At 49.4% G+C, this 57,671-nt stretch carries 50 protein-coding genes and 2 pseudogenes (2 of these 52 cut by a window edge); 38 read left to right on the top strand and 14 right to left on the bottom strand.

Going from position 1 to position 57,671, the window contains the following annotated elements; all coding sequences use genetic code 11:
* Positions 1–914, top strand: partial view of a D-2-hydroxyacid dehydrogenase gene (locus DXA55_RS06950; protein WP_117813489.1) — the 3' portion only. 43 nt of this gene lie to the left of the window's left edge; 914 of the gene's 957 nt are visible here — the last part of the coding sequence; its start codon lies beyond the left edge, outside the window; it ends in the stop codon at positions 912–914.
* Between the two features lie 147 nt (positions 915–1,061).
* Here the strand turns inward: DXA55_RS06950 and DXA55_RS19215 are convergent.
* Positions 1,062–1,324: pseudogene (locus DXA55_RS19215) on the bottom strand (hypothetical protein).
* A 54-nt stretch (positions 1,325–1,378) separates the two neighbouring features.
* The gene (locus tag DXA55_RS06960) at positions 1,379–2,254 is read right to left on the bottom strand and encodes an AraC family transcriptional regulator (protein ID WP_117813491.1); all 876 of its coding nucleotides are present in this window, start codon (positions 2,252–2,254) and stop codon (positions 1,379–1,381) included.
* A gap of 204 nt (positions 2,255–2,458) precedes the next feature.
* Here DXA55_RS06960 and DXA55_RS06965 point away from each other — a divergent pair, with 204 nt between their 5' ends.
* From DXA55_RS06965 to DXA55_RS06980, 4 genes are all read left to right on the top strand, one after another.
* Positions 2,459–3,097, top strand: coding sequence for a bifunctional 4-hydroxy-2-oxoglutarate aldolase/2-dehydro-3-deoxy-phosphogluconate aldolase (locus tag DXA55_RS06965; RefSeq protein ID WP_055265555.1), 639 nt, complete (start codon positions 2,459–2,461; stop codon positions 3,095–3,097).
* The gene (locus DXA55_RS06970; protein WP_242998392.1) at positions 3,094–3,666 is read left to right on the top strand and encodes a glycoside hydrolase family 3 N-terminal domain-containing protein; all 573 of its coding nucleotides are present in this window, start codon (positions 3,094–3,096) and stop codon (positions 3,664–3,666) included. The genes DXA55_RS06965 and DXA55_RS06970 overlap by 4 nt, the downstream gene beginning before the upstream one ends.
* 103 nt (positions 3,667–3,769) lie before the next feature.
* Positions 3,770–4,027 (top strand): hypothetical protein, encoded by a 258-nt coding sequence (locus tag DXA55_RS06975; RefSeq protein WP_055265559.1) that lies wholly within the window; start codon positions 3,770–3,772, stop codon positions 4,025–4,027.
* A 26-nt stretch (positions 4,028–4,053) separates the two neighbouring features.
* On the top strand, positions 4,054–4,659 hold the full coding sequence (locus DXA55_RS06980) for an NUDIX hydrolase (protein WP_055219153.1): 606 nt from the start codon (positions 4,054–4,056) through the stop codon (positions 4,657–4,659).
* 109 nt (positions 4,660–4,768) lie between these two features.
* Here DXA55_RS06980 and DXA55_RS06985 read toward each other — a convergent pair whose 3' ends face one another.
* From DXA55_RS06985 to DXA55_RS07030, 10 genes are all read right to left on the bottom strand, one after another.
* Positions 4,769–4,948, bottom strand: coding sequence for an ABC transporter ATP-binding protein/permease (locus tag DXA55_RS06985; RefSeq protein WP_117813492.1), 180 nt, complete (start codon positions 4,946–4,948; stop codon positions 4,769–4,771).
* Positions 4,945–6,588, bottom strand: coding sequence for an ATP-binding cassette domain-containing protein (locus DXA55_RS06990; protein WP_117813494.1), 1,644 nt, complete (start codon positions 6,586–6,588; stop codon positions 4,945–4,947). Before DXA55_RS06990 ends, DXA55_RS06985 begins: the two co-directional genes overlap by 4 nt.
* Positions 6,585–7,220 (bottom strand): ATP-binding cassette domain-containing protein, encoded by a 636-nt coding sequence (locus tag DXA55_RS06995; protein ID WP_117813496.1) that lies wholly within the window; start codon positions 7,218–7,220, stop codon positions 6,585–6,587. The genes DXA55_RS06990 and DXA55_RS06995 overlap by 4 nt, the downstream gene beginning before the upstream one ends.
* Entirely contained in the window at positions 7,208–8,389 is a 1,182-nt protein-coding gene (locus tag DXA55_RS07000; protein WP_117813498.1) for an ABC transporter ATP-binding protein, read from the bottom strand. The genes DXA55_RS06995 and DXA55_RS07000 overlap by 13 nt, the downstream gene beginning before the upstream one ends.
* Positions 8,390–8,573: 184 nt before the next feature.
* A complete protein-coding gene (locus tag DXA55_RS07005) occupies positions 8,574–9,233 on the bottom strand; it encodes a sensor histidine kinase (RefSeq protein WP_179964648.1) in 660 nt (219 codons plus the stop codon).
* A gap of 51 nt (positions 9,234–9,284) precedes the next feature.
* The gene (locus tag DXA55_RS07010; RefSeq protein WP_117813500.1) at positions 9,285–10,025 is read right to left on the bottom strand and encodes a LytR/AlgR family response regulator transcription factor; all 741 of its coding nucleotides are present in this window, start codon (positions 10,023–10,025) and stop codon (positions 9,285–9,287) included.
* Position 10,026: 1 nt separating this feature from the next.
* Positions 10,027–10,932, bottom strand: a complete 906-nt coding sequence (locus DXA55_RS07015; protein WP_158565050.1) for an alpha/beta hydrolase — start codon at positions 10,930–10,932, stop codon at positions 10,027–10,029.
* A gap of 58 nt (positions 10,933–10,990) precedes the next feature.
* Positions 10,991–12,379 (bottom strand): alanine/glycine:cation symporter family protein, encoded by a 1,389-nt coding sequence (locus DXA55_RS07020; RefSeq protein WP_055265687.1) that lies wholly within the window; start codon positions 12,377–12,379, stop codon positions 10,991–10,993.
* Between the two features lie 213 nt (positions 12,380–12,592).
* A complete protein-coding gene (gene mgtE / locus DXA55_RS07025) occupies positions 12,593–13,987 on the bottom strand; it encodes a magnesium transporter (protein ID WP_022461398.1) in 1,395 nt (464 codons plus the stop codon).
* A 419-nt stretch (positions 13,988–14,406) separates the two neighbouring features.
* Positions 14,407–14,811: a GGDEF domain-containing protein gene (locus DXA55_RS07030; RefSeq protein WP_082424869.1), complete on the bottom strand. Its 405-nt coding sequence runs from the start codon at positions 14,809–14,811 to the stop codon at positions 14,407–14,409.
* Between the two features lie 245 nt (positions 14,812–15,056).
* Here DXA55_RS07030 and DXA55_RS07035 point away from each other — a divergent pair, with 245 nt between their 5' ends.
* A complete protein-coding gene (locus tag DXA55_RS07035; RefSeq protein ID WP_022461396.1) occupies positions 15,057–15,752 on the top strand; it encodes a response regulator transcription factor in 696 nt (231 codons plus the stop codon).
* Between the two features lie 16 nt (positions 15,753–15,768).
* Positions 15,769–18,465 (top strand): sensor histidine kinase, encoded by a 2,697-nt coding sequence (locus tag DXA55_RS07040; RefSeq protein WP_238061871.1) that lies wholly within the window; start codon positions 15,769–15,771, stop codon positions 18,463–18,465.
* A gap of 211 nt (positions 18,466–18,676) precedes the next feature.
* Here the strand turns inward: DXA55_RS07040 and DXA55_RS07045 are convergent, their stop codons facing one another.
* Positions 18,677–19,438: a YesL family protein gene (locus DXA55_RS07045; protein ID WP_238061872.1), complete on the bottom strand. Its 762-nt coding sequence runs from the start codon at positions 19,436–19,438 to the stop codon at positions 18,677–18,679.
* A gap of 349 nt (positions 19,439–19,787) precedes the next feature.
* Here DXA55_RS07045 and DXA55_RS07050 point away from each other — a divergent pair, with 349 nt between their 5' ends.
* From DXA55_RS07050 to DXA55_RS07070, 5 genes are all read left to right on the top strand, one after another.
* On the top strand, positions 19,788–20,900 hold the full coding sequence (locus DXA55_RS07050; RefSeq protein ID WP_055219170.1) for an ABC transporter ATP-binding protein: 1,113 nt from the start codon (positions 19,788–19,790) through the stop codon (positions 20,898–20,900).
* Between the two features lie 348 nt (positions 20,901–21,248).
* A complete protein-coding gene (locus DXA55_RS07055; protein ID WP_055226895.1) occupies positions 21,249–22,340 on the top strand; it encodes a PucR family transcriptional regulator in 1,092 nt (363 codons plus the stop codon).
* A gap of 119 nt (positions 22,341–22,459) precedes the next feature.
* A complete protein-coding gene (locus DXA55_RS07060; protein ID WP_022461535.1) occupies positions 22,460–24,748 on the top strand; it encodes a hydratase in 2,289 nt (762 codons plus the stop codon).
* An 894-nt stretch (positions 24,749–25,642) separates the two neighbouring features.
* Positions 25,643–26,308, top strand: a complete 666-nt coding sequence (locus DXA55_RS07065) for an RluA family pseudouridine synthase (RefSeq protein ID WP_055265689.1) — start codon at positions 25,643–25,645, stop codon at positions 26,306–26,308.
* A gap of 218 nt (positions 26,309–26,526) precedes the next feature.
* On the top strand, positions 26,527–27,687 hold the full coding sequence (locus DXA55_RS07070) for an ABC transporter substrate-binding protein (RefSeq protein ID WP_158565051.1): 1,161 nt from the start codon (positions 26,527–26,529) through the stop codon (positions 27,685–27,687).
* A gap of 77 nt (positions 27,688–27,764) precedes the next feature.
* Here DXA55_RS07070 and DXA55_RS07075 read toward each other — a convergent pair whose 3' ends face one another.
* Positions 27,765–28,856: a TM7S3/TM198-like domain-containing protein gene (locus tag DXA55_RS07075; protein WP_158565052.1), complete on the bottom strand. Its 1,092-nt coding sequence runs from the start codon at positions 28,854–28,856 to the stop codon at positions 27,765–27,767.
* Positions 28,857–29,019: 163 nt separating this feature from the next.
* Here DXA55_RS07075 and DXA55_RS07080 point away from each other — a divergent pair, with 163 nt between their 5' ends.
* The 26 genes and pseudogenes from DXA55_RS07080 to DXA55_RS07200 all read left to right on the top strand — a co-directional run.
* A complete protein-coding gene (locus DXA55_RS07080; RefSeq protein WP_117762052.1) occupies positions 29,020–29,445 on the top strand; it encodes a hypothetical protein in 426 nt (141 codons plus the stop codon).
* 147 nt (positions 29,446–29,592) lie between these two features.
* Positions 29,593–30,750 (top strand): class I SAM-dependent methyltransferase, encoded by a 1,158-nt coding sequence (locus tag DXA55_RS07085; RefSeq protein WP_117813510.1) that lies wholly within the window; start codon positions 29,593–29,595, stop codon positions 30,748–30,750.
* Entirely contained in the window at positions 30,750–33,218 is a 2,469-nt protein-coding gene (locus DXA55_RS07090) for a hypothetical protein (RefSeq protein ID WP_117813512.1), read from the top strand. The genes DXA55_RS07085 and DXA55_RS07090 overlap by 1 nt, the downstream gene beginning before the upstream one ends.
* Positions 33,219–33,294: 76 nt before the next feature.
* Positions 33,295–34,684: pseudogene (gene asnS / locus DXA55_RS07095) on the top strand (asparagine--tRNA ligase).
* A 129-nt stretch (positions 34,685–34,813) separates the two neighbouring features.
* A complete protein-coding gene (locus DXA55_RS07100) occupies positions 34,814–35,878 on the top strand; it encodes a metallophosphoesterase family protein (RefSeq protein WP_117813514.1) in 1,065 nt (354 codons plus the stop codon).
* Positions 35,879–35,904: 26 nt separating this feature from the next.
* A complete protein-coding gene (locus DXA55_RS07105; protein WP_055226662.1) occupies positions 35,905–37,437 on the top strand; it encodes an ATP-binding protein in 1,533 nt (510 codons plus the stop codon).
* A gap of 60 nt (positions 37,438–37,497) precedes the next feature.
* Entirely contained in the window at positions 37,498–38,328 is an 831-nt protein-coding gene (locus DXA55_RS07110; RefSeq protein WP_117813516.1) for a deoxyribonuclease IV, read from the top strand.
* Positions 38,329–38,347: 19 nt separating this feature from the next.
* On the top strand, positions 38,348–39,637 hold the full coding sequence (gene rlmD, locus DXA55_RS07115; RefSeq protein WP_117813518.1) for a 23S rRNA (uracil(1939)-C(5))-methyltransferase RlmD: 1,290 nt from the start codon (positions 38,348–38,350) through the stop codon (positions 39,635–39,637).
* A gap of 89 nt (positions 39,638–39,726) precedes the next feature.
* Positions 39,727–40,662 (top strand): carbohydrate kinase family protein, encoded by a 936-nt coding sequence (locus DXA55_RS07120; RefSeq protein WP_117813569.1) that lies wholly within the window; start codon positions 39,727–39,729, stop codon positions 40,660–40,662.
* Positions 40,663–40,674: 12 nt separating this feature from the next.
* Complete coding sequence (locus tag DXA55_RS18550) at positions 40,675–41,799, top strand: non-canonical purine NTP pyrophosphatase (RefSeq protein WP_022461548.1); 1,125 nt, start codon at positions 40,675–40,677, stop codon at positions 41,797–41,799.
* 85 nt (positions 41,800–41,884) lie between these two features.
* Complete coding sequence (locus DXA55_RS07130) at positions 41,885–42,436, top strand: flavin reductase family protein (protein WP_117813520.1); 552 nt, start codon at positions 41,885–41,887, stop codon at positions 42,434–42,436.
* 140 nt (positions 42,437–42,576) lie between these two features.
* The gene (locus DXA55_RS07135; RefSeq protein WP_022461550.1) at positions 42,577–42,894 is read left to right on the top strand and encodes a PadR family transcriptional regulator; all 318 of its coding nucleotides are present in this window, start codon (positions 42,577–42,579) and stop codon (positions 42,892–42,894) included.
* Positions 42,891–43,508: a DUF1700 domain-containing protein gene (locus tag DXA55_RS07140; protein ID WP_022461551.1), complete on the top strand. Its 618-nt coding sequence runs from the start codon at positions 42,891–42,893 to the stop codon at positions 43,506–43,508. The genes DXA55_RS07135 and DXA55_RS07140 overlap by 4 nt, the downstream gene beginning before the upstream one ends.
* A complete protein-coding gene (locus DXA55_RS07145; protein ID WP_022461552.1) occupies positions 43,505–44,434 on the top strand; it encodes a DUF4097 family beta strand repeat-containing protein in 930 nt (309 codons plus the stop codon). Before DXA55_RS07140 ends, DXA55_RS07145 begins: the two co-directional genes overlap by 4 nt.
* Positions 44,435–44,761: 327 nt before the next feature.
* Positions 44,762–45,739, top strand: coding sequence for a LacI family DNA-binding transcriptional regulator (locus tag DXA55_RS07150; protein WP_022461553.1), 978 nt, complete (start codon positions 44,762–44,764; stop codon positions 45,737–45,739).
* A 251-nt stretch (positions 45,740–45,990) separates the two neighbouring features.
* On the top strand, positions 45,991–46,146 hold the full coding sequence (locus tag DXA55_RS17060) for a hypothetical protein (RefSeq protein ID WP_158565053.1): 156 nt from the start codon (positions 45,991–45,993) through the stop codon (positions 46,144–46,146).
* Positions 46,147–46,287: 141 nt separating this feature from the next.
* Positions 46,288–47,229, top strand: coding sequence for an ABC transporter permease (locus DXA55_RS07155; protein ID WP_022461554.1), 942 nt, complete (start codon positions 46,288–46,290; stop codon positions 47,227–47,229).
* Positions 47,230–47,248: 19 nt separating this feature from the next.
* Positions 47,249–48,160: a carbohydrate ABC transporter permease gene (locus DXA55_RS07160; protein WP_082426161.1), complete on the top strand. Its 912-nt coding sequence runs from the start codon at positions 47,249–47,251 to the stop codon at positions 48,158–48,160.
* Between the two features lie 124 nt (positions 48,161–48,284).
* Positions 48,285–50,096 carry an extracellular solute-binding protein gene (locus DXA55_RS07165; RefSeq protein ID WP_022461556.1) on the top strand — a complete coding sequence of 604 codons (1,812 nt, stop codon included), beginning with the start codon at positions 48,285–48,287 and terminating at the stop codon, positions 50,094–50,096.
* Between the two features lie 215 nt (positions 50,097–50,311).
* A complete protein-coding gene (locus tag DXA55_RS07170; protein WP_117813522.1) occupies positions 50,312–51,265 on the top strand; it encodes a glycoside hydrolase family 32 protein in 954 nt (317 codons plus the stop codon).
* Between the two features lie 92 nt (positions 51,266–51,357).
* Positions 51,358–51,708, top strand: a complete 351-nt coding sequence (locus tag DXA55_RS07175; RefSeq protein WP_158565054.1) for a GH32 C-terminal domain-containing protein — start codon at positions 51,358–51,360, stop codon at positions 51,706–51,708.
* Between the two features lie 150 nt (positions 51,709–51,858).
* Entirely contained in the window at positions 51,859–53,226 is a 1,368-nt protein-coding gene (locus DXA55_RS07180) for a glycoside hydrolase family 32 protein (protein WP_117802615.1), read from the top strand.
* A 26-nt stretch (positions 53,227–53,252) separates the two neighbouring features.
* Entirely contained in the window at positions 53,253–54,758 is a 1,506-nt protein-coding gene (locus tag DXA55_RS07185; protein WP_022461559.1) for a serine hydrolase domain-containing protein, read from the top strand.
* A 190-nt stretch (positions 54,759–54,948) separates the two neighbouring features.
* Positions 54,949–55,380 (top strand): helix-turn-helix domain-containing protein, encoded by a 432-nt coding sequence (locus tag DXA55_RS07190; protein WP_117509927.1) that lies wholly within the window; start codon positions 54,949–54,951, stop codon positions 55,378–55,380.
* On the top strand, positions 55,338–56,438 hold the full coding sequence (locus DXA55_RS07195; RefSeq protein ID WP_055226707.1) for a hypothetical protein: 1,101 nt from the start codon (positions 55,338–55,340) through the stop codon (positions 56,436–56,438). Before DXA55_RS07190 ends, DXA55_RS07195 begins: the two co-directional genes overlap by 43 nt.
* 142 nt (positions 56,439–56,580) lie before the next feature.
* On the top strand, positions 56,581–57,671 hold the 5' portion of the coding sequence (locus DXA55_RS07200) for an MATE family efflux transporter (RefSeq protein ID WP_117813571.1). Its footprint extends 271 nt past the window's final position; 1,091 of the gene's 1,362 nt are visible here — the first part of the coding sequence; its start codon is at positions 56,581–56,583; its stop codon lies beyond the right edge, outside the window.

Raw genomic sequence — 57,671 nt, forward strand, 5'->3', positions numbered from 1 at the left:
TGGATCTGTCCGGCTTTTCCCGTTTTGGGGAAGTGACAGTATATGAAAAAACAACGGAGGAGGAATGCCCGGAGCGTGTGCGGGAGGCGGATATCGTCATCTGCAACAAGGTGCGCATGTGCAGCCGCACCCTGTCCGGCGCGGAGAACCTGAAACTGATCTGCGTCACCGCAACCGGCATCAACAACATCGATCTCGATTATGTGAAGCGCCACAACATCGCCGTGACGAACGTCGCCGGCTATTCCACCGTCAGCGTGGCCCAGCACACCTTTGCGATGTACTTCTATCTGGCAGAAAAACTCCGTTATTACGATGATTACGTAAAAAACGGCAGCTACGCCGCCAGCAGTCTTTTCACCTGCATGGACAGACCGTTCACCGAGCTGGAGGGCAAGACGTGGGGCATCATCGGCCTTGGCGCGATCGGCAGAAAAGTGGCTTCGATTGCACAGGCATTCGGCTGCCGTGTGATCTATTACTCCACCTCTGGTGCACACGACGATCCGGACTACGAGCGGGTCGATCTCTATCGTCTGCTGAAGGATTCTGATGTGGTTTCCATCCACGCCCCGTTAAATGAGGCGACCGAGAACCTGATGAATATCGAAACGTTTGCCAACATGAAGCGGAACGCAATTCTGATCAACGTCGGCCGCGGCTCGATCGTGAATGAGCGTGACCTCTGCTGTGCCTTGCGCGAGGGCCTGATCGCCGGAGCAGCGCTCGATGTACTTTCCAGCGAGCCGATCCGCAGTGACAGTCCGTTGCTGAAAATGGCGGACGACGACCGCCTGTACATCACGCCGCACATCGCCTGGGCATCGAAGGAAGCCCGCACGCGCCTGATCGGACTGGCGCAGAAAAATATTGCTTCGTACCTGGAAGGCGGCATGGAAAACCGCATGGTATAAAAGGGATACAAATCCAGGGACAAAATACATAAAAAGAGCCGGACATCCGACGGAACCGCAGAGGGGACTGTAAGAACAGCCGCTCCCAAGTTCCGCCGGATGCCCGGCTTTTGCATTTGCTTTATTCGCTGCAAAAACGAGAGAACATTATTCCTCTGTAATCTGAATTTCCAGATAATCAAACTCCAGCGATTCAATAAAATTATCCTGTGTGAACCGCGTGTTCGATCTCCGTTTAAACTCCGAAATATTCGTATCGAGCCAGATCGGCTTCGCCAGATCCAGGCATCACAGATTTCATCGAGCGCACGGAAGACCTTGTGCGTTCTGGTATCTTCATCGTCGATGCAGACGGTAAGATCCTGAAGAATATGATTGTTTTCCACTAATTTTCCCCACATCTGAAACATATTAAAAATCCTCCTGAAAAGTACAAAGTAAACAGTGCATTTGGAACGACCGTGTTAATCGCTGGTAACGGTATGCAGTTCCTTAAAATCCTTCGGCGAGATCCCGTACTCTTTTTTAAACGCGCGGTAAAAACTCGAATAGTCGTGAAATCCGAACAGCAGATACACCTTCGTGACCGGTACATCGCCGAGCAGCGCTTCACGGCACCTTGCCAGCCGCTTTTTGGAAATGTACTGGTGGATCGACATGCCGATTTCATCCTTGAAAACGTGTGCAATGTGATATTTGCTCACAAAAAGTTCCGCCGCCAGCCGTTCGAGCGACAGATCCTCGGACAGGTGCTCATCAATATAGAAACAGAGCTGTTCATACAGCGAGAGCTGTGCTTTCAGGGTGAGCGGGTGATGCTGCTCATACACCGTGCGGTTGATCTGCATCAGCAGGTCGCTGACGTAGAGAAAAATCTGCGTCTCTTTTCCGAAATGATCGGACCGCATTTCCTCAATCAGGCGGATGGTGCGGTACTGGATTGTGTTGAACTCGACGGAATCGAGCGGGAACAGATATTTCTGATTTTCGGCAGCGTATTCCATCAGGTAAACATAGTCGGCGGAACGGGCGCGGAGCTGCTCTGCAAAAGCGGCGCTGACCCAGAAAACAAAGCGGCGGTACGGCACAGACAGGTCGTGCATCACCAGATGATGCGGCACGCCGGGCGGAATCAGAAGAAGATCGCCGGGCGTCGGTGTGTAGAGCACCCCGTCGATTTCCAGGGAGATCGCCCCTTCGAGAAAGAGATAGAACTCATAATGGGTATGCGTATGTTCTTTTACGCCGGGCACATCGATGGTGCTGTAATAGTATAACTCAAACGTATCCGAAATCATGTACTGCCGGGTGGCAAATTTCGTCTGCAGTTTTTCTTTCATAATAAAAGCATCCTTGCAAAAAAATGATATTTTTGAACCATAACAACAATTCCCAGCATATCACAAAACAGCAAGTTTTACAATGTATTCGGCAATCTGCACAATAGAAAAAAATAACTTGTCCGGTTATGATACAAGGGAATAAAATAAAAACAGAATGCAGAACAAATTTCAGATAAAGATCAAAACGGAGGAACAGCTATCATGAATCAGATTCTCGAACAGCTTGGAACATATGGCATTGTGCCGGTTGTCGTATTACAGGATGCAGCAAAAGCAGAGCCGCTTGCCGAAGCTCTCTGCAAGGGCGGACTTGCCTGCGCCGAGGTGACCTTCCGCACCGATGCGGCAGAAGAATCCATCCGCATTATGAGCGAAAAATTCCCGGAGATGCTGGTGGGAGCCGGAACTGTGCTCACAACCGAGCAGGCGGACCGCGCCGTGAAAGCCGGAGCAAAATTTATCGTCAGCCCGGGCCTCAACCCGGAGGTAGTAAAATGGTGCCAGGCACACGAAGTACCAGTGATCCCGGGCATCGTGACCCCGACCGAGATGGAGCAGGCGATCGGCCTTGGCCTCACCATGGTGAAATTCTTCCCGGCAGAACCGGCAGGCGGACTGAAATACATCCGTGCCATCGCAGCACCGTACACCATGATGAAATTCATGCCGACCGGCGGCATCAACCCGCAGAATGTAAGAGAATACCTGGCATACGACCGCATCGCAGCATGCGGCGGAAGCTGGATGGTAAAAAATACGATGATTGAAAACAACGAATTCGACCGCATCGAAGAGCTGGTGAAAGAGGCGGTTGAGATCGTAAAGGAAAGCCGGACGTGACGACATCCTTCCCGCAGTCGATCGGCATGAGTGCCTCGTGGGATCCAGAGCTGATAAAACAGGCTGGTGAAGTGACAGGAACCGAAGCGCGCGTCATCTGGCACCGTCATCCGGACTATGGCCTCAGCCGCTGGGCACCGACCGTTGACCTCGAGCGTGATCCGAGATGGGGAAGAAACGAGGAGGGCTACGGCGAGGACCCTGTGCTGACCGGAAAAATGGCCGGCGCTTACATCGAGGGAATGCAGGGCGACGATCCAAAATATCTGCGCTGTGCATCAACCCTGAAACACTTCTATGGAAACAACACAGAGGTCGGCCGCGGCTGGAAGAACTCTTCGATTGACCCGCGGAATAAATATGAGCTGTATCTCGAGCCGTTCCGCAGATGTATTGAGGAGAGCGGCGCAGAGGGCATCATGACGGTGTACAACAGAATCAACGGCACCGTCGGGCCGCCTGAACATGGTCATGAAAGGAACCACCACCGCCGGCGCCGGAATGGTCCGGGAAAACATGGAAATCTCGGAATCCGTCATCATGAAACAGGCGGACCAGAAGATGTATGAAAATAAAAAAAGTTCACGGTGAATCGCCGCAATGGATTGTCCCCGCGGGTCTTTTCGTGGTACAATGAAACATAACCGATAAAAAGAAAAACGAGGGCAGAACATGAACGAATTATATGAAATGATTGAAAAGAAAATCAAAGAATCCGGCTATCCGCGACCGATTTCGGGAAGCGATGTTTACGATGACATCTGCGACCAGATCGAGGGAAAAGAGAACGGTTCCTATGTGGTATTATCGAAATTTGATGATGATGTGATTTTTGAGTACCACATCACGGTGATGGATGATGAATTCAACCTCGGCGTGCTGACGATGCGCACCCCGGAGGGCGTGTTTGAGACAGATTTTGACCAGTAAAAGAGAAAAGAAAGAGGTTGTTACTTATGCCGAATGTTGAAAAAATCACAAAACAGACGGAAAATCCGTTCGTAAATCTTTACCTGGTGGAAGGGACAAACAAAGTAAACCATCACTTCCGCTATTACGTGGCTTCCCGCGCAAAATCCATCGAGCAGATGAAGATTAAAACAAGGAAAAATACGCCGGACGGTGTGCTGATGTACAGTCTGTACGGGGAAAAACGCGACAAAATTGTCCTAGTGCGCCAGTACCGCGTTTCCATTGACGACTACATCTACGAATTCCCGGCAGGCCTGGTGGAACCGGGCGAGGAGTTCCATGAGGCTGCCGTGCGCGAGATGCATGAGGAGACCGGTCTTACGTTTCACCCGTTGAAAGTAGATCCCTGCTACGAGAAACCGTTCTTCACCACAATCGGCCTGACCGATGAAGCATGCTCTGCCGTTTACGGCTGGTGCGAGGGCGAGATCAGCCGCAAATACCTCGAAGAGAGCGAAGTGATCGAAGTTGTCCTTGCTGACCGCGAGGAGGCAAAGAGAATTTTAAAGGAAGAAAATGTAGCAATTATGTGTTCTTATCATCTGATGCATTTTATTCATGATGAGGAGCCGTTTGCATTCCTGAAATAAGTGGCGGGGAGCCAGAAACACACAACCCCTGGAAGTTCTTAGCACGAACTGCCAGGGGTTGTGTGTTTCTGACTCCCATTTACGTTGTGGGGGACGGGAGGGTGAGGACTCAGGTGTAGTATTGGGCCTGGGTTTCGTAAAGATTGGCGTAGATGCCGTGGTTTGCGAGGAGGGTGTCGTGGGTTCCGTCTTCGGCGATGCGGCCGTGGTCGAGGACGATGATGCGGTCGCAGAATTTGCAGCTGCTCATGCGGTGGGAGATGTAGACGGCGGTTTTGCCGGCAGTCATCTGGCTGAACTGTTCGTAGATTTCGGCTTCGGCGATGGGGTCGAGGGCGGCGGTCGGCTCGTCGAGGATGACGAACGGGGCATCCTTGTAGAGGCGCGGGCGATAGCGGTGCGCTGGGCCTCGCCGCCGGAGAGGTCGACACCAGAGCCGTTGTTGTTGTAAAGGCGGGTGCGGACGCCTTGCGGGAGTTGCTGTACACGGTCGGTGAGACCGACTTTTGCAAGAGAGGATTGCAAAGCAGCTTCATCAATCGTAGTCCCTGCGGCGATGTTTTCGTCGAGCGGAAGGGAGAACAGGTGGAAATCCTGGAAAACCACGGAGAAGGCCTGGGTGTACTCTTTGTAATTGTATTTGCGGATGTCGATGCCGTTTAAGGTAATATAGCCGGAGGTCGGCTCGTACAGGCGGCAGAGCAGTTTGATGAGTGTCGTTTTTCCGGCTCCGTTGCGGCCGACGAGGGCGGTTTTGTCACCGATGGCAAAGGACAGTGTCACATGCTCGAGCACCGGAATGTCTGTGCCGGAATAGGAGAAGGAAACGTCGTGGAAGGCAAAGGCGTACTGACCGTCGTCACGTTTTTCGATCGGGAGTGTGCCGTCGTACGACATGGATGGCTGTGCGATGAAATCCTCATACGTCGCAAGATACGAATTGATATAGTCAAACTGTGAGCCGGTTGTGAAAAACGTCTGCAGATCCCCCATGGCGCGGGTGACGGAACCGGCATACAGAAGGACATCTCCGATGGGGAGCACACCGTACAGCGCTTTGGCGCCGATCAGAAGGTATGCGGTGAAATTAGAAAGGAGTGAGAGCAGCGCATTTTTGCCGTCTGTGACGGCGGAAAAACGGGCGAAGCCGAGGTACATCGGCAGAAAGTGTGCCATGGCCTTTCCAAACTGTGCGTCGAGAAAACCATCGAGATGACCGATACGGATATCGTCCGCATGCCGTTCTTCGAGCATCACATTGACGAGATAATTGGCGACGGAGTTGGAATGGTCGTTGCCCTGGTTCAGCTCAATTTTTTTCTGCGTACTCTCGCGGTTGATGCGGGAGGAAAGAGCCAGCTGCAGTCCGCAGAGCAGGAGCAGCGCGAGTGTCGAAAACGGCGAGGTAAAGAAGTTTTTCATGCTGCTGCCCGGAAGAAGGAACAGGCGGAGCAGGAAGAACAACGCATAGAGAAGGGAGAGCAGGGAAGTCATCATCGTATGGATCACGATCAGCTGGTCACCCACATTTCCTGACCCCATGGAAGAGACATTGGTGCGCCGGATGGCATCCATCGTCTCGGTTTTTTCAAATTTTTCAAATTCCAGTTCCAGCGCCTTCGCGGTGATTTTCTGTTCCGTGAGCGCAAGGCAGAGTTCCTTCTGGCCGTCGAGATACTGGCGGCAGATTTTTTCAAACAGCCCCAGTCCATACTGTACCAGCAGAAAGATGACAACGGTATACAGACAGACGCGGTACGATTTTGCAAGCAGCAGATTCAGAATCCGCGCCGAGAAAAACAGCGAGAGATACGGCAGCGTGGCAGCGGCAAAAGCACTTCCGATCAGCCAGAACAGCACGCGGTGATTGCCTTGGCTTACCATAGTTAAAAAGCGGCAGACGGCATGAAACCGTTCTTTCATTTTCATAAGGAATGTTCCTCCGTTTCCTGATAATACTGGCTCTGAACTTCAAACATATGCGCATACGACCCGCCAAGCGCGAGCAGCTCCTCATGGGTTCCGCGCTCTTTGATCCTTCCGTTTCCAAGAAACAGAATCGTATCGCAGAACCGTGTCGATGCGAGACGGTGTGAGATGAAAAGCGCAGTCTTATTTTTCAGCAGCGTGCTGTAGGTTTCGTACATTTCATTTTCTGAGATTGCGTCGAGCGCAGCGGTTGGCTCATCGAGCAGGAGCAGACGGCAGTTTTTGTAGAGAGCCCGCGCCATCATGAGTTTCTGCATCTCACCGCCGGAGAGGGTGACGCCGTCGTCGGTCATATCTTTACCGAGATACGTTTCCTCTTTTTGCGGAAGACCTGCGATTTTCTCCCAGAGTCCGGCGCGAACGAGAGCTTCGCGGCAGTGGTCACGGTCGGTCTCTTCCAGAGTGGAACAGCTCACATTTTCTGCGATCGAGAATGAGAGTGCAAACGGGTCCTGAAAGACGGCGGCAACCGCTTCGTAATACTGTGCCGGATTCAGATTGGTAAGGGAAATGCCGTTGACAGTGATGCTTCCTTCTGCCGGCTGATACAGCCCGCAGATCAGCTTGACAATCGTAGATTCCCAGCGCCGTTGATACCGACAAGAGCCGTGTGTTCGCCTGCGTGGAGCGTAAAGCTGACATCATCGAGGATCTTTTTCTCACTTTCCGGATAAGAAAAGGAAACGTGGGAAAAACAGATCTCCAGCGGTTTCATACGGTCAAATTCCGGCCGGAACGGCAGTGCATGGCCGGCCGGGAGCGGCAGGTCGAGGAACTCCCGCATCCAGCGGATCTGTTCAAGGCAGAGCACCGATTTGGAGAGTGCGGAGGTGATCTCGTTAAAATACGATGAGAAGCCAGAAACTGCGCCGAGCGCCAGCACAAAGCCGGAAACAGTCATCGTGCCGTGGGAGAGACGGTAAATCAGAAAGCCGTAGCAGATGCCGCCGCGCAGAAGCTGCAAGGTAAGTGTCAGCAGATCATTCACAAAGTAGGCGCTGCGGATGTGAAACAGGATTTTCTGGTATCGTTTGTTGATCTGTCGGTAGACACCATCAATCCATCCGCCCAGCTGGTAGAGACGGACATCTTTTCCGGCCGCAGTGTCATACGACTGTTTCTGAAAATAGCGCTGCGACAATTTAATCGCGGACAGATCATCCCGGCGGCGGACTTCGTAGGAAGCCGCGCGGCGGTAGCTGAGAAACTGAAGAACCGAGAGCACCAGCAGCAGAAGAATGATGGCTGGATGGACACTTCCAATCAGCCCTGCGTAGAGGAGCAGACCGAGAAAGGAAGAAAAAATTGTGACATCATAGCGGAACATTCCTTCCACTCCGACCCAGTTGCTGGAAACGGCATCGGTGGCTTTTTCAATGAGCTGCAGCGTCGACTGCTCGGTCAGAACGGCGTAGTCCATCCGCATGAAATGGCGGAGCAGACGGCGCATAAAAAAGCCGGTCCGGAATTCGGTATACTGCCAGGCGTTCCGTGACTGCAGAAACGCATGGCTGACGAAAACGACGGCATAAAGGAGAAAGAGAACCAGCGTTCCAAGCGCAAACCCGGCAAAGCCGCGGCTCTGTTCCAGAAAAAAGAGAATTCCGGAAGGAAGCAGAATCCCGAAAAAGCCGGTGAGCACCTGTGAGACGATTTCGAGTGCCTGAAAGAGAAACGGCTTTTTGCTGTAATGCCACAGCTCCCGATGAATATAAATGTAGTTAGACCATAATGAATACATAAAGACCTCCTCTGTCACATATCTTTCGTGAACTGTAGTTATCCTACCATATTCATGCAAAACACGGGGGAAAAGTACGTAAATGGAACAAAAAAGAACGCGAACAGCAAAAAAAGTGTTCACGTTCTGCAAAATTTCTCTGTAGAATCATCGGACAAAATCAAAAAATCCTGGAAAGAGCTTTTTACAGCGGCAGCATAATCTCCGTCACGAAAACGCCGGGCTCGTTCTGCCGGTTGATATATCCTTCGTACTTTTCCACAACAAGATTGATCCGTTTCAGCCCATGCCCGTGATTTCCGCGCTTCGTGGTGATATACTCGCTGTCCAGCTTCCGCACAGTGTCCTTTGTTGCATTCGTAACGGAAATATACAGCTGGTTTTTCAGCACACCAATATAAAGCCGGATATAAGGATCCGCAAGGCCCTCGCATGCTTCCACCGCATTGTCAATCAGATTTCCGATCAGCGCGCAGAGATCAATATCACTCACCGTAAGATTGGCCGGGCAGGCTGCCTTGTAATCCACGCGGATGCCGTTCTTTTCGGCGAGTGAAATTTTGGAATTTAAAATCGCATCGAGATTCACATTCCCCGAGTCGCAGAGCTGGTTGACCTGATCGAGATCATTTTCGAGCAGCCCGAGATATTCCTGCAGCTTATCATACTGTCCCATCTCAACATATGCCTTCATTGACTGCAGATGATTGTGGTAATCATGGCGCCAGCCGCGCATTGTCAGATAGATATTCTGCACTTCCTCGACCTGGCGGGCGAGAAGCTGGTTCTGGTATTCGATATTTTTGCGTTCCAGATAATGGGATAAAAAAGGAATGTGCACCATGAAACATCACCTCGGTTCGTTCGGAATTGGAAATTAAAAAATGCAAAACCTTTAAAACGCATTCGGCCGGTAAAACTGCAGGAACGCATGGTTGAGTGATGCATAGCATCCGCGGCTGACCGGAATTTTTGTTCCGTCCGACAAGAGACATTCCGTCCGCGTGATCCGCTCCACATGAGCGAGATTCACAAGATAACTCCGGTGTGCTGCCGCAAAACATTCTTCTGTCCTACCAGAAGCCTGCCATGCGGCGGAAAGCTCTTCGCGGAATTCCGACAGATTTTTCTTAAACGTTTCCGTGCCGGCGGCCGTATGCAGCGTCAGATAATGATTATCGGATTCCACAAAAAGCAGATCCGAGAGGAACAGCTTCTGCGTCTCCCCGCCAAGCGAAAGCAGCAGATGCGGCTTTTCCTGTCCGCGCATCGCCTGCAGTTCGTCGAGCAGCGGAAACAGTGTGTCTTCCGTCACCGGCTTTAAGAGATACCGAAACGCCTGCACCTCATACCCTTCGAAAACGTATTCTCTGTGGTTCGTCAGAAAGAGAATCGGCACCTCACTGTCCGTCTCGCGGATTTTCCGCGCCAGCGCCATGCCGTCCATTCCGCCGAGGTCAATATCGAGAAAGATGAGATCAAACGGATACGAGCCGGGATACTGGAACAGAAAAGCGGCGGAGTCTGAAAAGGCTTCCACGGTCAGAGGAAGCCTTTTTCGCTCCGCAAAGGTGCGGAGCAGCATTTCCATCCGGGAACGCTGCGCCGGTTCATCTTCGCAGTAAGCAATTCTCATGTTATTCACCCAAACATTTTTTGAAGAAGTTATCGTAAACGGTAATCATTTCCTCGGTCCAGAATGCTGCACCGCCGTGGTCTGCGCCGCGAAGAAGATACAGCTGTACATCTTTTCCGGCATCCTTTAATGCGTGGTAGAGATCGACACTCTGCTGGCAGAACACCATCGTGTCCTTGGTGCCGTGTGCGATCAGCATCGGCGGGAAATCCTCGTTCACGTATGTTTTGGAGCAGGCTGCCTTAGCCTCCTCAAGATGCTCGGTAATGTCATAGCCCATCAGCATGCCCTCCGGGCTGTCCGGTTTCTGATGGTTCAGCGTTGTCGGATAGCCGTACGGCAGTGTCACATCAACAGCTCCGTACAGATCGATAATACCGCATACCTCGCAGCTTTCCTTATTGATCGGCTCATCGAGCTTTCCACTCTTTGCGGTCATGCCGGCAACGGAGGAAACCTGTCCGCCGGAAGAATCTCCCATGAAGAACATCTGCGCCGGATTCAGCTTATACTCATCCGCATGCGCGCGAAGGAAACGGACGGCATTTTTTGCGTCGATGATCTGCGCTGGGAAATGTGCGATTCCGCTGTGACGGTATTCGACGATTGCAACAACGTAGCCGCGCTGCGCCAGACGGGCGATCATGCCGACCTTCTGGTAGACATACTGTTTCATCCAGGCGGATCCCTGAATAAATGTGATGCACGGCCAGGTGCGCTCCGGGTGCGCCATCTGGAATGGTGTGAAAATTTCCAGATGAAGATTGTGTGCCTCGTCGTAGACAACTTCATGGGCATAGCGGATCTCAATTTCCTCTCCGGTCACCGGAATCTCCACAGCACCGTCCACTGCGTCCTCGTAGTCCGGCATTGTCTCATACGTATAATTTGATGGTTCAATAATCATGTGTAAAAACCTCCTTTTTGGTAAACCCCTTCTGTCAGAAACAATAAGTATGGATGACTTATGATTTCTTCGACTCCTCATATGATTTTAACTCGGAAAGCGCCTCACCTGCAAGTGGATACAGCGCAATAATGTTGAAAATCGTCATCAGCCCGATGCCGACATCACCGAGATCCCATACAAACGTGTAGGCTGCAATACCGCCGATAAACAGCATCACAAGCGCCAGCACCTTGTAAGCGGTCTGGAAGCACCATTTGTCGCCGAACAGGTAGGCAACGTTGCATCTGGCATAAAACAGAATGCCGAGGAATGTGGAAAAGCTGAATAAAAACAGGGTAAGTGCAATGAAAATCACACCGAATTTTCCCAGATGATACTGCATGGCGGTCTGTAAGAGATCCATGCCGGAAAGGCCATTAATCAGATCCTTTGGTGCAAGCAGCATAATCATTGCGGTGCAGCTGCAGATGACGATTGTGTCAACAAAAACGCCGAGCGCCTGTACAAGACCCGCTTTGGCCGGGCGGTCGCATTCTGCCGCAGCAGCAGCGCACGGAGCGGAGCCGGAACCGGCCTCATTCGAAAACAGACCACGCTTTACACCGTTCATCAGAACAGCACCAAAACCGCCGGCTGCCATCTGACGAAGCCCGAAGGCTTCCTCAAAAATGCGCGCAAACACAGAAGGAATCTGACGGAAGTTGACTGCGATGATAAACAGTGTGATAAAGAAATAGCAGACTGCCATGACAGGAACTACAAAATCCAGCACCTTTACGGTTGCATTTTTCCGCAGTACGATGATTGCAGAAAGAATCACCAGCATGATACTGGTGTAAAGCGGCGGAATGGAAAATGCATTTTTAAAAGAAGAAGCCACGGAATTGCTGATTACCTGACTGATGCCGCACCAGCAGATCAGACCGGCAATGGCAAACAGGACAGCCGGCAGAACGTATCGTTTTTTCTTCTTAAGGCGGTCTTCAACCAGATCGTGAATGTAGTAGGCAGGACCGCCGCGGTAGCCGCCGTACAGAGGATCTTCTTCTTTGTGAAGCTGTGCGAGCGTAGCTTCGATAAACGCGGTAGACGAGCCGATGATAGCCGTCACCCACATCCAGAACACAGCACCTGCGCCTCCGGCGGAGACTGCAGCGACAACGCCGACCAGATTTCCCATACCGACACGCGTTGCGGTGGAAACGATCAGTGTCTGAAAAGAAGAAAGGCTGCTTTTTTCATTTTTCTTTTCCGACAGGGCACGGATCATGTCCGGGAACAGACGGATGGGAAGAAAACGTGTCCGGATCGTAAAATAGATGCCGGTTGGGATCAGCAGAAGAATCAGAAGGGAGATTCCGAGACTGCCGCCGCCCGGGAGCGGAATCGTAAAAAGATCGCCCCAGAGAAAGTTGTAGACTGTGGTGATGAGATTGACAATCATGTTTTCAAAAACCCTCATTTCAAAATATTTGCGGCACTGTGAAACGTCAAAGCATAAAAGCACCGTTACCTGCTATTATATCGGTTTCTGTTTGGAATGTAAAGAAGGGAAGAGAAAAGATAAGAGGCAAATATCAGCTTTTTCCGAAACCAGAAAAAGTTGATATCTGCCTCTTAAAAGGGCATCTTTTGTTTTACGGTACAGATTACGCGGTCAGCCTGCGAGATGCAGCATCTCGATCAGGAACAGCCAGCTCAGGCCATAGAATGTAACGACAGCGACAAGGTCGTTGACCGTCGTGATGAGCGGACCGGAAGCAACCGCCGGATCGATGTGGATCTTTTTGAAGAACAGCGGAATGCAGGTGCCGACTGCACTGGAAATCAGCATTGCCAGAAGCAGTGCGATGCCGATGCAGGCGGAAACGGAAAATGCGAACATCATGGTCTTTCCCTTGAATAAGAAGATGAAAAGTCCGATGACAGCAAAGGACAGAACACCAAGCAGAAGACCATTGCAGAAACCGATGCGCATTTCCTTGAAAACAAGCTGTAATTTCTGTTTTCCGGTCAGGGACTCATCCATCAGGACACGGATGGTAACAGCCAGGGACTGGGTACCAACGTTTCCGGCCATGTCAAGGATCAGGGACTGGAAGGTCATGATGATCGGAAGGGTTGTGACAACCTGTTCGAAAATACCGACTACAGAAGAAACCAGCATGCCAAGACCGAGCAGGATGATCAGCCATGGAAGACGTTTTTTCATACTGTCTTTTAACGGCTCTTTTAAATCCTCCTCTGCGGTCAGACCTGCGAACATCGCGTAGTCCTCACCCATCTCATCATCAACCAGGTCGATGATGTTTGATGATGTGATGACACCGAGCAGGCGGTTGTCATTGTCGAGGACCGGAATAGAATCCTCGGAATAATCCTTCAGTTCTTCGATACACTCGTTGATCGGCTCCTCTGCATATACGTACGGGTAAGAAGTTACGGTCAGATCCTCGAGCGTCTCGTCGCGTCTTGCGATGATCAGGTTTTTCAGATCGATCGCTCCGTAAAATTTCTGCTGCGCATTGACAACAAAGATGGTAGAGATGTTGTCGTTCTTTGCGGCCTGATCGATCAGGCTGCTCATCGCCTGTTTGACATTCAGATCCTCGCGGATGATGATGCAGTTTGTCGTCATGCGGCTGCCGATTTCATCTTCATCGAAGGAGGCGATCATCTCAATATCGTGGCGTACTTCCGGATCGAGCAGTTCGATCAGAAGTTTTTTCTTTGCTTTGTCGAGTTTCTGCAGAACCTCGGCCAGTGCATCGGTCTCCATTTTGGAGAGGATGGAAGCGGCTTTTTTGACATCCATCTCTTCGAGGTACTCGGCTACGTTGTCGGATTCAGCATACTCAAAAATATCGGACAGCATGTCCGTGTCCAGAATGCGGTATAGTTTGCATCGCTCCGGAACCGTTAAAAGCGGCAGAACATCTGCCAGGTCATTTTCGTGGTAATCTTCCAGGCGGCTGCCCATGACAGCCGGAGAAGAGTTACTGCGGATTGTATCCAGGATCTCCTGGGTATAATCCTGTACTCGTTTTTCCATTTTTTCGTTATCCTCCATTCTTTTTTTGACAGCAGAAAAAAACATGCGTGCTGTCGGTGCGAAAAAGCATGTTGGAACCCTCACAGGGCAGTAAAAGCACACGAAAAAAGAACCAGAGAATTACGTTTCAAAACTGGTTTGGATCATGTGTCTTACTTCGGGTTTTCATAGGATAAGAAGGGAAAATATTTAAGATTAAAGCAGGACAGAAGGATGGCCGTCATCCTGCATATTTTCCGGTTCCCGTCCTATGCTGGTACTTCGCCCATGAGAATCACAACTATCCATTCTGTTCACCTGCCTTTTTTTAGAAATTTTTTGATCAAACAGCCGTTTTTGCCGGTCTGTTTCGCTTGAAATACGGGATTCAAAAATCATCCCTCAAGTATTCTAACTGCTTTCCGAAAAAAAATCAATTCCTATTTTGGTAAAATTTTCGCAACATTCTTATCTCGTTTCTGTTTCTCCTCGTAAAGCATTGCATCCGCATGCGCGAGCATCTCCGGAAGTGTGGAATCCATGTCTTTCGGAAGCAGATAAAAGCCGGTGGAAACGGTAATATTATATGCTTTTTCGCTCGTTCTATTAAAAATGTCGAATGCGGAGTGCAGCGTCCGGTACAGATCCCTGGACATTGTTTCGTCGGAACACGGAACAAGACATGCGAATTCATCGCCGCCGATGCGTCCGCAGACACCGCGTTTGCCGATGGAATCCTGCAGAAACTGTCCGACAAGGCGGATGGAGAAGTCCCCTTCTTCATGCCCGTACCGGTCGTTGATGATCTTTAAATTATTGAGATCCGCATAGACGGCAAGCAGGATGTGCTAAGAAAATAATTGCAATTGTCTAAAAAATGTTTGAGCTCTGAATTCACAGACAAAACTTTATAGAAACTTAAGATTTTCCTTTGCGGACCTAAAGATTCCTTTGGTACAGTAAGGATGAAAACAAAAGACATCTGGCAACTTGAGGGAATTTGCGGTACAATCATCTTTGAATCATGTGGGAGGTCCGGCGCGGAAAAAAAGTGCCGGAAAAGAAAAAATGAAAGGTGGAGAAAGAAGAAATGTACAACATTTTAGTATGTGATGATGATAGAGAGATTGTAGACGCCATTGAGATTTATCTGACCCAGGAGGGCTATCATGTGCTGAAAGCATATGACGGCATGCAGGCCATCCAGATGCTCGAGAGGGAGGAGATTCAGCTGCTGATTATCGACGTCATGATGCCGAAACTGGACGGCATCCGTGCGACGCTGAAAATCAGAGAAAAGAGCAGTATTCCGATCATTATTCTGTCTGCGAAATCAGAGGACGTAGACAAAATTCTGGGACTGAACATCGGCGCGGATGATTACGTGACGAAACCGTTCAACCCGCTCGAGCTGGTGGCGAGGGTGAAATCTCAGCTGCGGCGCTACACGAAACTTGGAAATCTTCCGGCGGACGACGGAGAAAATGTGTATCAGGTTGGCGGGCTTCTCGTCAATGACGATTTAAAAGAAGTCAGCGTCGAGGGCGAACCAGTCAAACTGACCCCGATCGAATACAACATTCTCCTGCTGCTGGTAAAAAATCCAGGCAAGGTATTTTCGATTGAGCAGATTTATGAGAGCATCTGGAACGAGGAAGCGATCGGTGCGGATAACACGGTTGCGGTCCACATCCGTCACATCCGTGAGAAAATCGAAATCAACCCGAAGGAGCCGCGCTATCTGAAAGTTGTATGGGGAATTGGGTATAAGATTGAGAAACAATAATAAGGAGTGAATAATTGTGAAAGAACGAAAACTCTACAGCCTGACGGGGAAGCTGATCGTTTTTCTTCTGCTGATCGTTTTTGCCGCCAGTGCGCTGTTCGGGGGCATTCAGACACTGATGCTTTCCAGCGTCGGCCTGACGCCGAATGCGGCAGCAAAAAAGTATGCGTTTGAAGAAACCACCGCATGCGGCACACTGGTGCAGCGGCAGCTTCATAACGTCATGAGCTACTATAATGATATGAGTAAATTCGGCACAAACGGTCGATACGACGGAACAAAAGAGATTGATTACCGTGCCTTTGCAACCGATGGAGAGGGAAGCGGCGGGATAAGTACAACGTACACCATTGACCAGCTTGTCAAGATGTACGATGACGGCAGCAGCGCAGACCTCAATGAGGTGGCAGCGTATACTGCGGACAATTATGCGACGAACGATGCCGGAATTGACAAAGAAGCCTATCTTGCATACGAAGATGGAACTGACGTGAGCCAGGAAACAGAAGAGACGGATGTAGCCGCACTCACCGAAGAAGTGAGCGCGGCAGATGCAGAGACGTTTGACAGCTTTTCCCCGGACGGCGAGGTCTACTTTCCTTCCGATAATGCAGTGAAAAGCCTGAAAGAGAAAAAAATTGATCCTGCTGATGTTTCCTCCCAGTTTTTGTATCTATACGATCAGGGAATGAACCTGGAAACGCAGAAAACGAAAGCGGGAACGTACCTCTATGAGTACGCGGCGGCAAATCTGAAAAAGGTATCCATCCGCGATCTGTATATGACACTTTCCGGGGTCACGGAAGAAGTTGCTGCTTTTAAAAACCAGGAGAGCGGCATCAGCGTCGATGCGGACGATGCCAATCTCTGGTACTGTCTGGAGGATAAAGAAGGAAATATCTATACGAATGTGGATTCCTGGAAAAATGGTTACACAACAGCCATTGCGCAGAAATCGTCCTATCCGTTCGCCTTTGCTGTTGACCGGACCGGCGGTGCCGACAAAGTCCGTTCTTATGCAACAAGAAAAAACAGCCCGGCCGTGGAAGCAGCGAGAAGCTATCTGCTGAACAATCAGATTGCAGATAATTATCAGAAGATCTTTGTTGCACTGGATCCGGATCTGGCAGCAAGCGACTATTTCTCCCAGTACAGTGAGATCTACAGCCAGTGGCTTCCGAAAATGCAGCTCCTTCTTCTGATGATTGCAGTTGGCGGAATCGGAACGCTGGTCTGCCTGGTCCTGTTCACACTGCAGGCAGGAAGAAATGGAAAAAACAAAGAAATCCGCCTTTACTTTTTCGATCAGTGGTACACGGAAATCGCAGCTGCAGCCGCCATCCTGATTGTGATGGGAGCAGTTGGAATCGTTGCTGTCTGCATCGAACTTTCCTACGGCGGCGTTCATTATATCCAGAATTTTGACGGAAACTACATCTACAGCGGATCCTATGGAAATGAAGCAGATACATGGCGAAGCCTGGTGGCCGCATCGGGCATCCTCGCCGGATTTCTGATCACACTGATTCCGTACTGCTCACTGGTGCGCCGGATCAAAGCACGCAACATCTGGAAACAGTCGTTTTTGTACTGCGTCGGCCACCGGATCGTGTCTGCCGGAAGAACCTTCTATGAAGGCAGACAGGAGTCGGAGCGAACGATCCTTATGTTCTGCGTTTTCTGCGGCGTGCAGATCATTCTCTGCTGCGGCTTCGGAATGTTCGGCGTATTCCTTACCCTGGTGATGGATGCCGCAGTGCTGCTTCTTCTGCTGCGCGAGGCATCCGGAAGAAAACAGATTGAACATGGCTTAAAAGAGATTGCTGCGGGCGATCTGGATTACAAGATTGACCTGACGGAGCTGCAGGGGGAAGACAACCTTCAGCTTGCTGGAATTGTCAATTCGCTCGGAGAGGGAATGAAAGCGGCAGTGCAGGAGCAGATGAAGAGCGAGCGCTTAAAAGCGGATCTGATCACGAACGTATCCCACGATATCAAGACACCGCTTACTTCTATTATTAATTATGTCGATCTGCTGAAACGGGAAAATATTGAAAACGAGAAAGCGAAAGATTATATCCGCGTACTCGACGAAAAATCCCAGCGCCTGAAACAGCTGACGGAGGACCTTGTCGAGGCATCGAAGATCAGCTCCGGAAACATTAAACTGGAATTTATGAACCTGAACCTGAACGAACTTGTACAGCAGGTGAACGGAGAGTTTGCCGAGCGGTTTGAAAGCCGTAATCTTGATCTGATCTGTATTCTTCAGCCGGAGCCGCTTCTGATCTGTGCGGACAGCCGCCGCATCTGGCGTGTGCTGGAAAACCTGTACGTGAACGTCTGCAAGTATGCGATGCCGGGGACGAGAGTTTATGTGGATGCGATCCGGAAAGATGGGAAAATACAGTTTTCCATCAAAAATATATCAGAAAATGCGCTGAACTGTGAGGCAGATGAGCTGACGGAGCGGTTTATCCGCGGTGACGTCAGCCGAAGTACGGAGGGCAGTGGTTTAGGGCTTTCCATTGCAAAGAACCTGACCGTTCTGCAGCATGGCACGTTTGATATTTATCTGGATGGCGATCTGTTCAAGGTGACGATTACGTTTGATGAGGTTGTAAAAGAGAAAAAGCCGGAGACTTCCGGGTACACAGCAAAGCCGGAAATGCCGGAAGAAGATCTGGAAAAGCCTTCTTCAGACACGATCTAGAAGAATAAAAATTTCATAACTGTTCAGAGCGATACAAAATGAAAGAAAAAACGCCCTGCCGGAAACCACATATTCTGTGTGTTTCCGGCAGGGCGTTTTGATTTACGCGAGTAACGAGCCAAAGTCCGTGCTTGCACGAGCCTTGGCGACTGCCGCGATAACTTGAGAAACTCGCGGAGCGTGTTTCTCATAGTTGAATTGCTTGTAATTGCTATTTTGACGAATTATCTGTCTCTTTATCAGATTTTTCTTCTGTGACCTCAGCGTGCTCAGTCAGAGGACTTGGTCTGTCCATGGCCTCCAGTGCCCGTAAGGATTCTTCTTCCGGTGTCAGAACCTCGTTTTCTTCCTCAGGCATATAGAATGGGAAGATTTTGTTTACGAAGAACCAGGAGCATCCAAGCGCTACCGTAGAAAAGCCCAGAAGGAACATCAGAAGAATCAGATAGCTGACAATCTTTGTCGTGGAGAATACATAGATCAGCAGCGGACAGAGATTGACGAGCAGGATCATGATGGTCCACGGCAGGTGGCGGATTGCCATCAGGATGGAGTTCTTGATCGTGTTTTTTACAGTATTGTCAAAGCGGCTCAGTACCGGAAATACATAAGAAAGTACCATGGCCTCGAAAAAGATCAGTACCAGGAAAACAAAACGCAGGTAGGTGATGGTACCCGGCATTCTCATGACCAGCAGAAGATCAAGAATCAGAACAATCAGAACCGCCAGCAGGATGAGCCAGATGGCAGTTGCCTGCTTGAAGTTTTCGCGGAAGGATTTCCAGTAGGTACGGAAGATATACGTCTCCTCATTTTTGATCATCTTCAGCGTGACGTAGTACATTGCTGTGAAATTGGCGCCGATTGTCACAATCGGGATACACATAATAAGGAAAATAATGTTCAGCATCATCAGGTCGAAGACACGGCCCATAATCTGCGAGAACTTACTGTCCAGGCTGAAAAAACTCATAATTTGTTCCTCTTTTCTGTTGAATTAAGTGTGCCGCCGATTAACGTTCCGGCTGGCAGACATCATAGAAAAGTATAGCGAATTTTTCAGAAAAATGCAATGAAGAGAATATAAACTTTTCGTTTCGTCATTTTGTATAAGAGTGAACATTTTGTTTGTGCAAAGTGGACAGAAGAGAACGGTTCGAGAAAATCCGAAAGCAGAATTGCCAATCTGCCGGAGGAAAGTTTGTGTAATTGTGGCATGGTCGAATGCGGGTAGAAAAGGTATACTAGTCCCATAAGCAAGAGAGATGCAAATGCAAAACTCATAATAAAACGCATGATGTTCATTTAGGGAGGATTCAAAAATGGCAAGTTTATCTTTACAGCACATTACAAAAAGATATCCGAACGGTTTTGAAGCAGTAAAAGACTTCAACCTGGAAATCGCTGACAAAGAGTTTATCATCTTCGTAGGACCATCTGGATGTGGTAAATCTACAACACTTCGTATGATCGCAGGTCTTGAGGAGATCTCCGATGGTACTCTGAAAATTGACGATAAAGTAGTAAACGATGTAGAGCCGAAAGACCGTGATATCGCAATGGTATTCCAGAACTACGCTCTGTATCCGCACATGACCGTATATGATAACATGGCATTCGGTCTGAAACTGAGAAAAGTTCCGAAAGATCAGATTGACAAACAGGTTAAAGAAGCAGCTAAAATCCTTGACCTGGAGAAACTGCTTGACCGTAAACCGAAAGCTCTTTCCGGTGGTCAGAGACAGCGTGTTGCTATGGGACGTGCCATCGTACGTGATCCTAAAGTATTCCTTATGGACGAGCCTCTGTCAAACCTGGATGCAAAACTTCGTGTACAGATGCGTACCGAGATTTCCAAACTGCATGAGAGACTGGGCGCTACCATCATCTACGTAACACATGACCAGACCGAGGCTATGACACTTGGTACCAGAATCGTTGTTATGAAAGACGGAGTTGTTCAGCAGGTAGATACCCCGCAGAACCTGTACAACGCACCGGGCAACCTGTTCGTTGCAGGATTCATCGGATCTCCGCAGATGAACTTCCTGGATGCAAAAGTAAAAGTTAACGGAAACGACGTTACTCTTACTGTTGGTAAATACAACATGAAACTGCCGGCTTCCAAAGCAAAAGCTGTCATCGACGGCGGATATGACGGAAAGACCGTTGTTATGGGTATCCGTCCTGAGAACGTACATGATTCTCAGATGTTCATCGAAACTTCCAAAGACAGCGTAGTTGAGTGCAAGATCAACGTATACGAGCTGTTAGGTGCAGAAGTTTACCTGTACTTCGATTGCGAAGGCTTCCCAATGACAGCCCGCGTAGATCCTCGTACAACTGCAAGAAGCGGTGATACCGTTAAATTTGCTCTGGATATGGAAAAAGTTCATCTGTTCGACAAAGAGACAGAGATCACCATTACCAACTAATCCATATGAACATCAGCGCGTATGCGCAAACATAGAGAAAAGGATCGACATCCGTTCGGATGCCGGTCCTTTTTGCATATGGTTACAGTTCACTGGTTTCCAGCGAACTGTAACATTCGCAGCCCTCATTTAAAGTTTTGCTTCGCAAAAGGAGGGCTGCTCACGCCTGAATCACTTTCTTACGCAGCGAAACAGCAAGTGTTTCACTGCTGAGTGAACAGTAACTGCATATGCACGACCCTCCTTTTGCGAAGCAAAAAATAGTTGCCAATGAGAAAAAAATAAGCTATAGTTATAAATAAGATGCACCCTGGAGTAAAATACGCCAGGAGAAAGGAAGTGGCAGATTTGGTATCAAGTCAGGTATTACAGAAAACCCTTGATGAATTAAGAAATATTACGAGAATTGATTTATGTGTGACGAATACGGATGGTGTTCTGCTGGTGACCACATTCCCGGAAACCGCGATTGATGCAGAAAGCATCCGTTCTTTTGTATTATCCGCTGCGGACAGCCAGATTGTACAGGAATATCATTATTTTAAAGTATATGACAACCAGAACGTAGAGTACATTCTGATCTCCAAAGGCAGCAGCGATGACGCTTACATGATCGGAAAAGTTGCAGTATGCGAGATTCAGAACCTCATCATTGCATACAAAGAGCGTCTGGACAAAAACAACTTTATCCAGAATCTTCTTCTTGACAACCTCCTTCTGGTGGATGTCTATAACCGTGCGAAAAAGCTGCGCATCGACACCGACGTGCGCCGCGTTGTTTTCATGGTAGAAACGAAGATGGAAAAAGACATCAGCGCGCAGGAAACCGTAAAGAGCCTGTTCGCATCGAGACCGAAGGATTTTATCACCGCGGTCGATGAGAAGAGCATTATTATTGTAAAAGAACTGAAAGACACCGACACCTTCGAAGATATGAACCAGACCGCAAGAATGCTGGTGGATATGCTGAATGCGGAGGCCATGTCCCAGGTGCGCGTTTCCTACGGAAATCCGGTCAACGAGATCAAGAGTGTATCGCGTTCTTACAAAGAGGCGAAGATGGCACTCGAAGTAGGAAAAATTTTCTACGCAGACAAAAACGTGGTACCGTACAACAACCTCGGCATCGGCCGTCTGATCTATCAGCTCCCGATTCCGCTGTGCGAAATGTTTATGACCGAAGTCTTCGGCGAAAATCTGCCGGATACGTTCGATGAGGAAACACTGACCACAATCAATAAATTTTTTGAAAATAACCTGAATGTGTCCGAGACATCCCGTCAGCTCTATGTACACAGAAATACTCTGGTGTACCGTCTGGAGAAGCTCGAGAAGAGCACAGGACTCGACATTCGTAAATTTGACGATGCGCTGACCTTTAAAATTGCCATGATGGTCGTAAGCTACATGACGTATATGAACAACAGCGAAAATCTGTAAAACCGTTCAGAGCCGTACAGGATTGCGGGAGTGCAAAGCACGGAGCAATCCGGGTATCGAAGGGGTCAAAAGACTTTTTGACCCTAACATTTTATCAACAACAAGAGGAGAGGAACGACATGATTGAATTACTGAACACAGGTGCATACCTTGTCAACGGAATCGACATCATCCCGGATACAGAAGAAGGCCGCGCGGAACTCAAAGCGCGTACCGGCGCTGTGCCGTGTCCGGCGGATGCTGCAAAAGAAACCATTGCCTATGGAATCTTAAAAGACCACAATGTTTCCGGCAACATGGAAAATCTGCAGATCAAATTTGACAAACTTACATCGCATGACATTACTTTTGTTGGAATCATTCAGACCGCGCGCGCGTCAGGACTGGAAAAATTCCCGGTACCGTACGTGCTGACCAACTGCCACAACTCCCTTTGCGCAGTCGGCGGAACCATCAACGAAGATGACCACATGTTTGGTCTTACCTGTGCGAAAAAGTACGGCGGCGTCTATGTACCGCCTCATCAGGCAGTAATTCATCAGTTTGCCCGCGAGATGCTTGCCGGCGGCGGAAAAATGATCCTCGGATCCGATTCCCACACCCGTTACGGTGCACTCGGAACCATGGCCATGGGCGAGGGCGGACCGGAGCTGGTAAAACAGCTTCTCTCCAAAACATATGATATCGCTATGCCGGGAGTGATCGCAATTTACATGACAGGCGCACCGCAGCCGGGCGTAGGACCGCAGGATATTGCACTTGCCATCATCGGTGCAGTCTTTGCAAATGGTTACGTAAAGAACAAAGTTATGGAGTTCGTAGGACCTGGCGTATCTTCCTTAAGCGCAGATTACCGGATCGGTGTGGACGTTATGACAACCGAGACAACGTGTCTGTCCTCCATCTGGAGAACCGATGAGAAGATCAGCGAGTTCTATCAGATCCACGGCAGAAGCGCAGATTACAAAGAGCTGAATCCTGGCGCGGTTGCTTACTATGACGGCGTTGTAAAAGTAGAACTCGACAAGATCAAACCGATGATCGCGATGCCGTTCCATCCGAGCAATGTTTATACCATTGAAGAGCTGAAAGCAAACCTCGATGACATCCTGAACGATGTAGAGAAGAAAGCAGCCATCAGCCTCGACGGAAAAGTTCCGTTCACTCTGAAAAATAAAGTACACGACGGAAAACTCCTGGTAGACCAGGGAATCATCGCAGGATGCGCCGGCGGCGGATTTGAGAACATCTGCGACGCAGCCGATATCCTGAAAGGCCACAGCATTGGCGACGATGCGTTCACCTTAAGTGTTTACCCGGCAAGTACCCCGATCTATATGGAGCTGGCAAGAAACGGAAAACTGGCAGACCTTTTGGAAACCGGTGCGATCGTAAAAACCGCATTCTGCGGACCGTGCTTCGGCGCAGGCGATACTCCGGCAAACAATGCGTTCTCAATCCGTCACTCCACCAGAAACTTCCCGAACCGCGAGGGATCCAAGATCCAGAACGGCCAGATTTCTTCCGTTGCCCTGATGGATGCACGTTCCATTGCAGCAACCGCAGCAAACAAAGGATTCCTGACCGCAGCAGACGAGTTCACCGGAACATACACGAAACCGGCATACCACTTCGACAAGAAGATTTACGAGAACCGTGTCTTCGACAGCAAGGGTGTGGCAGATCCGTCTGTAGAAATCCAGTTCGGACCGAACATCAAAGACTGGCCGGCTATGCCGCAGCTTGCCGAGAACCTGATTCTGAAGGTTGTTTCCGAGATCCACGATCCGGTTACGACAACCGACGAGCTGATTCCATCCGGCGAGACTTCTTCCTTCCGTTCCAACCCGCTCGGACTGGCAGAGTTCACCCTGTCAAGAAAAGATCCGGCTTACGTGGGACGTGCAAAAGAAGTACAGGTCGCAGAGAAAGCCATCCAGGAAGGAAACTGCCCGGCAGAGGCACTTCCGGAACTGAAACCGGTCTTCGCAGCCATCCATACCCAGTACCCGGATATCGACAAGACAAACGTCGGTGTCGGATCCACCATCTTCGCTGTAAAACCGGGCGACGGCTCTGCGCGTGAGCAGGCAGCTTCCTGCCAGAAGGTATTAGGCGGCTGGGCAAACATCGCCAACGAGTATGCAACGAAGCGCTACCGCTCCAACCTGATCAACTGGGGCATGCTTCCATTCCTGATCCCGGAGGGAGATCTGCCGTTTACAAACGGAGATTATATCTTTGTACCAGAGATCCGCAAGGCAGTGGAAGAGAAAGCCGATGTGATCAAAGCGTACGTTGTAAAAGACGGAGCACTTGTTCCGTTCGAGATGACGTTAGGCGCGCTGACCGATGATGAGAGAGAAATCATCCGCAAGGGATGCCTGATCAACTATTATAGAGGATAAGTATTTGAGAAAGAGCTGTGTGGCAGAAGAAAAGTCTGTTTCATAGCTCTTTTTCTGCGCACTTATTTGAAACAAAATATCAGAAAACAATATAAAATTCAGAAAATAAACACAATAATTAAGAAAAGAAAAAGCGATATAAAAAAACAATAAAAATATTTTAAAAATGTGTTGACAAATACTGGCGGATCTGTTATATTAAAATCACAAAGAAACAAGAAAACAAAAACCTAACCAAGAGGTACAAAGAGAAAGACTTGGGACCCCCTTTTCAAGAGAACAAACCATTTTCATAGAAAGAGACGAGAAATCTTCTATAGAAGAATGGAAAAAAGGGAAAAGGAAGATGTTCTTAAGATGAGAGACTTCCGAAAGGAAAGAAAACCTGAGATAAAGATCCATACAAAAGAAGTTCGAAAGAAAACCTTTTGATAAACATGAGATCAGAGCAGATCTTAGGAAATCCTAAGGAAAAGATTTTCGGAGTGGAAATCTTAACCGCAAAGGAAAAGCCTCTGAAAAAGAACATCTTCCCGAAAAAAAGAAAATCTACAACAGGGAAATGGAAGAGAAACGATCTTTGAAATATCAAACGAAAGCGAAAACAAAGATCACAGATCGGTAAAGAAAGAAAACCAGTGAAAATCCTTGAAAGTAGAGAAAAAACTGAATATGGAAAATAAAGAAAAAGCGGTCGCTGTATCAGAAAAAATGATTGGTATGGCGATCGCTTTTTGTGTTGTGTAATTCGTCCGCCGGGCATGTTTTTCTTGACAGATGCGGCGGAAATGGTGCATACTTCTTAAAGCATAACAGCGGAGAAATCCGTGTATCGAAAATGAGAAGTCAGGACAGGAGAAGAAAGTGGCTGGATTGTGCAGAGAAGATATTTTAATGGAAGATAACGATATTCTTGTTGTTCACAAGCACGCGGGCATGGCAGTGCAGAATGCGCGGATGGGACAGATGGATCTGGAGCATGCGCTGCTGAATTATTTGGCGAAGCAGGCAAGGGCGGAAACACCGGGTCAGGCGCGGACTCAGATTCCATATCTGGCGGTCGTTCACCGGCTCGATCAGCCGGTTGAGGGCGTGCTGGTGTTTGCGAAAAACAAAGACGCCGCAGGAAAACTGGGACGGCAGGTGAAGGACGGGACAATGAAGAAAGAGTATCTCGCCGTCTGTGAGGGAAAAATCGAAAAACAGGGCGTACAGAAGTTTGAGGATTTCCTTGTAAAAGACGGACGGAGCAACACATCCCGCGTCGTACAGCCAGGCACCGCCGGAGCGAAAAAAGCGGTGCTGGAATATGAAGTGATAAGGACACAGGAGAACCGAACCCTGGTGCAGATCCACCTCGGAACGGGCCGCCACCACCAGATCCGCGTCCAGTTTTCCCATGCGGGATATCCGCTGGCGGGGGATGCAAAATATGGGGCGAAAGAGAAAGGATCTCTGGCGCTGTGCGCGCATCATCTCGAGCTGAAGCATCCGCGGACAGGCAAACGGCTTTCGTTTACCGTAAAACCAGAAGGTGAAATCTTCCACAGCTTTGTGTAACTATTCAGAGCTATGTGAAATTGCAAAAAAGTTCAGAAAATCATAAGAAAACAGGACTGGACTATTTTTACGGTTTGTGTATAATAGAGAAAGGTTATGTAACAAAACTGTAAAAAGTAATGGAAAATGATTCATCAGGCAAAGCAGAAAGGGAGAATTATGAAACGCAGAATGATTGCAGTACTGCTTTCCGGAATCCTGCTGTGCTCGGCAGCTGGATGCGGAAAAGAAGCAGTGACAGACAAGAGCACCGCAGCATCGTCGTCTCAGGAAGTGACGGAAACTCCGGCGGCAGAAGAAAGCCGGAGGCCTCATCGTCCAGCGCAGATTCTACAGCAGAGTCAGCCAGTGCATCCACATCTTCTGAAAGCTCTGGAGATGAAGGAAAAGAAGCAGACAAAAAACGAATAGAAATCACCGTTCCGCACAAGGACGGCATGGAAGCATTGTATGACACCGTGGATGGACTTACCGTTGAAAAAGGCTCTTACATCGCCGTGGTTGCAAAAGACTTAAGTGCCGGTTTCTGGAAAGCCGTAAAAGCCGGTGCACAGCAGGCACTTGACGATCTGAACGCCTCGCTTGGCTACAACGGAAACGACAAAGTTTATATGACATTTGAAGGCCCGGAAAATGAAAGTGACACCAACTCTCAGATCAATATCATCGACTCTGTCATTTCGGAAAATCCGGACGCGCTGATCCTTGGCATCATTGACCAGCAGTCGGGACAGGCACAGATGGAAGAGGCTTCCGACAGCCAGATTCCAGTCGTCATCGCGGATTCCGGTATCGAGAGTGATCTGATCACCTCGACATGTGCGACTGATCACGCAGCGGCAGCAAAGCTTGCGGCAGATCATCTCTGCGAGGCCATCGGCAACAGCGGAGAGGTTGCGATTGTTGCACATCAGTACAACACCGAGAGCAGCGTAGAGCGCGTGGAAGCATTTAAAAAAGAGATCGAAGAAAAATATACCGACGTGAAAGTGGTTCAGGTGAATTACGGAGATGGAGAAGAATCCATCGCGGACATGCTGAAAAATACACTTGAAACCTACCCGGCTCTGAAGGGCATCTTCTGTACGAACGAAGACATGGCAGACCAGACGCTGGATGCGCTGGCGGATATGGAAAATACTGAGCAGATTCAGATTGTCGGTTTTGATTCCGGTGAAAAACAGCAGAAAGCGATCCAGGAGGGACGCGAGTACGGTACCGTAACGCAGAATCCGTACGGTCTTGGCTATGCGGCAATCGTGGCGGCCGTCCGCGCGATTCAGGGACTTCCGGTAGATCAGAAGATCGATACGGGATATCAGTGGATCGACAAAGACACGATCGATCTGGAGACAAATCAGAAGTATCTTTATAACTGAAAATCAGGATAAAAAATGAACCCGGCAGACAAGGGAATGTTCCTTTGCCTGCCGGGTTTTCTGCGCTGCAGTGCGGATTACGAGTTCTGATCGTCTTCGTAAATTCTCTGTACCTCTTCGGAAATCTGCTGCCGGATCGCGGAGAGATCGACATCCGGGATGCCGTCCTCGGTGATCTGCGGTTTGGAAGGAGAGGTATACGGCTTCGTGTCGCCCATGGAAGCTTTTGGGGATGTTTCTTCTTCGTCAAACTCCTCCGGAGCGGCCGGTTTTGCGGATGGCCGGCGGCGGATGATTTTCGGAAGATCTTTCTCATCGTCGTCATCGTCAGGTTCTTCCGGAACAAAACGGAAATCGTACATGGTGTTCTGCGAAACACGGGTACGGTTCGACGGTTTCTGATAGCTGCGGTACGGATCTCTTGCGTTGCCGGAAGAAGAGGAAGAGGAGCCGCGGCGTTTCTTTTTCTTCTTTCTGGATGGAAGAGGATCGAAACCGGATCTGCGCTTCCGTCTGGCGCGCGCTTTTGCACGGTGTTCGCGTTCTTCTTCGTCGTCATCCTCCCAGTAGTCCGCCTCTTTCCACGGTTTAAACTGGAAGAGCATGCCTGCTGCGGCGAGAATGGCAGAGACAATCCAGAACATCATGTTCAGATCGAGGTCCTTGAAGAAATATGCCATGCGGATCGTCGTGAGGGCGCCGCAGATGGAGGTGACCAGGATTACGGAAATGCGTTCGAACGGAACGCAGATCAGGCTGATCACGAAAGCGACGAGGGCGACGAGTCCATAACCTGTGATATCGTTTGGATTAACGAGATGCCAGAGGCAAAAGCCGACGAGCCCGCAGATCAGAAGAAAAAGTCCGATCCGGTAGAGGACGAAGGCAATGATTGCGGTCAGAAGACCGGTGCCGACGGCAAGCGCCAGGGTGATCGTCGTGGTCTGATTCGTGTAGGTACCCGCTGCATAACCAGCGGCCGCGCCGAGAAAAAATCCGGGAATGACGCTCCAGAGTTTGCGGAGCGCATAGCCGAAGAAACAGTTCAGCAGGGCAAAAACAATCACAATCAGAAGAAGCTGCTGCTGGTAAACACCCATGACGTCCCGGACTTTATCGAGACCGCCAAGCAGCGTGTTGATGTTAAAAGCTTGCATATTCAGATTCATGATATTCACTCCTATATGATGTATCGGAAAAATAGATACAGGTTGTATTTTAGTACGGAACGGCGGTTTTGGCAAGTGAAATTGTGTTTGAGATCTGGAAAACGGCAGAATGGCGGCGGTGTGCATATGGTATAAGGAAGAGCAAAAAGGAAATAAAACAGGCATGAATCAGGATAGAGTGTATGAAAATAGAAGAAATTCCTATCAGGGAAATCCGATGGAGCGGCCGGAGCCGTTTTTTGCGGCACAGCCCTTATGGGGAAGAAGTATGGAGGAGCAGCAGGAAGCGCGGGAACGGCAGCGGATGCAGTCGTATTATTCCCGGACGGCATCTGATCTGCAGAGGCTGGTGGAGGCAGAGTGTGACCGCATGGATTACCGCGGCAGCATGATGTACGACGAATTCCCGGACCGGCTCATGATGGAGCACACCTGCCGGAATATCGCACGTCAGTACAGCAGGGAAAACGGCGGGAAGGATGAGAAAACGGCAGAAGAGGAACTGCTCGATTTAATCGGCGTTCTTTTTTATAATGAAATGTTCCGGAGGCGGAGCAGGAGGAAACATTATTACAATCTGTGGCTTTAAACCGCGCCATAAAGTAATAAGAGGGTAACACATTTTTAATAATTTTTTTGTTGTGGTTTTGCGGAAAACAGATTACAATATTAGCGGGGTTGTAAGGGGCTTTATTACACATGTTTACAAACGATTCAGGAAGTTTGGAGAGTATAAATGGAATTACAGAAATTATTACAGGATGAAATCCGGGAAGGGCTGTACCGTATCACGATCAGCGGTCCAAGAGGGGACAGTGAAGTGTCCAAAGTGAGAATACGCCCGGTTGAAATAAAAGGAAAACTGCTCTTTCAGTGCCAGGAGACCGTCGGCACGAAGGAGTTTCATAAAAATATGACAAAAGACGATGTGATCACCCGGATCAGCGACTGGATGAACGGAACCTTCAAGCAGATGCAGCTCGAATCCGACACCTGCACAGCATCCGTTCTGGTCAGCAAAAAGGGAACGATGACGATCAAAAAGAAACCGCATATGAAAGGAACCGGCAAACCCGTCAATCTGGCGCACAACCGGAAGAAACGGTATATTCTGGAAGAAGGAATCCCGGTTCCTTTTTTACAGGATCTTGGTGTTATGACAAAAGAAGGCAAAATCGTGCGGACCCGCTACGACAAGTTCCGCCAGATCAACCGCTTTCTGGAGTTCATCGAAGATATCCTGCCGCAGCTCCCATCGGACCGCGAGATCACGATTCTCGATTTCGGCTGCGGAAAATCGTATCTGACGTTTGCGATGTATTATTACTTCCGCGAACTGAAAAAACTGGATGTCAATATCATCGGACTTGACTTGAAAGAGGATGTCATCGCAATCTGCAACGGACTGGCGGAGAAATACGGCTATGAAAAGCTGCATTTCTATCAGGGTGACATCGCTTCTTATACCGGCCGCGACGAGGTCGATATGGTGGTGACGCTGCACGCGTTCGACACGGCGACTGACTATGCGCTGGAAAAGGCCGTCAAATGGAATGCAAAAGTTATTCTTTCCGTTCCGTGCTGCCAGCATGAGCTGAACCGCCAGATTGCAAACAAAGAACTGTATCCGATCATGGATTACGGCATCTTAAAAGAGCGCATGGCGGCGCTTCTGACCGACGGAATCCGGGCAAAGCTTCTGGAGAATGCAGGCTATGAGACACAGATTCTCGAATTCATCGACATGGAGCACACGCCGAAGAACCTTCTGATCCGCGCGGTAAAACGCCAGGAAGGCTCGAAAAAACTGCCGGAAGAACTGAAAGTGTGCATGGAAGCGTACCATGTGAAGCCGACACTGGCAGACCTCCTCACAGAAAAGGAGGAGCCGTGATGAATAAAAGAGCAGCAAGGATTCTGATCCTTTTTCTTGTTTTTGCCGCATCAGTCGGTGTGTTCACACACCTGATGAGCCACGAGACGACGGAGAATGCGACCGATCTGGACGCAGCGAGTCTTCCGGTGCTGTACATGAAGACCGCGGACACGACAGTGAACCGCATGTACGGATACCGCCAGGAGATGAACGGCGTAACGACAAGAGAAAACCTGACACCGCTGCCGATGGACCGTTCGCTTACGCTTGAAATTGATGCGAAGGGACAGAAAATTAAAAACGTGACCTATACGGTGGAAAGCACAGACGGCGGAGCGCTGATTGAAAACTCGGTGCTGAAATCGTTTGACGAGGACGGAAGCTATCTGAAAGCAGACTTCCAGTTAGAGACCGCGATTCTGATGAATCAGGAATATACGCTGAAGCTCGAGGTTGCCTACGGAAACGGCCAGTCTGCCTGGTATTACACCCGCATTGTACAGCGCAACGGCGTGGAGGTCGGCGATTATCTGGCCTACACGCAGATGTTTGCGCAGACATGCCTGGATAAAACGCAGGCGGAAGCGCTCGTTCCGCAGCTTGAGCCGGATGAGACGGGGGATAATTCTTCGTTCCTCAATGTCAACATTCATTCCAGCCTCGACCAGATTTCCTGGGGAAGCCTCGCACCGACGATCGTACAGCAGCCGGTGCAGCAGATCAAAGAAGCGAATGAGACGACGACCAGCATCAAACAGGAGTACATGATCAGTGCGCAGGATGAGAACGGACAGACGGAGTATTATACCGTAAGCGAGTTCTACCGGATGCGAGAGTCCGACGGAGAGATTATTCTGCTGGACTTCGAGCGGAGCGCACAGCAGATCTTTGATCCGGAGCTTGGTGTTCTGACGAAATCCGGCATTAACCTCGGTGTGACCGGCGAGGATACCAAGTATGTGACGAATACGGCAGGTGATATTGTCGCATTTGTAGTAAACGGTGATCTCTGGTGCTACAACCGCAGCGCCAACAAGACGATCCGCGTTTTCAGCTTCCGTGAGAACGGCAGCATGGATGACCGGGAACAGCACGGAGAGCATGATGTCAACATTGTACGTGTGGATGATGCGGGCGATGTGACGTTTGTTGTTTATGGCTATATGAACCGCGGAAACCACGAGGGTGAAGTGGGAGCAGCCGTTTACTATTATCGCGCCGAGCGGAATGTGGCAACCGAGGAGATTTTCGTTCCGGCGGATATTTCCTACGAGATGCTGAAAAAACAGCTCGACCGCCTCTCCTACGTCAACAAGCAGAGAGAGATGTATCTCTATCTGAATGAGAACCTGTGTAAGGTAGATATTGAAACCGGCACGACGACGGTGGTCCGGGAAAGTATCCCGGAGGACTGCTTTGTAGTATCGGAAAGCCAGGAGAGCATCGCGTGGATGGATGCGGACAATGCAAGCAGTGCGATGAACATCACCGTGATGAACCTGGAGAGCGGGGAAACGCAGCGCTTTGCGGCGGATGACGGACAGAAGATCCGGGCACTTGGCTTTATCAATGAAGACTTTGTCTATGGTATGGCAAACGACAGCGATATTTTAAAAGATATTTCCGGCAATGAAGTTTTCGCTATGCATACGGTGCGGATTGTCAGCATCGACGGAATCGTGAAAAAAGAGTATCACCAGGACGGCTATTATGTGACAGGCGTGTCGATTTCGGACGGCCTTCTGGAGCTGGATCGCGTGGTACGCCAGGAAAACGGCTATGCGGATGCGCCGGAGGATCACATCATGAACGGCGAGCAGCAGAGCCAGGAACTGGTGACGGGCCGCCTGGCAACGGTGGACGACAGAAGAGAGCAGCAGTTCCTTCTGGAATTCTCGACGAGCGGCAAACCACAGTCGCTTCTGACACTGACACCGAAATATATCTATTCAACCTTACGGACCGATCTTACGATGTCGTACGACACGGGCAGCGCAGATCTTTACTATGTATATGGAAAAGGAAAACTGATCGCTATTTTAAGCTCCCCGGCCGAGGCCGTACAGCTTGCCGATGAGAATGTCGGCGTTGTGCTGAACAGCAGCCAGTCCTATGTGTGGGAGCGCGGAAACCGCCAGCAGGGCATGCGCCTCGACGAGACAACGATGCCGTCGGGATTCCAGAGTGCATCTCTGGACGAAAACGTGCTGAAGGAGTCACTCGGTGATGATTACGAACTGCTGAACCTGACGGGCTGCACAAGAGAAGAAATTCTCTACATGATCAGCAGCGGCTACGGCGTTGTTGTAAAGACCGGCGCGAACGAGAGTCTGCTTCTGACCGGATACGATATTTTTGGAAATTCCTGGCTGTATAACCCGGCAACGGGCGAGACAACTGCACTTTCTGACGATGACAGCGATGCATTGTTCGCACAGAACGGCAATGTCTTCATCAGTTATATTAAAAAAGTAAAGATCGAGTGATTTGCGGGGTTTTCTAATGACGCAAAAAGTGCTAGAATAAAGAAAGCACTATGAATATTTAGGGAGAAAAAAGACAATGAAACTTACAACCATCCGAGAGATTTATAAAAACCGGGAAGCATACCTGGACAAAGAAGTAACCGTAGGCGGCTGGGTGCGCAGCGTACGTGATTCCAAAACCTTTGGTTTCATCGTTCTGCACGACGGAAGCTATTTCGAAACCCTGCAGATCGTATACCACGATGAGATGGAAACTTCGCTGAGATTTCCAAAATGAACGTCGGCGCAGCATCATCGTAAAAGGTACCCTCGTTGCTACCCCGCAGGCAAAACAGCCGTTTGAGATTCAGGCGGCAGAAGTTACCGTAGAGGGCGTTTCCGCACCGGATTACCCGCTGCAGAAAAAACGCCACTCCATGGAATACCTTCGTACCATTTCCCATCTGCGTCCGAGAACCAACACCTTCCAGGCAGTATTCCGTGTTCGTTCCCTCTGCGCCTATGCGATCCATCAGTTCTTCCAGGAGAGAGACTTCGTTTATGTCAACACCCCGCTGATCACCGGAAGCGACTGCGAGGGAGCCGGCGAGATGTTCCAGGTAACCACCATGGATCTTGACAATATTCCGAAAACCGAGGACGGCGCTGTTGATTTCACACAGGACTTCTTCGGAAAGAAGACAAGCCTTACCGTAAGCGGACAGTTAAACGGCGAGACCTTTGCACAGGCATTCCGCAATATCTACACCTTCGGACCGACCTTCCGTGCAGAAAATTCCAACACCACCCGCCATGCAGCAGAGTTCTGGATGATCGAGCCGGAAATCGCTTTCGCTGATCTGGAGGACGATATGGAGCTTGCTGAGGCAATGCTGAAATATGTCATCCGCTACGTTATGGAGCATGCACCGGAAGAAATGCAGTTCTTCAACAGTTTCGTGGACAAGGGACTGATCGAGCGTCTGAACCATGTCGTAAATTCTGAGTTCGGCCGTGTAACCTACACCGAGGCTATCGAGCTTCTGGAGAAAAACAACGACAAATTCGATTACAAAGTATACTGGGGATGCGATCTGCAGACCGAGCATGAGCGTTATCTGACCGAGCAGATCTTCAAGAGACCGGTTTTCGTTACCGATTATCCGAAGGAGATCAAAGCGTTCTACATGAAGCTGAACGATGACAACAAGACCGTTGCCGCTATGGACTGTCTGGTTCCTGGCATCGGAGAGATCATCGGCGGAAGCCAGCGTGAGGACGACTACGAGAAACTGCTTGGCCGTATGAAAGAGCTGGGACTTGCTGAGGAAGATTACGGATTCTATCTGGACCTCAGAAAATATGGTTCTACCCACCATGCAGGATTCGGACTGGGATTTGAAAGATGCGTCATGTATCTGACCGGAATGGGCAATATCCGCGACGTCATCCCGTTCCCGAGAACAGTAAACAACTGCGAGCTGTAATTACGAAAAGTGATATAGAAACTTAAAAAATACGGATGCCGGGTGCAGTGGAATCCAATGTGGATTTGGTGCACCTGACGTCCGTATTGTAGTAATAGAGAAAATGAATCCAGAAAGGGGTATGTGCCTATGCGGTTTATTCATATTGCGGACGTGCATCTCGGCATGCAGCCGGATGCGGGATTTCCCTGGAGCGAGGAGCGCGGGGAATCCATCTGGGAGAGTTTTCGGCGGATCATCCGCCTCGTCGGACGGGAAAAGCCGGATTTTCTGCTGATTGCCGGGGATCTGTTTCAGCGTCAGCCGCTTCTGCGGGAACTGAAAGAGGTCAACGATCTTTTTGCGTCCATCCCGGAGACGATCGTCGTGCTGATTGCCGGAAACCACGATTATGTGAAGCGGGAGAGCTTTTACCGCGGTTTCGACTGGGCAGACAACGTGGTAATGCTCCTGTCACCGGAGCCGGAGTGTGTTGAAGTCCCGGAGAAGAAGACGGCGGTGTACGGATGCAGTTACGACAAAAAAGAGATCCTGGAAAACCGGCTGGACGGCGTGCGGCCGGAGGGAAAAATGAAATATCATCTGCTGCTCGCGCACGGCGGCGATGCCCGCCACATGCCGTGGAATCCGGGCCGCATGGCGCAGGCTGGGTTTGATTATATTGCGTGCGGGCACATTCATAAGCCGGGGATTCTTATTCCCGACAAAATGGCATACGCAGGCGCACTCGAACCGACGGATGAGACGCAGTTGGGGCCGCACGGCTACATCCGCGGAACGGTGGACGAGCACGGCACGCGGATTCAGTTTGTGCCGTTTGCCAGATATGAGTACGAAGATCTGGAGTTGAACGTGACGGAGGATCTGACACAGTATGCGCTGGAGACGAAGCTGAAACAGGAGCTGGCGCTGCGGGAGGATGGGAAGATCCGAAAAATCATCCGCCTGAAACTTGTGGGATACCGTGCCGCCGAGCTGGAATTTTCTCCGAAACGGCTGCTGGACTGCGGCAGAGTCATCTCCGTGGAGGATGAAACACGTCCGGCGTACGATCTGGGACAGCTGAAGAAAACGTATGGCGCTAGTCTGATCAGCGCCTATATTGAAGCATTTGAAACAAAGACGGATGCGCAGTCACAGAAGGCGCTCGACTATGGTCTCGAGGCGCTGCTGGCGGCACGCAGGAACGGCTGAAAAAAAGATTGCGGGAGGCGTAGAAGATGAAAATAGAAAAACTGGAAATCCGCAATTTTGGAAAAATGCAGAACCGCACACTGGAATTTTCCGATGGGATTCAGCTCATCAGCGGGGAAAATGAGAGCGGAAAATCGACCGTCCATACCTTCATCCGCAGCATGCTGTTCGGCATGACACGCGGCCGGGGGCGGGCGGCAAAAAATGATGTCTACAGTCGTTATGAGCCATGGGAAAATCCGGCATACTATGCGGGAGAGATGGTGCTTGAAAGCGGCGGCAAACGGTTCCGCCTGACACGGAATTTCGGGCGGCAGAACGCCAATGCAAAGCTGGTGTGCCTGACGGACGGCGAGGTGCTCTCCGTGGAGGACGGCGATCTTTCCATGCTGCTCGGCGGTGTCAGTGAGATTGTGTATGATAATACGGCTTCGATCGGGCAGTTAAAAGGTAGAACCGAGGAAGGGCTTGCGGATGAGCTGCGGAACTATATGGCAAATTACCAGGGGAGCAGCGATGGAGAGCTCGATGTGGCGGCGGCGCTGGATCTGCTGAAGCAGAAGAGAAAGCGCCTGGAGCAGGAACAGAAAAAGACGCTGGCGGGACTGGAAAAACGGAAGGAAGAACTTGAGACGAAAATTTCCGTTTTTACGGAGGAGTGCCGTCAGAGCGAGGAGAATCTGCAGCAGGCGAAAGAGCAGATGAAACGGGATATTTATCAGAAGGATGTGCCGATCGAACGGGTGCGGAAGATGAAAAAAGAATCTCGGAAGAGCCGCAAATGGGGTGCCGCGTGCGTGGCGCTGGCTGGATTTCTCTTGTTCTTATGCATTCTGCAGTTCTTCCATATTGATTCGCTGCTGACGAGAACGGGACTCGGGCTTGCGATTGCGGCGCTCTTGTATCTGGCGTACAGTCTGTTCCGTCACCGGAAAACGGAGGTCGAGCAGGTCGTGACGGAGCCGGAGGAGCAGGCGATCCGCCGCCAGCAGTGGAATGTGGACCGCCTGAAGCAGGAGCTGGGGCAGAAACAGACGGTGCTGTCAAACTTGCAGAGTGAATACGAAGAGCTCTGCATTTCCATGACGGAAAAAGATCATCTGCAGGAAGAACTTGATGCGCTTTCCCTGGCGGGGGAGACGATCCAGAGTCTCTCCGTACAGATGCAGAGCCGGATCGGCGACCGTTTAAAACAGCAGATGTCAAAAACGCTGTCATCGTTGACGAATGGTCGCTATCTGCAGGTGAATATGGATGAGAATCTGCGGATCGGCCTTCACACCGCAGACGAATATGTGCCGCTTGAACAGGTCAGCCGCGGCACGATCGAGCAGGCGTACTTTGCGCTCCGCATGGCGGCGATGGATGTGCTCTGCGGCGAGGAGGAGCTGCCGGTGATTCTCGATGAATCGTTTGCGTTTTACGATGAAAACCGGCTGAAAGAAACTTTGAAATGGCTGGCGGAAAACCGGACGCAGGTGCTGCTCTTTACGTGTCAGAAGCGGGAGGAGGAAGCACTCTCGGAGATGGGAATTCCGTACCGGAAAATTGTGCTTTAAGTAATGCGGCTCGCAGAGAATCGGTGAGTTGTGGTTTGGAAATAAAGGAGAATAGAAGTTATGCTGACAATAGGATGTCATTTATCATCGTCCAAAGGATATCTTGCCATGGGAAAAGAGGCGGTGTCCATCGGGGCGAATACCTTTCAGTTTTTTACAAGAAACCCGAGAGGAAGCAAGGCGAAAGCCATCGACGAGGCGGATGTCGCAGCGTTTCTTTCTTACAGTAAGGAGCATGGAATCGAGCGCATTTTGGCACATGCGCCGTACACGCTGAATCCGTGCTCGAAGGATGCGCACACGAGAGAGTTTGCATGGATGACGATGGCGGATGATCTGAAACGGATGGAGTATACGCCGGGAAACTGCTACAATTTCCACCCGGGCAGCCATACCGGACAGGGGGCGGAAGAGGGAATCCGTCTGATTTCGGAGATGCTGAATGAAATTTTAAAACCGGAGCAGACGACCACGGTGCTGCTCGAGACGATGGCAGGAAAAGGAACCGAAGTCGGCCGCTCGTTTGAGGAGCTGGCGGCGATTCTGGAGCGCGTGGAATTAAAAGACCACATGGGTGTCTGCCTGGATACGTGCCATGTGTACGATGCGGGATACGATATTGTGGATCACCTCGATGATGTGCTTGAGGGGTTCGACCGCGTGGTAGGACTTTCGAAGCTGAAAGCGGTTCATCTGAACGACAGCAAGAATCCGTTTGAGAGCCATAAGGACCGCCATGAGAAGATCGGCGAGGGATCGCTGGGGCTTGCGGCATTTGAGCGGATTGTGACACATCCGGCGCTGGCGGGACTGCCGTTCTATCTGGAAACACCGAATGAGCTGGACGGATATGCAAAAGAGATCGCGCTGCTGCGCGGGTTTGCGAAATAGAGGAAGAAGGTAAGAGAAAGTGGAAAACACGAGAGAGAAGAATAAAAGAGCTGACGGAAGAAAAAAGACGTATTTCGACAGGGAAAATAAAAAGAAAGCCGTTCGTACAGAGAAAACAAAGAGCGTGGCACCGGAAAAAGGAAAGCAGAAAAAGAGTTCATCATCGTCGAAATGTCCTTATCAGAAAAAATGCGGCGGATGCACATATCTGAACCTCTCCTACGAAGAGCAGCTCGCGAAAAAAGAGCAGTTCTTGAAGAAGTCTCTGAAGGGCATCGTCCCGGTCAAAGGCATGGTTGGCATGGAAAATCCTTATCATTACCGGAATAAAGTCAATTCCGCCTTTGCACGCAAAAAAGACGGAACGATCATATCCGGCATTTATGAAAAGGGCACACACAAAGTGGTCCCGGTCGATGAGTGTCTGCTCGAGGATCAGCGTGCCGATGCCATCATCCGCGATATCCGCGGTCTGCTGAAGAGCTTCAAAATCATGATCTACAACGAGGACAGCGGCTACGGCCTCCTGCGCCACGTCATGGTGCGCACCGGCTTTGCTTCCGGCGAGATCATGGTCGTCCTCGTCTGCGTATCACCAGTCTTCCCGTCAAAAAACAACTTCGTAAAGGCCCTGCGCAAACTCCACCCGGAGATCACCACGATCGTACTGAACGTCAACGACCGCACCGACAGCATGGTACTCGGAAAACGCGACATTGTCCTCTTCGGACGCGGTTACATCGAGGATGAACTCTGCGGCTGCACCTTCCGCATCTCCCCGCAGTCCTTCTACCAGGTCAACCCGGTTCAGACGAAAAACCTGTACGAAAAAGCCATCTCCCTGGCCGGTCTCACCGGAAACGAACGCGTCATGGACGCCTACTGCGGAATCGGAACCATCGGCCTCATCGCATCCCGCGATGCCAGAGAAGTCATCAGCGTCGAACTGAACCCGGACGCCGTCCGCGATGCCGTAACAAACGCCAAACGAAACCAAATCAAAAACGTCTCCTTCTACCAGAACGACGCCGGCGCCTTCATGGTCTCCATGGCCGAAAAAGGCGAAAAAGCCGACGTCGTCTTCATGGACCCGCCAAGAGCCGGCAGTGATGAAGCCTTTCTGTCCTCTGTCGTAACCCTTTCACCGAAAAAAGTGGTCTACGTCTCCTGCAATCCGGAGACATTGGCGAGAGACCTGCGGTATCTGACGAAACACGGATATAAGGCAGAAGAGGCATGGGGGTATGATATGTTCGCATGGTCGGAGCATGTGGAGACAGTCTGTTTACTAACGCAAAAGAAGGCTTAATACAACAGAAGAAAATAATTTCGTGAAACAGACGAAGAGGCTTGTCTGAAAAAAGAAGGAATGAAAAAACAGGAGAGGAAAAAAGAAACATGGCAGTAAATAAAAATGGAATCGTAGTATTAGGAGCAGTTTTTGTGGATATCAAAGGTTTTCCAGAGGACATCTACGTCCCGGACGGCAGAAACGCCGGCCATGTCGAATACATCCACGGCGGTGTGAGCCGAAACGTGGTGGAGGATATCGCAAACCTGGAACTGCGCCCGACATTCCTTGGAATCGCGGATAATACCGCACTCGGCGAGGATGTTGTGCGCAAACTGCAGCGCCACAAAGTCAATACCGAATACATGAAAGAAATCCCGAACGGCATGGGAACATGGCTTGCTGTCTTCGATCACAACGGTGACCTGGCGGGCTCCATTTCCCAGCGCCCGAACCTGATGCCGATTCTCGATATTCTGGAAGAAAACGGAGATGAAATTATCGAAAACTGCGATTCCATTGTGGCAGAGATCGATATGGACAAAGAGATCATCAAAAAGCTGGTACAGCTCTGTGAAAAATACGATAAAAAACTGTACGGCGTTGTCAGCAACATGAACATCGCAGTCAGCAGAAGAGATCTTCTGCAGAAATTTGACTGCCTGATCTGCAACCAGCTCGAGGCAGGCGTTCTCTTCTCCGATGATTACAGCGAAAAAACACCGGCCGAGATGGAAAAGATTCTCGCCGAGCGTCTGAAAGCGGCAAATGTTCCGGCCATGGTCGTAACAATGGGCGGCGACGGAGCGGTTTATGCGGAAGCAGACGGAGAGAGCGGCTTCTGCCCGGCGCAGAAAGTACAGGTAAAAGATACAACAGGAGCCGGTGATGCGTTCTGCGCAGGTGTTTCCGCCGGCCTGACCTATGGAAAAACGATTGGCAAGGCAGTTGAAATCGGTACGCGTCTTGCTGCATCCGTCATCACATCGTCGGAAAATGTCTGCCCGCGCTTCCGCCCGGAAGAGTTCGGCATCGAGGCATAGAAGGGGGCAGAAATGAAGTTACTGTACGGAACCGGCAACCCGGCAAAACTCGACGCGATGCGTCACCGCCTTGCCGGTCTTGGGATTGAGCTGATCGGGCTGAAAGATCTTGGCGGTGTTAAGCAGCCAGAGATTATCGAGGATGGAAAAACGCCGCTGGAAAATGCCAGGAAAAAGGCGGAGGCGTATTTCAACGCGCTTCATATGCCGGTGTTCTCCTGTGATTCCGGTCTGTATTTTGACAACGTGGCAGAGGACGACCAGCCCGGCGTCCATGTGCGGACCGTGAACGGAAAGTATCTGTCCGATGAAGAAATGACCGCGCATTACGCCGCCCTTGCAGAAAAGTACGGCGGCCTGACGGGACGCTACAAAAACGCAGTTTCGCTGATTCTTGATGCGGACCACCGCTATGACGCGATGGACCCGTCAATGGAGAGCGCTCCTTTCCGCATGGTCAGCACACCCCATCCGATGAGCAAAAAAGGCTTTCCGCTCGACCGTCTGTCGATCGATCTGCGGACCGGAAAATATTATTACGATCTGAATGAGCAAGAAGCCGCGCTCGATCAGCTTGCCGTGGAAGACGGTTTTCTGCAGTTTTTTGAGCGGGCAATGGAGGAATACCATAAAATGGAACGATATGAACTTCGAACCATCCGCCAGGACGAAATGGAACAGGGCGTTGCCATTGAGCTGGCGTGCTTTCCGCCGAATGAGGCGTGCTCCGAAAAGAGCATGCGCGAGCGGATGCAGTACGCGCCGGAGCTGTTTCTGGCGGCAGTAGACAAAGAAACCGGAAAAATCGCCGGAACGCTGAACGGACTTGCAACAAACGAGACAAAATTCCGTGATGCCTTTTTCGATGAAATCAGTCTGTACGACCCGAAGGGAGAAAACGTCATGCTGCTGGGTCTCAGTGTCCTGCCGGAATACCGCGGCCAGGGAATCGCCCGCGCGCTGATGGAAGAGTACAGCCGCCGGGAACAGAAAAACGGAAGAAAACAGCTCATTCTGACCTGCCTGCAGGATAAGGTGGAGATGTACAAAAAGATGAATTTCCGCGACGAGGGAATCTCCGCATCCACCTGGGGCGGCGAGGAATGGCATGATATGACGAGAAAATTAAACGATTAAGAAAATTTGCAGAGAAAATCTCTTGTGTTAAAGTTTGCTGTAAGCGTTATAATAAAGAAAATCAAGCAAAACAGGAGGAACAACCATGAGCAGAATAAATTTTGGAGCAAAACCAAACATGTATCCACTTCCGGTTCTGATTATTGCAACATACGACAAAGATGGCAACCCGGATGCCATGAATGCTGCATGGGGTGTAGTCACAGATTTCAATGAGATCTCCATCAGCATGGGCGACCACAAGACAACAGACAACCTTGCCGCAACCGGTGCCTTCACCGTCAGCATGGCAACCGAGGATACTGTTGTTGGCTGCGATTACGTCGGCATCGAGTCCGGCAGAAAAGTTCCAGATAAATTTGCACGCGCCGGTTTCCATGCAACGAAGAGCGAATTCGTCAACGCGCCGCTGATCGACGAGCTTCCGATGGCACTGGAGTGCAAAGTGAAAAGCTTTGACAACGGCATTCTGGTCGGCGAGATCGTGAACGTCTGCGCAGACGAGAGCGTTCTGACCGACGGAAAGATCGACCCGAAAAAACTGAAACCAATCGCCTTCGACCCGGTCAACAACACCTATCTCGCCATGGGCGACAAAGTCGGCGACGCATTCGGTTCCGGAAAAGCCCTGAAATAAACACAGATGATGACATGACAGCGAATATGTAAAAATTTTATATATTCCCCTTGACAAACCGCCTCCATAGTCTTATGATATGTATAAATTATATATATATAAATATTTTACATATCAGAAACTAACGGAGGTGGTTTTTTATGTATTTTCCGGTATCAGCACTGCTGATCGAATTTATGATCCTGTCGATTGTGAATCGGGAAGATTCTTATGGATATGAAATCAGCCAGACGATCAAACTGGTTGCAGACATCAAAGAGTCGACACTGTACCCGATCCTGAAAAAACTGGAAAAGGCGGGCTACGTGACGACGTATTCCGCAGAGTACCAGGGCAGAAAACGGAAGTATTATTCGATCACAGAAGCAGGAAAAACACAGATGGCGTACCTGCAGGGCGAATGGAAGTCCTATCGTGACACCATTGACAACATCATCGAGTGGAGGAAAAAAGAATGACGAGTGGGGAATATCTGAAACAATTGGAAAAGTATCTGAGGAAGCTTCCGCAGAGCGACTATGAAGATGCGATGGAATACTTCACCGAGTATTTTGCAGATGCCGGTCCGGAAAATGAGCAGGCCGTGATCAAAGAACTCGGAACACCGAAACAGGCAGCCGCCGAGCTGATGCGGAATCTTCTGGACAAAAAAGTAGATGAACGCGAGGCAATGGAAAAGGAAGAAAAACAGAAAGAGAAGAAAAAAACGACAGGCGCCAACGTCGTCTGGATCGCGATTCTCGCCCTGTTTGCAGCCCCGATCGGAGCCCCGATTCTGATCAGCATTCTCATCGTTCTGCTCTGCGCGGCCCTCTGTGCGGCACTGCTTGATATGAGCGTCTTTCTGATTGCAGTTGTCGGCGTGGCCGCCGGAATTAAGATGCTGCTGCGCGGCATTCTGGCAGTCTCGGTTTCCTTCGGCGGATTCTGCTTTATTACCGGAATGGGCGTTTTCATGCTGGGAATCAGTATTCTGTGCGCGGTGTTCGGCGTATACTTTGCAAAATGGATGGGACGGCTGTTCGTGTGGTGTACACGTAAGGTAACGAAAAAAGGAGGAAGCAGATCATGAAAAAATGGACAAAAACAGCATTACTGACAGGATGTGCCTGCTGTATTGCCGGTGCAGTGCTGATGTTCAGCGGATGGGCAAGCGGCGGAAAAGCATACGCGGAAACGTATGATCTGAATGCGATGAGCGGTTCTGCGAAGAAGGAAGACGGCATTTCCACACAGGAAAAGATAAAACTTGATGATTTTGATGAACTGCAGGCAGACCTTACGATCGGCGACCTGAACATCCTTCCGTCCGGTGACGATTCCTGTTATCTCGCCTGGCGGATTCCGTCGAAAAAAGGAGAGACTGCAGTGGAATATCGCGTGCGGGACGGTGTTCTGAGCATCGAAGAGACAAGCGCAGTGTCCGATACGATTTACATTAATATTGACTTTACGGAAGAAATCTTAAGTGGCGGTAAACAGTCGGAAACAGGAGTGATTCTGTATGTACCGGAAAAGAAGGTACTGAAAAAAATAGAGGTAACGATGGGATTCGGTGATGTGCAGATGAATGGCATCCAGGCGGAAAGCGGAAGACTGCAAAATGCGGATGGAGATATCACACTTTTCGGATGTGACATGCAGAATATCAAATGCAAAGCAGATTACGGTGATGTGGAACTGAAGAGTGGAACGTGGGAGAATGGGTCGATCACGCTGGAGGATGGCGATGCGAAAATCCAAAATACGAAGCTTTCCGGAGACGTGTCGGTGGAAAACTCCTACGGCGATATTGAACTTGAACTGGGTAAAAAAGATCTGGAACGGCTGGAAATTACGGCAAAGACAGATTTTGGGGAGATCGATGTACCGGATACCATGGAGAATCTGATGCAGAAAGAGGAGGACGAGCAGAGCTTTTCTTATGTACCGGATCAGCCAGCGGGCAGAATCACACTGATGACAAAGGATGGTGATATCTCGTTGGAAAACGATTAAGCGTTTCTGAATGTTCAGGGACATATGAAATTCCAGAAAAATCGCAAAGCATGCCCGCATGAATGAGCGTTTTTGGAAAATAAGACAAAAGTGACAAAAACACAGGAGGCTGTTTGGATGGTTTCACCAGAAAAAGGGAAATGATCCAAACAGTCGCTTGTTTTTTGTACTTAAATTTTCAGCTTTTAACTTGATTTGTAGATTGCGGTGCTTTAAAATAAAAGTAATCAAGCATTGTGGAACGGGCTCCACAGACTGGCAGCGGGGGAAAAGCCGGAACGAGTCAGAGAAAACAGCCCAGTGTCAGAATAGGAGTTAGGAGAAACTATGGCAAGTATTAGAGATGTCGCGATCAAAGCGGGAGTAGGAATCGGAACGGTATCCCGTGCACTCAATGGGAGCGGGTATATTTCCGATGAAACAAAACAGAAGATCATGCAGGCAGTGGAGGAACTGAACTATAAACCAAATGAGCTTGCCCAGAACCTGTTCCGCAACAAGTCCGGTTTTATCGGAATTGTTGTTAAGAATCTTTCACATCCGTTTATGGCATCTCTGGTGAAACATGTCGAGAATAATCTGTACACCAATGGCTACAAGTGCATGCTCTGCGAGGTTGGGGACAATCCGAACCGCATCGAGGAATTTGTGGAAATGCTGCAGCGAAATGTCATGGACGGCATTATCTGCTGTGCGGATATCCCGTCTTCTGTCAGCCTGGCGGAAATTCACCGTCCGATTGTCATGATTGACCGCTACGTCACCGAAGGGATTCCGTGTATACATTCCGACCATAAGCGCGGCGGTGAGCTTGCGGCGCAGGCGCTTTTGAGCGCAGGATGTAAGAATGTGCTCTATTTTGCATCGAGTGCAACAGAGCGTGGTTGCTCCATGGATCGTTACCGACGGTTTGCGGAAGTCTGCAAACAGCATAAATGTAAAATTACAGCGATTGATGCCGGAAGCAAGATTCTGAATTTTCAGAGCGGCCCGACGATCTGGAAAAAATACATCAGCCATTTTGATGGAATTGATGGACTCTTTACAGCCGATGTCACAGCGGCAGCGTGCATGAAGATGCTGCAGAAAAAAGGGATTAAGATTCCGAAAAAACTGAAGGTGGTTGGCTACGACGGCCTGGATTTTACCCGCTTTTTGACACCGGAGCTGACGACGGTCTGTCAGAATGTGCCGGAAATCGCAAAGCGGAGCGTGGACACAATCATCCGCATGATTGACGGAAAGAAGATTGAGGAGATGGAGCAGATTGTGGATGTGACCTTCCGAAAAGGAGAAAGTACCTGAAGATAACAAAACAGGGAATTACCGAATTTTGCATCATTTTCCGGGATTGCGATAGAACAGAAGAAGAACAGATATCAGAGACACTCGATCTGAAAAGAAAGGGTGTCTCTTTTTCATGTATAAAATAAAAATGAAATAAAACCAACTTATATACGGCAAAAGGGCAGAAAGACTGAGCAAAAGGATATGAAATCGCTGCTGAAACAGTTGCAATTGTCGAAAAAATAGTGAAAAACGGAAAAGTGGAACATATGGAACAGGAAAAGCATGGAACAGCGGAACATGTGGAACAGGAGAATGGGAGAAGAAAGAAGATAAGTGTGAATTTTATGAAAAACAGGATGCATATTGCACAAAAACACAAAATAAAAATTGTGAAAATATTGAAAATGACGAAAAAATATTGATGATTTGTTGACATTGGGCGAACTGCGTACTATGATACAGGTATGGAACAGGTTCCACAAGGCAAAGTGCCAAAACGGAAACGATGCAAATGTGGAACGAAAAGCGGTTGGTAAAGCTTTTAGAGAAATAAGGAGGGAACTATGAAGAAAAAAACGTCATCGCCGAAAACGGCAGAAAGTGGAAAATTGAAAAAAGCGCTCTCGTGCTGGCAGCTGTACATCCTGCTGATTCCTGCACTGATCTGGCTGATCGTTTTTGCTTACTATCCAATGTACGGCCTGATCATCGCCTTTAAAGATTTTAAAGGCCGCATGGGAATCATGGGAAGTCCGTGGGCAGATCCGATCTTCAAGTATTTCAAGATGTTCTTCAGTACCAGTATTGCCATGACGGCAATCAAGAACACGATCGTCATCAGTCTGGAGAGCCTGATCATCGGATTCCCGATTCCGGTTATCTTCGCACTCTTACTGAACCAGGTACAGAGAAGCGGACCGAGACGAATCATCCAGACCATCTCCTACGCACCGTACTTTATGTCAAACGTAGTTGTAGTCAGCCTGATTTCCGTACTGTTTTCCGCAAACGGTCTTGTAAACCACGCAGTTATGGGAGCCGGCGGAAAAGCAATCATGTTCACCAGCCTTCCGGAGTACTTCCGCAAACTCTTCATCGGAAGTAACATCTGGCAGACGATGGGATTCAACGCCATCATCTTCATCGCAGCACTGACCGCAATCAGCCCGGAATATTACGAAGCAGCAACGATGGATGGTGCTTCCAGATTTCAGAAGATCCTTTACATTGATTTACCTCTGATTATGCCGACCATCATCCTGATGCTGATCCTTCAGGTAGGTAACATTATGAACGTGGGATATGAGAAAGCTTATCTGATGCAGAACGGTACCAACACAACCGTCAGTGAGATCATTTCGACATACGTATACAAAGTAGGTCTCCAGACCGCACAGTACAGTTTTGCGACAGCCGTTGGCTTATTTAACTCCGTTGTAAACTTCATTATTCTGGTTATCACAAACGCAGTTGCAAAGAAGACCAGCGATATCAGTATTTTCTAAGAGTCAGGGGGCTTGAAAAATGGCAAATAATAACACTGTGAAAAAGAAAAAAGTAAAAATGAGTACGGGAGACAAGGTCTTTACCGTGATCAATACCGTCATCATGATCCTTGTCTGTATTGCAATTGTATATCCTCTGTATTACGTGCTTCTGGCATCTGTTACAGACCCGGTTGTTGTAAGCTCCGGTAAAATTCTTCTCTATCCGGAAGCGTGGTACACCAACGGATATGAAACCACACTGAAATACCAGCCGCTCTGGACCGGCTATGCAAACACCATCAAATATACCGTATTAGGAACGCTGATTTCCCTGGTCTGCACCATTCCGGCCGGCTATGCACTTTCCAGATACGATATGGTAGGAAGAAAACCGATTATGTTCCTGTTCACCTTCACGATGTTCTTCAGCGGCGGTATGATTCCGATGTACTTAACCGTACAGCAGCTGCACATCTACAACACAACATGGGCTATGGTCCTTCCGGTAGCAGTGTCCGCTTACAACCTGATCGTATGCCGCTCCTTCTTTGAAAGTGGTATTCCGGTCGAGCTTCTCGAAGCAGCAAAAATCGACGGCTGCAGCGATTTTGGATTCTTCTTCAAAATTGCAATTCCGCTGTCGAAAACGATCATCGCAGTTATGTGTCTGTTCTATGCAACCGCAATGTGGAACCAGTTCTTCAACGCACTGATGTTCCTGCAGGATGACAGCAAAATGCCTCTTCAGGTCGTTCTTCGAAACTTGGTACTGATGAACCAGTCCAACCAGATGGGAAGTAGTGCTTCTGAGATGGTAACAAAACAGAAACTGGCTGAGCAGTTAAAATACTGTGTCGTAGTTGTTTCCGCATTCCCGCTTCTGTGCGTATATCCTTTCCTGCAGAAATACTTCGCAAAAGGTGTTACGATCGGTGCAGTCAAGGGCTGATGCAGAACAGAAAATTTATTGTTGCAGAATTCATGGATATAGCAGACATGGTTTATGTGTAGGAATACAAAAATACTAACGTATTTCACTGCCGGAAAAGGCAGCAAAATAAAGGAGGAACAATATGAAGAAAAAAATCGTATCCGTATTACTGGCAAGCCTTATGGTAACCAGCATGCTCGCAGGCTGTGGAAACAGCTCCGGCAGCTCAAGCAGCTCCGGTGCAGGAAGCACAGGAGGAGACACCACCTCTGCATCCGGTACAGAAGCAGGTGACACAGGTCTCACAGCAGAAGAGCAGGAAGCAGTAGATGAGGGAATCATCCAGCTCGACGGTACCCTTCCGATCATCAAAGATCCGGCAAAATTCGAAGAGAAATACGGAAAAATTTCCGCTCTGATCGTAAACTCTGCAGACAGAACTGTAGAAGTAGGCGACCTGGCTATGTGCCAGAAATGGTTCGAGGACACAGGAGTAGAGTTTGACTGGCAGCCGATCCCGCAGGAGAGCGCAACAGAGAAAATCAATCTGATGCTTTCTTCCGGACAGGATCTTCCGGATGTATTCTGGAACTTCGGCGATGGTAAATCCGGAAACACCGTAGTTCAGTACGCAGACCAGGATGTATTCCTTCCGACCGAAGGCCTGATCGAAGAGTATATGCCGAACCTGAAAGCATTCCTCGATGACAATGAGCAGTATCAGCTTGAGATCACCGCTCCGAACGGCCATAAATATGGATTCCCGTACGTAGAGGAAATGAAAGGTCTTGTATTAACACCTGGACCATTCGTGATCAACAAAACATGGCTGGATAAAGTAGGCAAAGAAGTGCCGACAACCGTAGACGAGTGGGTAGACTGCCTGAAAGCAATCCGCGACGGCGGCGATCTGAACGGAAACGGCGAAGACGATGAAATCCCGATGGCAACCTGGTTCGGCGCAACCGATACCTTTGGTTCCTACAACCTGTTCTATCGTTTCACAGGTGCATTCGGATGCGCTGACTCCTACTGCGGAGGAAACTCCTATGCGGATCACTTAAGAATGGTTGACGGAAAAGTTACGTTCACTGCAACAGACGAAGCATTCAAGAAAACAGCAGAATTTTTCAACATGCTGTATGAAGAAGGACTGATCTGGAACGGTTCCTTCGAGGCAGATGAAAGTATGTCATTCAAATCTTCTCTGATCAAAGAGAATGTTGCAAAGATCGGTTCCTTCGGTGTTTGGGGCGATCAGGAAATTACAAACCAGGAAGTACATGATCAGTACGTAGCAGTTCCGAGACTGCAGGGCGAAGACGGTATGACCGGTTTCGAGTGCAACTACTCTGAGCTGCAGGATTCTTCCGATACAGCAATCACAACGACCTGCAAATTCCCGCACGTTGTTGCAAGATTTGTAGATTACATGGTAGGCGATCCGGAAATCTCTGTTACATCTAACTGGGGCGCAATCGGATACAACTATGAGAAAGACGAAGACGGCGTTCTTCGTACACCGCTCGATGAAAACGGAAACTACAAACCTCTGAATCCGGAATATAAGAACTTTGGTGAGGCTCGTGTAAACTCCACAACCTGCCGTGGTTCTATGATCGTTCAGAACGAGTACTATGACACCGTTTGCGGCTACACCTTCGATGCTGTAAAACTTCTCGAGATGCAGAAAGAAAACGGTAAAGATGACATCATGGAAGAGTATGACACCATTCCGCGTGTTCTGATGACCCAGGAAGAGATTCAGCGTCTGGCACAGATTCAGCCGACCGTCTCCGATATCGTTGACCGTTACATCACTACATGGGTAACCGGCGGCGTTGATGATGCAAGCTGGGAGTCCTATAAGACAGAGCTTGAGGGCGCTGGTTTGAGCGAACTGGTTGAGATTTACCAGGGCGCAGTAGATCGAGCAGCTTCTGCAGCAAACTAAAAATCGGGCGAAAAGCGATTACGAAAAAACAGTAACGTAAACGATTTGCAATTAATGTTCTATAACTAAAGAAATTCCAAATGTGGCCATGTTGTATCCCATATAACATGGCCATATTTAAAAAGAAGATTATTTCGTTCTTATTTCTTTTTTGTTGAAGTTCCAAATGGAAAAAGATAAAATAGGAAAAGAGAGAACAGGAAAAGAGGGATCCTATGAGTAAACAGGGAAAAAGAGATTTTAGACCGAACATTCATTTTACACCGGAGAAAAACTGGAACAACGATCCGAACGGACTGATTTATATCGATGGTATCTGGCATCTGTATTATCAGCATAACCCAAATGACGTTGTATGGGGACCGATGCACTGGGGTCATGCAGTATCGAAAGACCTGATTCACTGGGAGCATCTGCCGGTCGCCCTGTACCCGGATGAGATCGGAACGATGTACTCCGGAAGTATGGCATACGATGAAAATAACACCAGCGGATTTGCGAAATACGGTGAGAAACCGATGGTGGCTGTCTACACGGCGCACAATATGGAAACGGGCCTGGAGCAGCAGTGTATTGCATACAGCCTGGATCAGGGAAAGCATTTTGAAAAATATTATGGCAACCCGGTGATCGAAAACCCGGGCACACCGGATTTCCGTGATCCACGCGTCTTCTGGAATGACAAAAAGGACTGCTGGAGCCTTGTTCTGGCATCCGGCGACCACGCAGAGTTTTACGCATCCCAGGATTTGAAAAACTGGAAGAAAACAGGCGAGTTCGGTGTCGGTGTCAATAAAGTGCCGACTGTATGGGAATGCACCGATCTGATCCGTGCTAAAACAGGAAATGAATTTGACGGATTCAAATGGATTCTGATAGTCAGCATGATACATCCGGGAACCGAAGGCCGTGCCAATATACAGTATTTCGTCGGTGATTTTGACGGAGATACCTTCCAGTGCACCGAGATCACAGACGAGCCGCTGTGGATTGATTTCGGATTCGACAATTATGCCGGTGTAACGTATGGAAACTACGACCGTCCGGTTTACCTTGGATGGGGCGTTAATCCGCTCTACGCGAACTTTGTTCCGACCGGTGAGTATTCCGGTCTGATGACACTGCCAAGAGAACTTTCACTTTGTGAGACCGAGGAGGCTACCGCCTGAAAACAAAACCGTTCGGGATCGATGAGTACCGTGCGGGTGCCTTCCCGATCGGAAATCAGAAGCCGCTGCTGACCGAGAGCTTTGGACTTCTCGTGCAGGGCAATTTCGGAAGAATTGCGCTGAAAAACAGCAGAGGTGAGGAAGTAGTCATCGAGGTAACGGTGGACAGCATCACGGTGGACCGCTCTAAGAGCGGCGACCTTAGTTACTTTGATGATGTAGATCCGAAGCTCTTCAAAAAAGAGGATCTGCTGGTATCTACAACAAAACGTTACATGCGCGGAAATGTCAACATGGAGATTATTTTTGACGTTTCCTATCTGGAGATTTATGCAGATGGTGGTCTGGAGACCGCTTCCGTATGCGTTTACCCGGATGCTCCGTATCAGGTGGTTTCCACAGACGGAGATCTGGAAGTGAAAATGTACACTATTAAAAAATAGGGGATGGAACATTTATAAACGGTAACGATGCAGCATGGCAGAATCGAGATGGGACTCTGAAGCGTTACTATAAATAAAAACGACGGATGTCTGCAAAGCCGATGGAAGTGGTTTTGCAGACCGTTGTTTATCTTGGGAGGTTTTACAAAAATGATGAAAAAAAGAGATTACAGACCGAAAATTCACTTTTCACCGGAAGAAGGCTGGATGAACGACCCGAATGGCATGGTTTATGTAGATGGCGTGTACCACTTCTTTTATCAGAAGTACCCGTATGATACCAGCTGGGGACCGATGCACTGGGGGCATGCAACATCCCGCGACCTGATTCACTGGGAGCATCAGCCAATCGCACTTTATCCGGATGAACTTGGATTTATCTTTTCGGGAAGTGCTGTGTATGATACGCAGAATTCTTCTGAGTATGGTACCAATGAAAATCCGCCAATCATTGCTATTTATACCAGCCATCACAAGGACGGTTTGGAACAGCAGAGTATTGCATACAGCAATGATAAGGGCCGGCATTTTGAAAAGTCATATCTGAATCCGGTCATCAAAAACCCGGGAATTTCCGATTTCCGTGACCCGAAAGCGTTCTGGAATCCGGTCAGAAGATGCTGGAGTCTTGTTCTTGCAGCGCAGGACCGTGTCTTCTTCTACGCATCCCAGGATATGAAAAACTGGGAGAAAACTGGAGAATTCGGACCGGAAGGAAACCATGTGAAGGGTGTATGGGAATGCCCGGATCTGTTCCCGATTGAGTATAAAGGAAAAAATGTATGGGTTCTCGTTGTCAGCATGACGAAAGCTTCCGAAGATGACCACTGCAAAATGCAGTATTTCCTGGGTGATTTCGATGGAGAAAAATTCCTCTGCACCTATCCATCCGATGAGCCAAGATGGCTGGATGAAGGCTTCGACAACTATGCAGCCGTTACATTCCAGAATGCGAAAGATGTTCTGCTGATGGGATGGGGTATGAACTGGCAGTATGCAGCGCAGACTCCGACAGAAGGGTACTGTGGACAGGCAACTCTGGCAAGAAAACTGTCCCTGACAGAAGTAGATGGTGCTCTGACCCTTGCGGCTGCTCCGGCCGGACTGGAAAAATTCCGCCACAGCAGCTATCCGATCGAGAATCACACAACGATCCGCACAGAGACCTTTGGACTGAAGGTTTCCGGAAAAGGAGATGCGAAAATCTGTCTGAAAAACTCAGTGGGACAGAAATTGAAGATTTATGTAACTGACACCAAAATCACGGTTGACCGTACCATGGCGGGCTACAAAGAATTCAGTGAGCACTTCATGACGGAAAAATATTCCATCAGCACCGCAGCGAGAAAGAAAGACGGAGCATGGAATCTGGAGCTTGTTTTTGATGTTTCCATTCTGGAACTGTTTGCTGAGGACGGCGTAGATGCTATTTCTACAGTGGTTTATCCGGAGACACCGTACGACCGTATAAGCTGGAAGGGTGATCTTTCTGTTGAACTTTACGAAATTGATGCATAAGGGCTGCGAGAAAGGGGAAAAGCAAAATGGGATACTTTAAAGATGTGACACCGGAATCAGCTGGAATCAGCTCCAAAGGAATTTTGAATTTTCTCGACCGAATCGAAGAGAACCAGATTGAGCTGCACAGCTTTATGGTGATCCGCCATGGACAGTGTGCAGCGAAGGGCTGGTGGAAGCCGTATGATGAAAAATTTCGTCATCCACTGTATTCGTTCAGCAAATCGTTGACAGCAACGGCGATTGGTTTTGCAGAGCAGGAGGGAATCTTATCGCTGGATGAGAAAATTGTCGATATCTTTCCGGACCTGCTGCCGGAAAATCCATCCGAAAATCTCAAAAAAATCACGCTGCATCACCTGTTGATTATGGGTTGTGGTCACGAGACGGAGATTATGGACAATTCCGAAAACTGGATTTCTACCTTTCTTCATCATCCAGTGCTCCATGAGCCGGGAACGTTTTATAAATACAATACAGCCGGAACTAACATGCTGGCTGCCGTTCTGAGGAAAAAAACGGGACAGAACGTCACAGAGTTTCTGAAATCCCGTCTGCTGGAGCCGCTTGGCATCACATCCCTTACCTGTGCGCTGCTCGGAGACGGAACGGAGCTCGGTGGAGGCGGTATGAAGATGGTGACGGAGGATATGGCAAAATTCACGTATTTTCTGTCCAGACAGGGCGAGTGGGAAGGAAAACAGCTGCTTCGAAAAGAATGGTTTGAACGCGCCTGCCGCAAACAGATTGAGACGGAGGGCGATTCGGAAGGCCACGTAAAAGACTGGGCGCAGGGCTACGGCTATCAGTGCTGGATGTGCCGTTATCCGGGCTCCTTCCGCGCAGATGGTGCGTACGGTCAGTTCGGCGTTGTGTTCCCGGATCTCGATCTGATTGTGATTCTGACAACAGCAACTGAGCAGACACAGGAGGAACTGAGCGCACTGCAGGAGGAACTGATCCCGTATGTGAAGAAAGAGGCAGGAGAGCTGCCACCGTCCCCACTTGCCGGTGCAGTAAAAGAGCGTACCGCAGATCTGGCTCTGCCGCCGCGCAGAGGAACGAGAAATCCGTTTATGGAAGAGAAGGTAAGCAAGCATGTTTATGTATCTGCCCCGCTGATGGGGAACCAGCAGCTGCCGGATTCCGCAGAAATTCTGATCGGCGGAAGCGGTCTGTTTTCGCTGGAGACAAGTCCGATTCAGGAGATGCGATTCTCCTTTGGCAGCGATAAGATGTACTGGAAAGTACAAGAAGGCGGGAAAGAAAAGGAATTTGTCCTCTCCATGCGCCGGGATTTTGCCTATAGTGAAGCGGATGGCCATATTTATGCTGGTTCTGCTGCATGGCGTACGCTAAATACGCTCGAGATGGAGATTCGGCGGATGGACGGTTTGAGTGGTGGCCGCATGATCGTCAGATTCCAGAAGGAAAATCTTCTGCTGGAGGCAGAGGATACGCTGATTAGTGTCGGTGGACTCGGTATTTCACCACGTCAGGCACTGACTGTATTTGGAATAAAAAAAGATTAAACAGGTCGAAAGAGAGAAAAACAGGCGGAATTTTCCGTCGGTTTTTCCATAACAGTGTGAAAATCCTGTAAAAAAAAGAAAAACGATATGCAAAGCCGAACGGAAGAATTGCCAAGTCTCTCTGAACATGGTAAACTTTTACCTATATTGGAAAAGAATCGACACAAAATATTGAGATACAGGAGGCTCTATGTCAGTTTTTTCAGATTTATTATCCGAATATATCACCATGAAGGATGTCGGGGTTTACCCGCTTTCACAGTTCTGCGGACTCGATCGTTCTTTCATGTATAAGATCATCAATGGAAAACGAAATCCGTCCGGGGAGGATGTTGTGCGGAAGATGGCACAGTTCATGCAGCTGACGCCACGGGAAAAAACAGATTTCATGGATGCATTTTACATTACCCAGATGGGTGAAGAGGTTTATTACCGGCGCAAATCGGTCGGAGAACTGATTGAAACGTTCAGCCACCGCGAGGGGAAAAAGGAATATATCTTCCATGAGGCGGAGATTGCAAAACTGGAATTGAACGGGGGGGGGGTAGCGGAGAGATTCCCTTTCGGGGCACAGTGCATGTGCGGCATGCAATTTTGCAGCTGTTTTTCGGTGAAGCTGTAAAAGAAGACGGAAAAATTTCCGTTCTGGTCCAGCCGGACTTCGATTTTGCCATGGAACTTCTGCAGGTATTCGGGGAACAGAACCCGAATTTGACGATTCAACATCTGTTCTGCATGAACAACAACGAGAAGATGGTTTCGATGCGGAAAAATTACAACCTGAGTTGTCTGCAGAAAATTCTCCCGATCTGTGCCTGCGGCTGCGATTACCGTGCGCGGTACTACTACGACAATGTGACGGCACGGCTGAATGAGTTCCGCCTTTTCCCGTACCTCATCCTGACGGAGCACTGTGCGCTTGCTTTCAGCGCCGATTACCAGAATGCACTTTTGTTCCGGGAGGAGACGACGCTGCGGATGATGCGCGAGATGTTTGAAGGCTATTTCAAACAGTCGGAGCCGTTGTTTGAACGTCTTGACACGGTACAGTCCCAGCTTGGCTATACGGAAACACTGATTCGTCACTTTATCGCATCAGATTCCCCGCGGTATTTCTTCCAGAGAATGCCGTGTCTTTCCGGCCTTCTGACAGCAGAAATGCTGGAGCGCCATCTCGTAAAAGAAATGCCGGGGCGTGAGCAGATGATACGGGCGGTTGCACAGTACGCAAAGGTGATGCAGACACAGGTACTGGATAAAAAAACGACGATGTTTTTTTCAGAGGATGGCATCAAAAGTTTCCTGGACACGGGCCGCGTGGATGAGTATCCAAAAGAGTGCTATTCTCCGCTGGACTTTGACGAGCGTATTGCCCTGATCCGCCGCTTTCTGGCGCTGCGGGATCGCGCGAATCTTCGTATGATCCGGGAAACGAAAGAGAGAGCAGAGCATGCGCTGAATATTTCGGTCAATGCAAACGAGGGCTATCTTCTGTTCCAGACGCGGACAGAGCGGCTGATTTACCTCAGCATCCGGGAACCGAGCATTCTTATGGCATTCTACGATTACCTGGAATCCATGAAACCGGAAGAACTCTGCACGGAAGAGGAGATGCTGGGACGTGTCGAAGCCATTCTGCATGAATTTGTGGCTTGTCATTCCAGAGAAGGTTCGATATAATAGAAAAAAGGATATTTCCAAACCGGTCATCTCGGGTGAGTTCCGGTGTGTGTCTGCTGAAAAGAAGGCTGGACACACACCGGGCGGAAACCTGTGGATGACCGGTTTTGACTGTACGAAAAAGAAATGGGGGTTTTTACGAATGAGTGCAGAAAGTAAGACAAGAATGACGGAGGGCAGCATTTCGAAAAAGATGATTCTGTTTGCGATTCCGCTGTTTCTTGGCAATCTGTTCCAGCAGTTGTACAACACGGCTGACTCACTGATTGTAGGAAATTTTCTGGGAAGCAATGCGCTGGCAGCGGTCAGCTCTTCGGGCAATCTGATCTTTCTGATGGTTGGTTTTATTAACGGTATCGCAATGGGCGCCGGTGTCGTGATTGCAAGGTATTACGGAGCGAAAAACCGGGAAGATCTGCAGAAAGCGATCCATACGACCGTGGCGTTCGGCCTGGCGGCCGGTGTAGCGCTGACTGTGCTTGGCATGTATCTGGCGCCGAAAATCCTTGTGCTGATGGGAACACCGTCCGATGTCCTGCCGCAGTCCGTCGAATATTTCCGTACCTATTTTGCAGGATCTCTTGGTTTTATCATGTATAACATTTTCGTCGGCATCCTGCAGTCCGTTGGCGACAGCCGTCACCCGCTGATCTATCTGATCGTATCGTCGTGCATCAATGTTGTGCTCGACCTGCTTTTTATCGGAGGGCTTGGCATGGGGGTCGGTGCGGCGGCGCTTGCAACGGTCATTTCCCAGTTCACAAGCGCGATTCTCTGCATGATCCATCTGCTGCGGACGAAGGAAGAGTATCGTCTTCATATCCGCAAAATCCGCTTCGATGGCAGAGCGCTCGGTGAAATCATCCGCAACGGTGTGCCGTCCGGTTTCCAGAACTCGGTTATTTCGATCGCAAACGTTTTCGTGCAGACGAACATCAATGCATTCGGGAAAATGGCGATGGCAGGCTGCGGTTCATATGCAAAAATCGAGGGTTTTGCATTCCTTCCGGTTACATGCTTTACGATGGCATTGACGACGTTTGTCAGCCAGAATCTTGGTGCAAAACAGTATGACCGGGCGAAAAAAGGAGCGCGGTTTGGCATTCTCTGTTCCATTACCATCGCCGAGCTGATCGGGTTTGTGATCTATGCAGCCGCACCGACTTTGATTGCGGCGTTTAACAGCGATCCGGCCGTTGTCCATTGCGGCGTGATGCAGGCGAGAACGATTGC

Source organism: Blautia sp. OF03-13 (genome assembly GCF_003460685.1).
In the GTDB taxonomy this organism is placed as follows: domain Bacteria; phylum Bacillota; class Clostridia; order Lachnospirales; family Lachnospiraceae; genus Fusicatenibacter; species Fusicatenibacter saccharivorans.

Bases quoted from the DNA above. Each gene is read 5' to 3' on its own strand.
- DXA55_RS07070 (WP_158565051.1), top strand. From the start codon at position 26,527: ATGCGGAAAAGAAGCAGTGACAGACAAGAGCACCGCAGCATCGTCGTC.
- DXA55_RS06990 (WP_117813494.1), bottom strand. From the start codon at position 6,588: ATGAAAATGAAAGAACGGTTTCATGCCGTCTGCCGCTTTTTAACTATG.
- DXA55_RS06975 (WP_055265559.1), top strand. From the start codon at position 3,770: ATGAACGAATTATATGAAATGATTGAAAAGAAAATCAAAGAATCCGGC.
- DXA55_RS07105 (WP_055226662.1), top strand. From the start codon at position 35,905: ATGAAAATAGAAAAACTGGAAATCCGCAATTTTGGAAAAATGCAGAAC.
- DXA55_RS06985 (WP_117813492.1), bottom strand. From the start codon at position 4,948: ATGACTGCCGGCAAAACCGCCGTCTACATCTCCCACCGCATGAGCAGC.
- DXA55_RS07075 (WP_158565052.1), bottom strand. From the start codon at position 28,856: ATGAATCTGAATATGCAAGCTTTTAACATCAACACGCTGCTTGGCGGT.
- DXA55_RS07080 (WP_117762052.1), top strand. From the start codon at position 29,020: ATGAATCAGGATAGAGTGTATGAAAATAGAAGAAATTCCTATCAGGGA.
- DXA55_RS07035 (WP_022461396.1), top strand. From the start codon at position 15,057: ATGTACAACATTTTAGTATGTGATGATGATAGAGAGATTGTAGACGCC.
- DXA55_RS07140 (WP_022461551.1), top strand. From the start codon at position 42,891: ATGACGAGTGGGGAATATCTGAAACAATTGGAAAAGTATCTGAGGAAG.
- DXA55_RS07145 (WP_022461552.1), top strand. From the start codon at position 43,505: ATGAAAAAATGGACAAAAACAGCATTACTGACAGGATGTGCCTGCTGT.
- DXA55_RS07120 (WP_117813569.1), top strand. From the start codon at position 39,727: ATGGCAGTAAATAAAAATGGAATCGTAGTATTAGGAGCAGTTTTTGTG.
- DXA55_RS07170 (WP_117813522.1), top strand. From the start codon at position 50,312: ATGAGTAAACAGGGAAAAAGAGATTTTAGACCGAACATTCATTTTACA.
- DXA55_RS07185 (WP_022461559.1), top strand. From the start codon at position 53,253: ATGGGATACTTTAAAGATGTGACACCGGAATCAGCTGGAATCAGCTCC.
- DXA55_RS07165 (WP_022461556.1), top strand. From the start codon at position 48,285: ATGAAGAAAAAAATCGTATCCGTATTACTGGCAAGCCTTATGGTAACC.
- DXA55_RS07100 (WP_117813514.1), top strand. From the start codon at position 34,814: ATGCGGTTTATTCATATTGCGGACGTGCATCTCGGCATGCAGCCGGAT.
- DXA55_RS07065 (WP_055265689.1), top strand. From the start codon at position 25,643: ATGGAAGATAACGATATTCTTGTTGTTCACAAGCACGCGGGCATGGCA.
- mgtE (WP_022461398.1), bottom strand. From the start codon at position 13,987: ATGGAAAAACGAGTACAGGATTATACCCAGGAGATCCTGGATACAATC.
- DXA55_RS07160 (WP_082426161.1), top strand. From the start codon at position 47,249: ATGGCAAATAATAACACTGTGAAAAAGAAAAAAGTAAAAATGAGTACG.
- DXA55_RS07020 (WP_055265687.1), bottom strand. From the start codon at position 12,379: ATGATTGTCAATCTCATCACCACAGTCTACAACTTTCTCTGGGGCGAT.
- DXA55_RS07000 (WP_117813498.1), bottom strand. From the start codon at position 8,389: ATGTATTCATTATGGTCTAACTACATTTATATTCATCGGGAGCTGTGG.
- DXA55_RS06980 (WP_055219153.1), top strand. From the start codon at position 4,054: ATGCCGAATGTTGAAAAAATCACAAAACAGACGGAAAATCCGTTCGTA.
- DXA55_RS07180 (WP_117802615.1), top strand. From the start codon at position 51,859: ATGATGAAAAAAAGAGATTACAGACCGAAAATTCACTTTTCACCGGAA.
- DXA55_RS06960 (WP_117813491.1), bottom strand. From the start codon at position 2,254: ATGAAAGAAAAACTGCAGACGAAATTTGCCACCCGGCAGTACATGATT.
- DXA55_RS07150 (WP_022461553.1), top strand. From the start codon at position 44,762: ATGGCAAGTATTAGAGATGTCGCGATCAAAGCGGGAGTAGGAATCGGA.
- DXA55_RS18550 (WP_022461548.1), top strand. From the start codon at position 40,675: ATGAAGTTACTGTACGGAACCGGCAACCCGGCAAAACTCGACGCGATG.
- DXA55_RS07130 (WP_117813520.1), top strand. From the start codon at position 41,885: ATGAGCAGAATAAATTTTGGAGCAAAACCAAACATGTATCCACTTCCG.
- DXA55_RS07135 (WP_022461550.1), top strand. From the start codon at position 42,577: ATGTATTTTCCGGTATCAGCACTGCTGATCGAATTTATGATCCTGTCG.
- DXA55_RS07190 (WP_117509927.1), top strand. From the start codon at position 54,949: ATGTCAGTTTTTTCAGATTTATTATCCGAATATATCACCATGAAGGAT.
- DXA55_RS07045 (WP_238061872.1), bottom strand. From the start codon at position 19,438: ATGAGTTTTTTCAGCCTGGACAGTAAGTTCTCGCAGATTATGGGCCGT.
- DXA55_RS07110 (WP_117813516.1), top strand. From the start codon at position 37,498: ATGCTGACAATAGGATGTCATTTATCATCGTCCAAAGGATATCTTGCC.
- DXA55_RS07015 (WP_158565050.1), bottom strand. From the start codon at position 10,932: ATGATTATTGAACCATCAAATTATACGTATGAGACAATGCCGGACTAC.
- DXA55_RS07085 (WP_117813510.1), top strand. From the start codon at position 29,593: ATGGAATTACAGAAATTATTACAGGATGAAATCCGGGAAGGGCTGTAC.
- DXA55_RS07050 (WP_055219170.1), top strand. From the start codon at position 19,788: ATGGCAAGTTTATCTTTACAGCACATTACAAAAAGATATCCGAACGGT.
- DXA55_RS17060 (WP_158565053.1), top strand. From the start codon at position 45,991: ATGGAACAGGAAAAGCATGGAACAGCGGAACATGTGGAACAGGAGAAT.
- DXA55_RS07010 (WP_117813500.1), bottom strand. From the start codon at position 10,025: ATGAGAATTGCTTACTGCGAAGATGAACCGGCGCAGCGTTCCCGGATG.
- DXA55_RS07155 (WP_022461554.1), top strand. From the start codon at position 46,288: ATGAAGAAAAAAACGTCATCGCCGAAAACGGCAGAAAGTGGAAAATTG.
- DXA55_RS06965 (WP_055265555.1), top strand. From the start codon at position 2,459: ATGAATCAGATTCTCGAACAGCTTGGAACATATGGCATTGTGCCGGTT.
- DXA55_RS07060 (WP_022461535.1), top strand. From the start codon at position 22,460: ATGATTGAATTACTGAACACAGGTGCATACCTTGTCAACGGAATCGAC.
- DXA55_RS07090 (WP_117813512.1), top strand. From the start codon at position 30,750: ATGAATAAAAGAGCAGCAAGGATTCTGATCCTTTTTCTTGTTTTTGCC.
- DXA55_RS07005 (WP_179964648.1), bottom strand. From the start codon at position 9,233: ATGGTGCACATTCCTTTTTTATCCCATTATCTGGAACGCAAAAATATC.